Raw genomic sequence first — 55,971 nt, 5'->3', positions numbered from 1 at the left:
AATCGGTGGAGCTGCATGACAAAGTCATCGGGCATTATCTGAACATAAAACACTATCAATAAGTTGGAGTCATTACCTTACTTGTCATTTTCTTTCAGCCAATTATCGACCAAATCCTTTATCACATCAGTAATAGATGTACCTTGTTTTGCACACGCAGCTTTGAAGCGGGTATGTATCTCTTCATCAAAGTTAACGTTGACTCTCTTTTGCTTTCCCGTGGGTGTGCTATTGACGACTTTTTCAAGATCTCGATGCTCACCGAAACTCATTGTTTTTGATGTATGTTGCTTAGTTAGTGCCATACATAACCTCTAATATGCTGAAATGAGTATATGAGTTTTTACTCAAATGATTCGAGTATTTCTCGCGTCAGAATGGCTATCTCGCCCTTTGCTGCTCCATCGTTGGTATCGAAAACGCTCTCACCCTCCATGACGGATTTAACGTAACTTTGGCGTTGTGTGATCGCAGTTTTAAACGGCTTAATACCCGTCTGAGCAATGCTATCTTTCAGAACGTTAAGCATGGTGGCTTGTTCGATTTTCCGTGTGATGAGGAATCGAGCTTCTACCGGACGATTATAAGCCTGGGCTTCCAGTACCGTGACGACAGAACCGGCAGCGGAAAAATCCAAAGGGCTGGGTGTTACCGGGATGATAATCAGGTCGCTGACCATCACCGCTGCGGAAGTAATAACTGACAGAGAACCGGCTCCATCAATAATCACAAAGTCATATTCAGCCAGATCTTTTCTTACCTGGTAAACGTCTTTCTCTGATGCTGCGGTGTAAACATCGAATGCTGCTTTCTCTGCTTTATTCCAGTTAGTCAGGCTCATCTGTGGGTCTGTATCTACAACTGCAATTTTTTTACCCGAACTGGCAAGGCAGCTACTGACGTTGATTGTTGCAGTCGTTTTACCGGAGCCACCTTTAGGGTTGAGGAACGCGATAATTTTCATGTCTAAACCTCATTTGTGTGTTTACTCATTTGAGTTTAATTATACACAAAAACACAAATGAGTAAATGTGTTTTTTATGTGTAAATGAGTATATGAGTGTTTTTTTTGAGTGTTGGAACTGGCGGGAATTTTGGTTTAGGCTTCTCTCAATAGATTATTGCCAACCTCCATCGTATTCATTCCAGCCCTGATTAGTTGCATCATTGGTTAGCGTCATATCATCGACCACGCAGTTACGTATCTCAGCTGTGCGGTATATCTCGTCGAAAAGTTCGTCAATCTGCTCTTTCAAATCGGCCTCATCGCTATACGTAAAAATCAGGCTGTACTCATTGTTGTCCAACACCTTTCCGTCATAGTCGCACTCAACCAGCCAGGCAATATCTTCTCTGACCTTTTTCTTCCCACGGGTAAATTTGCTGCCGTTCTGCACCGGCACCCACAGTGTGGCTGTCACGGAAAATGCGGTAGCACTCTCAGACTGCCCGGAAAGAGAGGGGAGGGCTGTAACTGGGGGACACTGTTTAATCGCCCGGCTAATGGTGCCACGACTGCAATTGATGGTCTTCTGAACCTGGCTCCAGGAGCTGCCGCTGGCCAGCAGCCGGTTAATGGCATCATAGCGATGTTGGTTAACCTTTCTGCCCTGGTATTTGCCCTCAGCTTTTGCTTTGGCGATCCCCTGTTTCTGGCGTTCCCGCCGCTGCTCATAGTCGCGTCTGGCCACTGCGGCCAGCATATCGAGCAGCATGTCATTGATGGCCGAAAACATCCGGTTATCAAAATCGGTCAGCCCCGGAGATAAATGCAGCCAGGTAGTGGGAACATTAACGGCCACGACTCTTATATCTTTCCTGGCAATCATTTTCTTGAGCGTGATCCAGTCATTCCCGGCCAGTCGTGAAAGGCGGTCAACATCTTCAATAAGTAAGATGTCGCGCTGCCGACAGTCTTTCAGCAGCCGGAAAAGCTCAGGACGTTCCAGGCGTGAACCTGACTCATTTTCAATATAATAGTTACAGATGGCCAGCCCGTGCTCAGTGGCGAAAGTATCGATAGAGCTACGTGCTCGTGATGCATCCTGTTCGGACGTGGAGGCACGAAGATAAGCGCGAACAAAGCAGGTCGGTACTGTTTGGGTCATTTTTGAGAACCGGTTCTGTTTAAGTGTGTCGTGTGTGTTTAAACAGTACCAGCTTGCAGTGGTACGAGGAAGGTATACCTATACAGTACCGATAAATCGAACTATTAAAGCTTTACCGAATAGACGGAGTGGAGTAGGGAAAAACGCCCCCTCCACTGACGGGAGTCAGATCTGCCCACCCACGCCTTTGAACTTCTCAATAAATGCCCCTATTTTCTGGAAAACAGACTGTTTTTTCGTTTTGTACTGCGGGTTTAACGGACTTAGCTTGGGTAGCGTCTCGTTTAACTCAGTGCCATTTTCGGTGGCGTATTCCCGTTTCAGTGACGTGCGGATATAGCGCTTTGCTGCTTCTTCGTTCAGGTTCTCTTCTTTTATCAGCGCCTCAGCTTCACGCTGTTGTTCGCGCTGAGCAAATGTGAAGAACGCATCAATAATTCCGGCCTTGTCCGGCAGTTCATCCAGGTTCGTCTGCTGAATAAAATCAATAACCAGCCCTTCTTTGGCGCGGCTGCCCAGGCTTGAACGGATAAGGCGTCTGACTTCTTCGGTCAGGGCCTCTTTGCCCTTGTTTTGCTTGTTGTGCTCGAATATCAGGCCGAGGATATAGTCCAGATTGATTTCCTGAGACTTCAGCAAATCAATCTCAAACACCACGTCATCCCAGTCGGTGGTTGAGTTATCCTTGTCATTCGCCGCTTTTTCGCGCCGCTGCCAGTCACGTATGTCATTGTAGGATGAACGGTAGTCCTGAATTTTACGCTCGGCAGGAAGGCGGATGGTCTGTAATTCCGCAAGCTTCTCATCATCGAGATAATGCTCGGCTTTGAAGGTTTCCAGTGCCTCCGGGTTGCTGGTATCAACCTTCTGGAGCGCTTTCAGGGTGGTAAATTCGTCATAGTTTTGCAGAATATTTTCTGCTCTCAGATATTCACCAAACAGCTTCACAAAGGCTTTCTTCTCTTTCTCGCTGTCAATACTGGCCGGGTCAGGGAACTGACTTTCCAGTTCTGATACCACCGTCATAAAGCCACGCTTCGCCTCACCGGTGACGATATCGTTAAAGCCTTCCATGTACTCGCTGTAGCTCTTTTCCAGTACCACGTTTTTGGTGTTCTTGTCGCCAAACAGCGTGATAGCGTCAACCGTTGAATGCTCCAGGTTACGGAAGGTCACGATATTACCAAAGGTCTTGGTGGCATCATAAATACGGTTAGTGCGTGAGAAGGCCTGCATCAGCCCGTGATAACGCAGGTTCTTATCCACAAACAGGGTATTCAGGGTCGGGGCATCAAAGCCGGTTAAAAACATCCCCACGACAATCAGCAGGTCGATATCCTGATTTTTCACGCGCAGTGCTAAGTCGCGGTAATAGTTCTGGAAGCCATTACTGTCGGTACTGAAATTGGTTTTGAAATAACCGTTATAGTCATCGATAGCGGCATCAAGAAACTCTTTGGCGCTACTGTTCATTGCACTGACATCAAAGCTTTCATCGGTAATGTCACCGACCGCATTCTGCTCTTCATTGGCGGCAAAGGAGTAGATAGTCGCTACCCTGAGTGGCTTACGGACATCAATATGCGTGTCGGTGCCCTGCTGCAACTGCTTAAAGGCGTCATAATAGGCTTTGGCCGCATCCACGCTGCTGACGGCAAACATGGCGTTAAAACCTTTTGCACCGGGAAAGGTGCGGTGTGTTTTCTGGCGAAAGTGGGTCAGGATATAGCGGGTAATTTCCTCAAGACGGCGCGGGTGTAAAAAGGCCTGCTGATTTTCAGCCGCGCTGAGTTTCTTCTCGTCGGTTTCGGTTTCCAGCGCCTTAAACTGAGGCCGGACATCATTGTAGTCCACCTTGAACTTCAGCACCTTCTCGTCCCGGATGGCGTCGGTAATGACGTAGGCGTGCAGCTCGCGACCGAACACGCTGGCCGTGGTTTCTGCTCCCAGTGCGTTTTGCGGGAAAATCGGCGTACCGGTAAAGCCAAACTGGTAATAGCGTGAGAACTTTTTGCTCAGGTTCTTTTGCGCCTCGCCGAACTGGCTGCGGTGGCACTCGTCAAAGATAAACACCACCTGCTGGCGGTACACCGGCAGGTTGGCTTCCCCTTTCATAAGGTTGTTAAGCTTCTGAATCGTGGTGACGATGATTTTATTGTCATCTTTCTCCAGGTTGCGCTTCAGGCCGGCGGTGTTGTCCGAGCCGTTGACGCTGTCCGGAGAGAAGCGCTGGTACTCTTTCATGGTCTGGTAATCGAGGTCCTTACGGTCAACCACAAAGAACACCTTATCGATAAAGTCCAACTCGGTGGCAAGCCGTGCGGCCTTGAAACTTGTCAAGGTTTTGCCTGACCCCGTGGTGTGCCAGATAAACCCGCCAGCTTCCGGTGTTGACCAGCCTTTTGCGGCAAAAGCGCTGTTGATTTTCCATAAAATGCGCTCCGTCGCCGCAATCTGATAGGGCCGCATGACCAGGAGCGTCTGGCTGCTGTCAAACACGCTGTAGTGAAACAGGATATTCAGCAGGGCATGTTTCTGGAAAAAGGTCGCGGTAAAGTCTTTGAGGTCTTTTATCAGTGTATTGTCGGACTTCGCCCAGTTCATGGTAAAGTCGAAGCTGTTTTTATCCCGCTTGGTGGTATTGGCAAAGTAGCGGGTATCGGTGCCGTTGGAAATGACAAAGAGTTGCAGGTATTTGAACAGGGAGGTGTCGCTGTTAAAGCTCTCTTTGCTGTAGCGGTGTATCTGATTAAAGGCTTCGCGAATGGCCACGCCGCGTTTTTTAAGCTCAACCTGGACCAGCGGCAGGCCATTGACCAGTATCGTGACATCATAGCGGTTAGCGTGCGTGCCGGCCTGCTCGAACTGCTGGGTGACCTGCACCTTGTTGCGCACCAGATTCTTTTTATCAATCAGGTAAACGTTTTCCAGCTGGCCGTTATCAAAGGTGAAGTCACAAATGTAGTCGATATGGATTTTACGGGTTCTGTCGAGGCTGCTGTCACTCGGGCTGTCCAGATACTGCTCACAGAAGCGCCGCCACTCCCCGTCGTTAAACGTCACACCATTCAGGGCCTGAATCTGCATTCGCGCGTTGGCCAGCATGGCCTGCTGCGAGGGCAGCGAGACAAGCTCATAGCCCTGATTGCGCAGGTCCTGAATCAGCTCGCGCTCCAGGTCAGACTCGCTCTGGTAGCTGTCAGCGGCTTCCCAGGCTTTGGTATATTTATCGAGGACAATGAAGTGATTAGTCTCGGCGACGGTGTGTGTCTGTTGGGTCATAGCGCATCCTGTGTGCCCGTGGGGCAAAACCGGCAGTAAGGCATATCACACTGCCGGAAAGGAAAAAGTGATAAAAGATAATCCCGGTCAGAAACAGAACGCTGACCGGGCAGTTGTTTCAGGCCTGTCGGTATCAGTTAGCGACGTCAGCAGGCTTGGGGAAGCTGAACAGCAAGTCGCGATAGTATTCGTACTGCTGCTGGCGCAGGGCGATTTCGCGAGGGAGGCCTTCACTGACGGAGTTGGTCAAAGCGTCGAATTTATCGAGAATATTAATTATACGTGCTTGCTCGGCTTGATCAGGGATAGGTATTGGATATTTCATGATATTTTCTTTGCTACCACGTGGCATTTTTGCACCTTTGGCGTGTTGCATATTGTATTCAAAGAATTTGTCATCAGCTAAAACATGATACAAATAACTTGGATTTATTGAGCTATGAATGCATCGAATAGCTAATACATCACCACTGGTTCCACCGACACAGTCAGACTGCCAAATTTTTTTCAAATATGGACGGATATTTCCAATCAATATGTCATTGAGGCGAAATTCCGTTAGTTTGCCTAATGTTGGTACATGGTTGGATGATGTCTTGCCAGCCCGGTTTTGCAGAAGATTATCGACACCAACATAATTTGTCTCATCCAGTTGTTCAAAACTAATTCTGGTTTTTGAATATTGAGCTATTTCACCCAATGTCTTCCACTCAACCTCACCCTCGTTAAAACTCAGCAACTGGTCACGATAGTAGTTGTACTGTTTTTTACGTGCGGTAAGCTCAGCGGTAAGCTCAGCGGTAAGCTCAGCGGTAAGGGCGGTAAATTTATCCAGAATCCGGACGATTTCAGACTGAATGGCGAGGGACTTTTCTGGGTTGCCCGGGCAGGGGATTGGGATTAGTAACTTCTTCAAACTACTAGCATTCAAAGCAGGTATGCCGTCAAAAGTGCATAGCTCCTGTATTTCCTTTTGCATCTCAAGCAAGAGATGATACAAATATCTCACACTAACACTTTGTTCTTTACTTATCGTAACGGAATAATTGAGATTTCCTCTGAAATATTTTCCATCTTGCCACGTGACAGAACCAACTCCAGCCCCCCGGGTAGTTATACCCATTGGGTCATTATCGGTATTCCAAATGTCTATAAATCCTAATGGTTCGCGACCACTGTTAATTACAGGATATTCGCCGGGATTATCTGAAATCATATTTTTATTTACAGATTGACCAGTTTTAATCGTTGTTATGCTGCCTAATGGCAACAATTCCACCTCAACCCCATCCAGCAGTTTTTCCAGATAACTCAGCCCGCTCATACCTGTGCCTCGCTGCCTTCAATTTCTGCCACAATCGCATCGATGTCTTTGCGCAACTGGTCGATTTTGCTGACGGTGGTTTTCAGCTCGGCATTCAGCTCGGTGATATCGACAATTTCACGGGTATCTTTAGCTTCCACATAGCTGCTGACTGACAGGTTATAGTCATTGGCAGCAACCGCCTCAAGCGGCACGGATTTCGCCAGATGGTCAGTATCTGCTTTGCTGTCAAAGGCCTGCATAATCGTTTTGATATGCGCCTCGGTCAGGATGTTGTTATTGGTTTCTTTCCTGAACAGACCGCTGGCATCAATGAACTGCACGCTGGTTTCGGTCTTATGTTTTGACAGCACCAGGATGTTGACTGCAATGGTGGTGCCAAAGAACAGGTTGGGTGCCAGTGAAATCACGGTCTCAACGTAGTTGTTATCGACCAGATACTGACGGATTTTTTGCTCAGCACCACCACGGTAGAAAATACCCGGGAAGCAGACAATTGCTGCACGGCCTTTGGCAGAGAGATAGTTCAGCGCATGAAGCACAAAGGCAAAGTCGGCTTTGGATTTTGGTGCCAGCACGCCAGCGGGTGCAAAACGCTCATCGTTAATCAGCGTCGGGTCATCACTGCCAATCCATTTCACCGAGTAAGGCGGGTTAGAGACAATCGCATCAAAGGGTTTCTCATCACCGAAATGCGGCTCAGTCAGCGTATTCCCCAGCTTGATATCAAACTTGTCGTAGTTGATGTTGTGCAGGAACATGTTCATACGTGCCAGGTTAAAGGTCGTATGGTTAATCTCCTGCCCGAAAAAGCCGTCTTCGATGATGTGATTATCAAAATGCTTTTTCGCCTGTAACAGCAATGAGCCAGAGCCTGCCGCCGGGTCATAGATTTTGTTAACGTGGGTCTGACCGTGCATCGCCAGTTGGGCAATCAGTTTAGAGACATGCTGTGGCGTAAAGAACTCGCCGCCTGACTTGCCGGCATTTGCCGCATAGTTGGAAATCAGGAACTCGTAGGCATCACCGAACAGGTCAATTTGGTGCGCATCAAAGTCACCCAGCTTTAAGCCTTCAACGCCTTTCAGCACGGCAGCAAGACGGGTGTTTTTATCTTTAACGGTATTACCCAGTCGGTTACTGGTGGTGTCAAAATCGGCAAACAGGCCTTTGATGTCAGCCTCAGACGGATAACCGTAGGCAGAACTTTCAATGCCGACAAAGATGCTGTTTAAATCGGCGTTCAGCCTGTCGTTGGTATTGGCTTTCGCCGCTACGTTGCTGAACAGCTGACTTGGGTAAATAAAATAGCCTTTTGTTTTGATGGCATCGTCTTTGATGTCATCGGTAATGATGCTGTCATCAAGCATTGCATAGTGAACACTGTCATCACCGGCTTCGATGTAGCTGGAGAAGTTTTCGCTAATAAAACGATAGAAGAGTGCGCCCAGGACATACTGCTTGAAATCCCATCCATCGACCGACCCTCTGACATCATTGGCAATTTGCCAGATTTGACGATGTAACTCTGCGCGCTGCTGAATACTGGTCATTGATTATGTCTCTTCTGAATACGTTATTTTTTGTGATTTTACGGTTTACCCGGATGTACGGATATCTTTATCAATTAAGGGCGTGGGGCTGATGTGTGCCTGCTTTTTCAGTACTGGGGCGTATTTAGCGCCATGAGACTTGTGCGCTCAACGTGTTACATAACGAAAAGCCCGCATATAGCGGACTTCAGGGGGTAAGGTAACCAGAAAATCAGGGTGCTGTTGCCAGATGAGAGAACGGGAAACCGGTAGCAGACACAACACGGCGGAGCGTTTTCAACGTGGGATTACCTTTAGGTGAAAGCGTTCGATAAAGTGTTTCCCGGGAAACACCCGCTCGCTCTGCCACCAGACTCATTCCACCTCTGGCCTCAACCACATGACGCAACGCCGCCAGGAAGGCCTGCTGCCCTCCCTCGTCATCGATATCAGCAAAGGCCTGATGCAGATAGTGTTGCGCAAATTCCGGGTCTTCACGGAGAAGCTGCACCATCGCATCGTCATGTAAACGGGATTTAGTCATCAGGTCACCTCATCAAATAGTCGTTCAGGCACACAATCGCCTGGTCTATATCTGCATTTTGGGTTTTTTTATCCCCGCCCAATAGCAGCAGTACAATCTCATGTCCAACCAGGCTGTAATACACCCTGTATCCCGGCCCCTGATCAATACGCAGTTCCCAGACGCCCTCCCGGCAGGGCTTATGGTCGCCAAAGTTACCGGATGCCATCCTGTTCACGCGTGACGCGATTTTTGCCTTGGCTATCGGGTCACGAATGTCTTTTAAAAACTCCATGAATACATCACGTTCATCTGCCGTGAGGTAATGCCTGATCGTAGTCATCGCTATTTTGTATCTTATAGGCTATAGAGCTATATTGTACTGTAAAAGCTACAGGAGTAAATCATGATCATAAATATTCCTGTTTTTAGCATCAGCGTCATTTAGCGTTTCGCGGCCTAGTCAGTCTTTTCATGAGGCGTTGCATTTTTAACGGTTCTTACGGTCGAGGGTTCCCGCTCAATCGAACGAAATCACCCGTTAAGCTTAAATCGCTTAACGTAGGACCATTTCCGCATTTCACGCTAACCCCCTATATAACGTAAGCCGTCCGGGCGCTATGTCGTGTTTCCGCATTGAGCCAGGCGAGCTGTTTCATCCCTCCGGGTTTCCATCGCTGGCATAACAGCATTTCACCACTACGGCATAAGGGGCGCTAAGTCCGGGTATGCTCGCCGTCATTTTCTCCTGTGAGCCTTTCTTCTTCATATCAGCTTCCGGTAATCGTTCCCCGTCACATCCTGGTCAGCAAGGTAATGCATAGCCGCTTCGCGCCCTTGCTGACCAGAACGATTCCAGGGAGGCCGAACCGTCAGGCGATACGAAGACGAAATTCACACTGACGGAGAAACAACCATGACTATGAACCTGCATACCCAGACAAGCGCCCCTAATCCCGCACCGGCGACCAGCGTATCCCCGCTGGAGCAGTCAGGCTCCTCAAAAACGAAATTTTCTAAGGGCAAGGCCAAACCAGATGTTTACCAGGTGGTGACTGACAGCATCATCGAAGCGTTAGAAATGGGTGTTAAACCGTGGGTGTGTCCGTGGAAGCGTAACGGTGCGGTGTCAGGTATTCCGTCAAACTTCACCACCGGCACAGCCTACAGCGGGATGAATATCATGCTGTTATGGTGCAGTGCAGCAAAGCAGGGGTTTAATGATTCTCGCTGGTTGACCTACAAACAGGCTCAGGAGCAGGGCGCACAGGTTCGTAAGGGTGAGCATGGTACTACAGCCATCTTTTACAAGACTCTGGAAAAAGAAGCTGAGGATGGCGAGATTGAAAAAATCCCTATGCTGAAAACTTTTACCGTGTTTAATGTTGAGCAAATCGACGGGCTGGAAATGGGCGCCGAGATTGAACCACTGGCCGTAGGAGAGTTTGATCCGCTGCCGCAGGTTGAAGCACTGTTCCAGCGTACAGGCGCGAACATTACAGAACGTGGCCAACAGGCATTTTTTAAACCGCTAACGGATGAAATCTGGTTGCCGGAGCGTCATTTGTTTGCCGATGCTGCGAATTTTTACGCTACCGGATTGCATGAATTGACGCACTGGAGTGGGGCGAAAAGCCGTTTAAATCGTGAAATGAAAGGGAAGTTTGGATCTGAAGGGTACGCCTTTGAAGAACTGATCGCCGAACTTGGAAGCGCGTTCCTGATGGCTGATTTAGGCGTTGCGGGAGAGGTTCAGCACGAAAGCTATATTGCATCGTGGCTGAAATCACTGAAAGACGATAAACGCTACATTTTCAAAGCGGCCAGTGCCGCATCTAAAGCGCATCGTTATTTGATGGGATTTTGAGGGGAACGGAAGAGAGCATTGCCCATATATCCACATGAGAGAAGCCAGTGAAGCGGGGAGGCCAACAAGCCGCCCCGCGAACGGGAGCGCCTCTACCGGCGGGGCAAGCCGGTAGAGGTCGATTGTGGGTATGTGGACAATGCCGAGGGTAGGGCGTAAGTGCTGGCTAAAATTGCCGACATTTAATAGGCCGGTGCTAAAACTTCGCTTTCTGCCCACAGGCGATTAAATTCTTTCTCATACTGAGCCGCGATCTGCGGAACGCCTCTTAACACTATGCTGTTTTCTGCGTTGCGGCTGTCTGCGCTGGCCGTGTAATTAAATGACCCTGTTTGTACTGTGCTGCCATCTGCGATCATCACTTTGTTGTGCATGATGGCGTAACGACTGTTAAGACGTACCGCAACATGATTATTTGCCAGGTAAGTGACCGCTGAATAACGGTCACCGTTCGCTTTCTCATCGGCGACAACCCGGACACTAACCCCCCTTTTTTGCGCGGCAATAATGGCCGTCGCGATGGGCTTACTGGTGAAGCTATACGCCTCAACATCAAGTGACGTTGAGGCGTCATTGACCACCGACAGAACGTTTTGCAGTGCGGTATGTGACGGAGAAAAACCTACGCTGACGGTGGGGGCGGCAAATGCCGGGAAAACAACCAGGAGAAGGGCAGGCAGAGTAATTTTAAGCATAGGTTGTTAACTCCAGGGCTTTTAGTTCATCCATTGTATAAAAGCGGAATACGTTACGGTGCTTCGCTTCCAGCATGACATGTTGGCTGTTTTCGATAACCTGCTTTATCGTGTCGAACAGCAACATTAATGCCCGTTTCTTTTGCTCATCCGGCACAATGTAGAAAACGAAAAACCAGAGGTTTTCCGTTCGCGCTCTCAGGTGACTGGCGATAATTTGCTGATAGCGTGCTTTCGTTTTTAAGCTACGTTCCGTTTCAATGGCGATCCGTTTGCCATTTGGCAGCGTAATTAATCCGTCAGGCCGGTGCTTCACCTTAAACTGATTTAAAAAGGTGTTACGGTCGCCATTAATCCAGTCCGTCGCGCCTTTTTGTGCCAGCGTCAGGTGTACCAGTTGGTTATCCAGATGATGATCGAGGCTCCAGCCTTTTAACTTCGCCGGTTCAAATCGGGCGGGGAAAATCTTGTCTTCGGGGCTGAGTACGACGGCGATCCCATCCTGGGTTATTCCCCACAGCGTGAGACTGCCGAGGCGAGAGACGAAAACATATTTTTGAATAAGCCCCATTCCTTCCAGTTTATCGAGCAGAAGGTAAAGCGGTTGATGTGCCTTATACCTAAAGAGTTGTTTTAGCGTGTCAAAATCGCTGTAGGTTTCTTCTTTCAAAAAATTAAGAAGCTGTGCCATTTTTTCACTGTTACGGCCTTTGCGTTCTTTATCGCTACTTATCAACATGGCATTCCCTTATTCATCAAAATCAAAAGAAGACGTTTCAACAACCAGCTCAACCGGTGCTAACTCGGCTGTTCTGTTTTTTTCTGCCGCCACTAAAACGGGTGCCGTCTGGGTTGCGGGTGCTTCAGTAAAATCGAGCGGCTTTTTAATCGATATGGGTGTGATCGGCGTGACGTCATAAACCTGTAGCGGCTGTTTTTTCACTTTCAAGGGTGAGATAAGGGAGGCTCGGGGTAACTCTGTGGCCGTGAAAATATAGCTGACGAACGGAGGCAGGTTTAACAGCATGTTGCTGTCGATATAAAAACGCTCGGCCTGTCGGATTGTGCGCTCGTCGTCTATTACTTCGGTCAGTACCCGATTGGTTTTTGCTTTGCGACTTTCATCGTCCACTAAAATCGTACCGGACATTTTCGCCACCCATAACGCGGTGTCGGGGTCTTGCAGTTTATAAACCAGTTTAAATTTGGCGTTTTCCACTACGGCACCCACCACGGCGTCGCCGTTTAAATCGGCGGGGCAGTCGCGGAGGTCGGCAACGGACTGGTGATCCATAATGATATGCACGCCTTTATCTCGGGCAGCGCCTAAACCCTCAAGCGCAGGTCGTGATAAATGGTATTTTAGTTCGGCCAGGTGAATAGCAATCGGGCGTGGCGTGGTATTGATTCGGTCGCGTAACTCAGCAAGCTGCATTAACCGCACTAAAATCATGCGTTGAGTTGCGATCACTTTACTGTTGCGCATTGAACCGATGATGTAACAGCAACCGCCGTCGTCAAAAATCTTTTTTAATGCCAACCCATCTGGGGCATTAATGGAGTTTAATAAAGCTAGCTCCTCTATTTTACCGAAAAATCCTTTAATCGTTTCGGCAATGCTCTGCACGAAATCGCTGTTGAATAAATCGCGGATCGTAGCGGTTGGGTTTTCATTAATTAATTGTGCGGTAGCGCGTGCAGCTCTGCGGTCGTCGATACGATAGAAGTCGGCGGCTTCGCCTTTTTCAGCCAGGCTAAATCCAGCAATAAAAAGCTCCTCTAAATGTTCTGCTGTAATTCCGTCGATAAGATTTAGCTGGTATTCCGGCCTATTTAGGTCAATTAGGTAGAATGGTTTTCCTGCATCTTCACACGCTTTCCTTATTAAATGAGGTGCCCATTCATCATTTTTTGGATCCATTTCAAAAACACCTTCACCGGCTAAAATACTTTGGTAAATAAGTAACCCTGTTGCTACTCCTTTACCTGCGCCCGTCGTACCAATGACATCCGCATGTTGTTTTTGCCAGTCACTGAGCGGAATATATTGAGGGTCTCTTTTTTCATTGAGGCCAATAAAAACGCCTTTTGTTAAATCAATGAATTTCTCGGGGTCATATTTTTCAGTTGTGGGCAACAATGCTTTTATTTCTCGCACATCAGTGCGCGTATTTCTTTCCAGACTGGTTTTTTTAACCATCTTCCTTTTGAGTTTGTCAATCTCTGGTGAGAGAACGCGGCGTGCAACGTAATGAAATATCACGCCGACCACAGTAAATGAAATCAATATTGCCCACAAAATTACTGGCGTACTGACTTCCAGCCTTGCCGGATATAGAAAGCGAAGGACGTAAGAGGTGGCCGGTGATATTGTGCCAAATATAAAGCATAAAAGTGAAAGGCAGATAATAACTCGTTGCCATATTGGTGCTTTTTCATGCTCATCTCGCTTTAGCGGGACAATAAAGGGCAACGTCAATCCTGATAATAAAGCTAACAATAGCTGATGCTGTTGCATATAGCCGAAGAACGCCGTGGCGTTATCGACTATTGGCATTAGCTTCTCTGTGATTTTATTAAGCATGTCTTAACCTTTGAATGGTTTCTTTCGGTGAGCTGTCTCGGTGAATCCACTCGGTGACAAGCTGTCACCGAGTGGATTCACCGAGTTGCATGGGGATCTGAGAGCGTTAAAACTGTGCCCGCAGGCGGGCATGCTGAGGGGGCTAGAGTCCCCTCAATAAAAGCATGTCCCATTACATGCGGGCTGGACGCCCTTATTTCATGAGACAAGGGGGTAATGTCGCGGCTGGACGCCACGCCAAAACCCCCAAAGGTCAAGTGCGGCAAACCGTCCACGCTACGCGTGACCACCCCCGTTACGAAGTGATTTTGACCTCCATTTTTTCGCCTTCGTCTCAAAATATCGGAAATCACTACTCGTAACGGGGGTGGTCACGCGCAAAGTCGTATTATTCTCGTTCCTCGAATAATGCTCCTAAGCTTGGACGGTTTGCGGGGCTATGCCCCCCAAATAAAGCGCTATCGTGGGCGATAGCTTTTTGCTCGCTGGGGCGGCAAAATTTATTCGGCTCCCCCCAACTAACTCGGTTCACTGGGGGTGAACGCTCGTTAGTGGTTTCGGCGACGCCAAATTAACAATTTTTTCAAAATTGAATTTAGCTGCCTCAATCCACTTCCCGTTAACAATTCATTCTGAATTGAACGATAAGTTAAAACTATCGTTAGCAATTTTTCAAAATTGAACGATTAAAACAAATAACGTCACATTTCCTCTTTGCGGATTTTGTTTAATATAGTATTTGTTTTATATGAGTCGTATTCTTTTATGTGTGGATGTAGTGTGGAGGCGATTTCTATAAACTTATCCCGTTCATCATTATTCAGGCTATCAGCGAATTTATGTATTTCCTCGGAAAGAAACTGGTCGTATAAAGTATCGTGTAAACCACAGCGTCGCCCTGCGCTATGTTCCATTCTTGAAATAACAGACTCTGCTATATATACAGCATTTTTAATTGTGTGGTGTTTTATTCTGGTTTTCATTCTTGATTTCCTCTGCAATTAAAAAATCATCCAACGTTGCACCTGAGTTTAACCGTTCCTGAATTGAGCGCGGAACCCGGCCAACACCAGACCATTTTTTAATGGCGCCACCGTCTCTGTACTGATATTTCATCCGGCGGCGGGATCTTGTTTTTATCGCCGCTACGGTTATTAATTCCTCGGGTGAAAAACCCTCACTGACAATCAGTGCTAACAATTCGCTGCGCTTTTCGTTGCGTAATTGAATGGCTTCTTGTTCTTTTTCCTGCTGCGCTGCCCACTCACTGATATGTATATCCAGTTTGTTTTGCAGGTCGATTAATAGTCCGTAGTCACAACGTTTAATAAACTGCTTCATGTTGCGGCCAGAGGATAGGTAGGTGTAAACATCCTGATATTTAATGTCTGACATAATGAAAGTTACCTAAGTTAATGGGGTGTGGCGGCATGACGCCGCCACACAGGTGAAAGGCTTATTTACGTGGTGGAAACTCAAACGCAGTTTGCCCGGTGGCCTTATCTTTTAGCACCACGAACGCCGAGAACGGCTTACCCGCTTTGCTGGTAAAGCCTTTAATCTCTGCGCTTTTGCCTTTGCTGATGATGGTTTCAACCTGATTCTTGGTCAGGTTTTTACCCGCCATTGTCGGCCAGATTTTAAAGTCGCACTGAGTACAGCGGAATATTTTAGGGGTCACAATGATGCTGCTACCGCAGGACGGACAGGGTGCGTTTAATCGCTCAAACTGGCTCTTTTCACTTTTTTCTTTATCGCTGGCCGTCACGTTGACTGCGCTGACATCGACGTGTTGAAGCTGCTCCGCAATAAAGATTTCCAGCTCGTCTAAAAACGCATCGCAGGTCATTTTCCCCTTTTCGATCTGCTGTTGCTGCTCGTGCCAGAGTGCAGTCATATCGGGTTCGGTAGCGATGGAGGGCAGGGCATGAATAAAGCTGATGCCTAAGTCCGTGGGGATAAGCTTCTTTTTTTCCACGGTATAAAAGTTGCGGTTCAGTAAGGTTTTTAACATTTCGGCGCGGGTTGCCGGTGTGCCGATCCCGCCATTTTCCCCCTCAGTGTCTTTGTCCCGGCTGACTAATAAAGCTTTAATACGCGGGTCTTTCACATATTTTGCCACGCGCTGTAAATCACGTAACAGCGTGGCTTCGGTATACAGTGGCAGCGGTTTGGTTTTCTCCGCTTTAACGGTGACGGTTTTACAGGTTCCGGCATCGTTCACGCTTAGTGCCGTTAATACGGAAAATAAGCCATCGCCATTATCTTTCCCTGGCTCACTCTCGCCGTCGCCGCTTTCAGCGTCGCTGTCGCTCTCTTGTAAAAGCGCCGTCCAGCCCATCCCCGTTGTTTTTCTGGCACTGGCGGTGAAGGTATTGCCCGCTGCGCAAAAACTGACGCTGGCTGCCAGATACGTTTTTTCCGGTAAGAATTGAACCAGGTACTGTGTAGCGATCGCGGTGTATACCGCGCGTTCGTCCTGGCTCATTTTTGCTGTATCGGGTGCGGTGCCGGTCGGGATAATCGCGGTATGCGCACCGACTTTACCTTCATTAAAGGCACGGCTTTTTCTGTTGCTGTCGAGGTCGGCCAATACTTGCGGGGGAAACGTCTCGCTTAATGCTGCACTCACCGCCGCAATCGTCTGTGGGGCATCATTAAACTGCTCGGCATTCAGGTATCGACAATCTGAGCGGTTATAGGTGATCGCCTTAAAGTTATCGCGCAGCGATTGCGTCACGGCCAGCGTTTTTTCAGCGGGCAGACCGTGCTCACGGCTCATGTGAACCTGCAAATCTAACAGCGAGAAGGGCAGCGGTGCCGGTGAGGTTTTCGGTTCGGTCTGTGCCTGTGTCACCGTGGCGGGTTGGTGCTGTGTAGTACTGGCAATATTATCAGCGTAGTGCTTATCGATAATGCGTTTTTTATCGTCCGTAGGGGCATCGTCTGGTACGGAAAATCTCGCCGGTATCTCACCTCCGTCGCAACGGGTCAGGTTAAAGCCGTTAATCATAAAACCGGCGCTGACAGCGTAATAAAACGCTGCTGCATGGTTTTTGAAGGCTTCATAACGGTGAACGATCAGACCCAGTATCGGTGTTTGTACCCGACCAACCGATAACACATCTTTGCCGCCTTTTTTACGGGCGGCGAGGGTGTAACCACGGGTCATATTGAAGCCAAAGAGTTGATCGCCAACGCTTCTCGCTAATGCGCTTTGGGATAATCCGTAAAACTCGCTGTTGTCGCGTAACTGCGTCAGCGCTTGTCGCGCTTTCTCCGTGTTCAGGTCATTGATAAGGACGCGCTTCACCGGTTTTTTCGTGCCGGTGTACGTCAAAATTTCATCAATTAAAAGCTGGCCTTCGGCATCGGGATCGCCAGCGTGAACAATCTCACTCGCCTTTTCAATCAACGCCGCCACCGTTTTAAACTGGCCTGCGGTGCGCTCAATCGGCTGGTAGCGGTGCGGGCGTAGTTTCAGCGGTAAATCAGCCTCGTTCCATTTTTCATAAGCGGGATTATGACTTTCAGGCTTGACCAGCTCGAGCAGGTGGCCTGATCCCCACGTCACCACGTCGGTGCCACATTCGATATAACCGCCACGGTTTACACCGTTGCCCAGGGCAAGGGCGATCACTTCACCCAATCCTTTCTTTTCTGCGATAAAAAGTCTCATGATTACCCCCTGACTCGCCCGAATTGGCTGATGATCTTGGCTATAGCTGCCGGGTCTGCGGCTTTGCATTCCCCCAAAAGCGCTTTACGCATGTTTGATGTTTTCGATGGGTCAAATCGGCCTTTCTTTTTAAACGCGTTAATACTGAAAAAGGATTTTTCGGCACTGCTGCATTCACTGCCGCCGCTGTTGCCCGTCACTTTGCCGTACATACACAGGACAACTTCACACGGGTCTGAAGCAAATGAAGGCGTAGAAAAGCCAGCGGTCAGGCACAGCAGTGCCGCCGCGATTGCGGTTTTTTTCATAACGTTTTATTCCTTGAGGTGGTTTTGAGACAAACAAAAGACGGCTAACGCCCTCTGGTTGTTCAACGCCGGAAAAACAGATTGAAAATCTGTCTCACCGCCGTTATCGGGAAAAATAAATGTCGGTGGTGTTGCAGGTCAGGCAGTGAGTTTTTGGAAGATAAGAGATAAGCCCTTGTGTACCGTGTTGTCTCAACCAAGCTTTAGCAGCAAAGAACGCGGTCGCATCCGGCGCAGAGACGGCAACGTGTGGGGAATGAGCAACGGCATACCAGACATCAGGCGTCCAAATCTGCCCTTCATCCTGAAAATCCGTGATCACTCTCGACCATTGCCCGGACACGACCGGCGACGGTGTAACAACCATATTTTCCTGCCATAAAGGCAATGTGCTGTTGGTCGGCGAAAGGGGTTTATCCCACTCGACGGCTGCCGGTTCGGGCGGGGATGAGCAGCCCGTGAGTACCAGCAATGCACTGAGTGCAACCAGGGGTTTAAAATGTTTCATTCCTGAAATTCTCCATCACACCGGCGCGATGCACCGGCTTAAAATAAATATCACCCATGCGGCGAATATCGCCGCTCACGTCAATGCTGGCGATGACATCAACGCTGTTCAATACCTTACGCAGCAGTACCGAATAGGGGATGTTCTGGCATTCCATGTTTTGATAACAGCGTTCCGCCAGCCCGTTAATGGCTTCTTCCGGGCTACCGGCGTGCAAAGAGGTGATCAGCCCCTCATGCCCCGAGCCGATGATTTTCAAACAGTCCCAGGCTTCACCTCCGCGCACCTCGGCCAGTAAAATACGGTCAGGGTTCATGCGGTAGTTTGCCCGTACCAGACTGGCCGGTGTCACAATGGCTTTTTCTCCCGCATCGGCGGGGTAAAAAAGATGCACGTAATTTTCATGGCCGTAAAAGCGCGTCTCCGGGTTGTCCTCGATAGTCACCAGTCGCAGGTTGACGGGGATATACCCGATCATCGTTTTCAGGTAGGTTGTTTTCCCCGACCCCGTACCGCCCACGATGATGATGGTCTTGCCATATTCGACACACTTCTCCATAAAAGCGGGAATAGCTCCGGCATTGTATAAACGTAAAAGTTCGTCATCATGGCTTGCTGTTTTCTCCTTACCCGTGACCCGGTCGTAAAAGCCGCCGTCGATATAGGACTGGTGGGGAATTTGTATCAGGGAAGGCTTGCGGATAGTGATCGACACCGTATCTCGCTCACAAGCCGGAGGCATCACCACCTGGCAACGTTCGCCAGATTCGAGCGTGGCGGACAGCACCGGCGACGTATCATCAATATGATCGCCCTGATAGTTGGCAAGCGCGGTGGCAAACGTCTGACACTGTGCCAGCGTGAGCGGAACGGGGTGTTTTTGCCACACCCCGCGAATTTTGGTAAACAGCTCTCCGGGACGGTTTACCGCGATTTCAGTCAGGCCATCGAGGTGAAGAAAATCCCCGAACATGCGCTGTTTATGCTGATCGAGTGAAATGTTACTGACGCCCATAATGCCCTCCTTATTTGAGTTTCAGGCTGTAGACGCCTGAAAAATCGATGTCTGAACCGGTCATGATGCCGATGATATCGCCCTGATTTTTGTAGATGGTTGGCGGGATATTGATGCTGTTATCCAGCGCCGTTTTTGCCATTTCAGCGGCGGCAGCGCGTGAATTTTCCGTGTAATCGGTATTGCGGTCTTTCGACGGGGCGGAACTTGCCGCCGCTGCGGCGACGTCCTGCACGGTACTGAGCATCATTGCGTTGCCGAAACGCTCCCAGAAATGCGTGTCGATCCAGCCATCAATACCGGCCTCACCGAGCTGGCCTACGACCTGAGAATCAACCATCGGGATTTTTAGCCTGTCCGGGGTTCTGAGTTCCGTCCACATCACGAACATCCTCGCCTGGCCGTGATTGAGTGTGCCGGTCTTGTAGACGCCACGGGCGCGGGTGCCTGCGGGTATCAGCCGTACATGGGTGCTTTCGCTGTAAACGTCCTCAGATATCAGGCAGGAAATTCGCCCGGCAACGTCGGACACAAAGCGGGTTTGAAGCGTACAGGGAATATAGGTATCGACCGGAATATACAAATCCGGGTCAAGCCGCATACGTTGTACGCCGGTGACGGTAGAAACTGCCGGTGCCACACCAGGTGATGCCTCCGCCCCGACAGGACAGGCCAGCTTTCCGCTGGCATCCATGACCATTGTCACCGTGCAGGGTGTATAAGGCTGCGCGGTCGCGGGAGATACGCTGTGCTCTGTGGTACTGCGTTCAGCCGTGCGCGAAACTGTGGCGGTTTGGCCGCTGCTTTGCGTGCTGGCCATCGCCGCCAGTGCCATAGACTTGTTAAATGAGACGGGCGGAGCGGCGGCACGAGGAAGGTTTGTTGTGGTATCGGTCGAAGCTGTGTCCTGCAACCCCAGCGGGTTTTCAGCCATTCCCATGCCCTGACGTTTCCGTCCGTAACTGACATCATCCGGTGCCGTTTTTGCCTGTTCAGCCTTGGGGGCTGGGGCGCTCATGAAATGGTTATAAGCCCAGTCACCCATCCAGGCTAATACGATAAGCGCCGCTAAAAGCAGTATTCCCAGCGTCATAAGACGATTTTTACCGCGCTTTTTGAGGCTGTTTACCTCGGGTTGGTCGGGTTTAACGTCCTCCACCGGCGCAGATTCTTTACGCTGTGCCTGCGCCCGTTCGCGTGCTTCAACTTCCAGCTCGGCCACCGTTTTTTCTCTCTCGGATGAAGGGTTTTCGCTCCCATCGAGAGGCGTTGGGTTTTGCGTATCCGTCATGGTTTTTCCTCCAGTTTAACCGCCGGTGAAACGGTGCTGCCGTTGCTGACCGTTGCCAGACCAAATCCCTGATTAACAATGCCCACCACGGCGTCGCCGTAGCGTAAGACCAGCTTTGGAGCCAGCGAGTGAACGACCATCACGCGATAGTTTCCCTGTTGCGAGAACGACGGGATGGTCGTTTGTTCTTTGCCGTTGACGAGCAGGAAGGGACTCGGGATCTTTTTCAGCGGTGAAAAGCCCAGGTAAGTGAAGCGGCCATCGTCATAGGCAAAGTCCGGCATAGCCATTTCACTGCCCTGCTTCACACGCTGCGCATAGTTCCAGTTTCGCGGTGTAGTGGCGGCATTAAACGCTTTGGCGATGCGGCTTTTTTCCTGCGCCTCCGTCAGCTCCTTTTGCCGCGCCTTCACGGCTTCCATGCTGGCCTTACGGCTGGCCTCGGGATAATTCCAGGTCACAACAAACGCCAGACTGCTTGCCGGTGCGCCTTCATCGAGTACGTTAAGTTCCAGGCTGTAGAAGTGTGCCGACGTGGTGACAAACAGGTTGGTTTTCCAGTCTTTCGACTCGGGTAAAAATGCCTGCTGGACGGTTGAGCCGTCCGCATCCGTCACCGGCTGCGTGATGGGGGCGGGGCGAATATAGACGCGGTTCGCCTCCTTTGTTACCGCCCATCCTTTAATGAAGCCGACTTCGGTACTGATCACCGCTTCATCATCGGCAAAAACTAACGTGGTGACGTAACCGGCGCGGGTGTTGATCACCGTGCTGTTTTGCACGTTGTACGCCACCTGCTGCATACGGCTGTCGTACCGGCTACCCTGCGGGGTTGCGGCTCCCCACGCCGATGAGCAGAGCATCAAAGTGAGAATGACGAATAGATTACGCATTATTCTTTCCTCAGTTCTTTGTCACGCTGGTAACTGGTGACGATGAAGCCCAGCGGATTACTCTCACGCTGCGCGTCAGTCAGCGCCTTGTGTGGCACGTAGTGGTATGTCAGACGAACGTTCCAGAATTCGACGCGCGTCGCGCCGTCAACAACGTGGCGGATGGTTCTTTTCAGTCGGAGGGTTGCCAGCATATCGGGCGCGGTAGCCTGGCTGATGATATTGGAAATGACCTCAGTTTCCACCACGTTAGCCGCATTCTGATACACCTTGTCGGGTGCATCCTGTCCGGCGAACCAGGCAAGATAGTCCGCATTGACCTGTCCGCTGTTAAAGAGCTGCACCGTGTCATAATTGCTTTGCAGGGCGAAATAGTTGTATCCCTCCCGGAGCGTGGCGTAATTGGCGGCGAAGGCTTTCGCCATTGCCTCCTCGGTCGCAATGTCTTTTTCTTTCACTCGGGTGACGTATTCCGCCCGCCCGCTGTGGCTGTCTACGGTGTAAAGTTCGACCTCCGTGTGTTTTAGCGGAAGCATGACAATGACGGCCACAACGGAAAGTAAGGCAAATACCGTGGCGACGGCGGCGATAACAAAGGCGAGTTTTTTAGCCCGCGCATCGCGTGTCAGCATCACTTTTTCAAACGACTGCGAGGCATTCAGCATTTTTTGTAATTCAGACATTATTCACCTCCTGCATAACGGAAGCGGAATTAACGGGTTGAAGGTCGCCGGAAACATCCGGCGGGAAATGGTTTTGCTGTGCGCAGCCCGCAAGGGTGCACAACATCATAAATATGATGAAGCGTTTCATGGTTTAGGTTCCTGAAAGGATTAAAAAGTAATGAGTCGTGCGATGGGAACAGGTGTGGCGGGATATCTGCTAGTTCTGGGCTTTCATTTTCTCCACTGCGGCTTTTGCCGATGCTTTGGCATTACTGGCCGATGAGCCTTTGAGGTTATTCGCTGCCTTATCGCCAATACTGCCTAAAGCATTCCCCACGGGCTTTCCTACGGTACTTGCGGCTTTTTTCGCTGCGCCCCCGCCTGCCATTAGCCCCATTTTAGCCGCGCCCTGTACCACACCCTGTACGCTAGCCCCTGCCAGTGAACCGGCAATTTTTGCCGATAACCAGACTACGAACCCGGAACCGATACCGGCAAGGCAACACTGTGCGGCCAGCGTTACAATGTTGTTGGCATTAGCCCCGACGCTTGCTTTGTCCAATATGTTACTAAGGTATTCAATCGCGATCCGTAAAGATAAGGCCGAAAACATGAGGGTCAGGATAGCGGTGAAGATTACCTGGAGCCAGTTATTGAACATCGGTCGCAGAAAACCGTAGATAAGGCAGAAAATGAATATGGGTGCCGTTGTTGTCATTAATAACAACATTATTTCAGCCCCCATATTAACAATGGTGGCGATAATTAAGGCTACTATTGTTCCCCCCCAAACTAATAGCTCAGCAATGCCGCCATTGAGTTGCACATAGGTTGAATTATCTAGGTTAAATAAGGTTTGCCCCAGCGTCTGAGCTTTACTCCAAAGTGTATCTAGTAAAACCCAGACATTTTCACTTCCGCTGAAACCATCTTTTAAACCGTTAATGGCAGCAACCGAGGCGTCTAGGTAGCCATCTGCATTAGTGACAAATGCTAGGATGATCCCCATTCGCGCCAAGTCCCACGCTACGTCCTCTACCGGGGTATGTAGCTTCCCCGCCAGTGTCTGATAGCCACGCCAAAGAATGTACAAAGTGGCAGAACCGGTAACTAATCCTGCCATCAGCGTTGAATACAGGGACATTTGCCCCTGTAAAACACTGTTTAAGCCATTCATTACAGCGGCATCCATTCCAGAGAAAACACCTTCGCTACTCATGACTTTTATTCTCTGGATGCATCCTGCTTTTTACGTACTCTGTTTGCACTTTTTGTAGTCCAGCTACAACGTCAGGCTCATTCATTGACCTTTTGGAAGCATTCACAACAGGGATGCACCGCTCACTGCTGAATGTTTGGGTTTTCAAACAATCGGCATAGTCTTTTATTAATTCGTCATGATGAGCCATATACCACTCTTCAGTTTTTTTCTCTTCACAACCACCTAAAGCAAACAGGCTTAAAACAAGCAGGGAGGATAAAATAGTGCGGTTATTAATCGTCATATGAAAAATCCTTGTCATAAGTTGTTTAAATCAGCTACCGGCGCACTCAGTTGTTGCTGTCGGTGGGCTTTTTGTCGCTGCGATGTCAGCATTTGATCACGCAGTTCCGACTGTTTCACGCTCATTTCCCACTGCGTGGTCAGCGCGTTTAACTGTACACTTTTTGACGTTATGGTGTTCGCCAAATCCTGTGACTCTTTAGCGTCTTGCGACATTTCTATACGACTTACAAGGGTGGAAATATCACTCACTGTACTGTTGATCTTCTCCTGTACCGCAGTGGTATCTTCGACGGCCACCGCCCGGTTAATGACGATTTGTTTACAGGTATCAGCATAGCTTTGGGTCTGCGTAGCATCACAGGTGTCAAACATCTTGTACTTGCTGTACAGGCCGTTTAGCGCACTGCTGTATGACCCGCCGGAGTTCGTCAGCAGGTCGTTGAGTGAAATGCCGTTTTTTTGCAGGTTTTTAAGGTCATTAGACAGCCCCTTAGCCTGACTCAAAAAGTCCTGTACGTTGCGTACGCCGGTCGCGGTCGCCAGTTGCGATTTGTAGGCATTAAGCTGGGATTTATACTGTTCCACCGTTTTAAGCCAGTTTTGGGCGTCGGTCGCGTATTGAATCTGACGTAACGGATCAGCATCAACCATGACAGGAATACCGGCATAGGCTGTCAGTGATGGACACAGCAAAGCCCCCGCAAGACAGGCGGCAGACAGAGTTTTCAGTTTCATGTTATTTCCTTTCAGAGTGCGAGTTGCAGGTAGCGTTCCAGCCAGTCGTCCGGCTTCATGCCGTCCTGAAACACAGAGTCAAAAATTTCGAGGTTGTCAGCGCTGCTACTTAACACTTTTGTATAAGTACCAAGCCCGGACAGGTCAAGGGTGACGAGTGCCGCAAAGTTGCGTAAGTCACCTTTTTTCAGAGGACTTTTCACTATCACGAACTGGCGTGACAGCGGATCGAGGTTCTTGATGATATCGAAGATTTCCGGGGCGACTTTCAGGCCGTCAACATAGTCTTTGCGGTCAGCCTTCGGGTTTGCCGTAAAGATTTGCGTGCCGCACTGCTCCACCACGGCAGGAGATATCGGGTTAATCAGTATTTCAGCCGGTGATTGTGTGCCAGGAATAAACACGCCATTCAGTTTGCGGATGACTTTCAGCACGTTAAAGGCGAAATCAGAAAAGACCGGGTCGTTGAGCCATTTCCAGAATTCATCCATGAAGATCACCAGGCGTCGCCCGTCGAGCAAGCTGGTGACGCGATACAGCAGGTAAAACGAAATCGGCGCACACACGTCGGCATCGTCCAAAAATTCCGTGCCATCGATGCCGAAATTGTCGCATTCGCCAATATCAAAGGTGTCCAGGTCATTATCGAAAACCCAGCCGTATTCGCCACCCTGCGCCCACTGTGACAACCTGACGCGTAACCCGTTTTCCTGCGCTTCCTTCGTTGGCGGCTCGGTAAGGTTCTCCAACAGCCGGGTAATACCAAACCCACGGTGTTCAGCCGGTAGCTCCTTCATGACCGCATCCACTGCCTGACTAAGACGCAGCTCGTCGCGCGGGAACAAGGTTTGTCCGTTGCGGGTGCAGAGTATGCGCATCAGCTTCTTGATGAAGTTCAGATTGCGTTTGGTCGGTGGAAGCCGGAAGGGATTCCAGCCGGTAGGCTCACCGCTTTTCACCTTATAATACTGGCCACCCAACGCCCTTACGTTGAGTTCTGCCCCCCTGTCCTTATCAAAATAAACGGTAGTAAGACGCTGCGTTTTAGCCTGCGGCGAAAAACTCCGGGGTTGCCGATATTTCTGCATCATGACCTGAATGAATGCCATCAGCATTGTTTTGCCCGAACCGGCGGTGCCGATAACGCTGGTATTGCCTAGATTTTTCTCGTTGAAATCATCCTTATTGAGCATTGAGTTGTGCAGGTTCATGTAATACGCCCCGCCCGATGGGGTTTTGAGAACGCAAAGCGCTTCACCCCAGGGGTTCTTATCCCGTTTCCCCGTATAGAAGTTATGGAATGACGCCAGTTCTGCAAAATTCTGGCTGCTGATGGGGACAAGTCGCGGCCTTAGCGTGTACACCCCCGGCATTTGTGCCAGGTAGGCAGCGGGCAGCGACAACGTGGAGAGCGTCGGGGTGATACCCAGATCGGTGAAGGCGTTGATCAGGCTGTTTGTATCTTTAATCAGCCGTTCTGTACCGGGTGCCGATACCATCAGGGAAAAATGATATTTACCAAAGGCAATGTGTCCGGCCTGCAACATGTCCAGGGCAACAAATAAGTCTTCCTGCTGCGAAATGGCATCATCTTCCGTGCTGCGTAAACGCTTGGCCGTCTGCTTGATGTGCTTTTGCGCTTCATCTTTCGCCATACAGGTAAAAGACTGGGTGATCACATAGTCACACGGGGCATACAGCAACACGTTCATTATCCCGGTGAAGGATTCCGGCGCGTAGTCTTTCACTTCCAGCCCACGGAAGAAGGTCTTTCCGTTTACGTTATTGCTTTGCCCGGCATCGCCGGTGAAAAACAGGTCGGTTGTGCCGAGCGTTTCATAAAATGGCGTGCGCGTAACGGCTGTTTTCTGCCAGACGCCGCTTAACAGCCGCCGATAGAAAGACAGTTGCGACGAAAACACGCGGCCATTTTCTTCATACGCCCCGAGTTGGTTCGCGGTGAAACGCGACAGGGACGTGCCGACCGTCTGGCAGATCTCCAACATCTCTTTTAATGCACTGTCTAACGCATGTTGCTTCTGTCCGTCGGACATCCGTTTGCGCTCGACCTTATCCAGTCCGACAAAGGGCATATAACAGGCGGTGAAGAACAGGCGATTATGGCGGAAAGGATGGTTTTCAATCGTCGAGTAGTACCGTTCGCTGACCGTATCGGCAAAATCGTTACCCGAATGCCCGTCAAAGTGATCGTGGTACGTTTCACGGATATTGTGAACGTAAAACGTCACCGGTCGCCCTTCAAAGGACTTAATCAGGTTATTAAACTGACCAGACAGTATGTCGAGATTTTCTTCCGTATCACATTCAAACGCCGTTCCGCCAATTTCCCACGTTGCGATCAGGTCGCTACCTCGGGTTTTAATGACGTTTTCATGAATGTGCGACGAATACGGAATGTGCTTGGTGAGCGTGACCCGTTCGTTAAGTCGCATAGTGTTGATGAACTCCGTGATGTCTACGGCGTCGTAGTCGTTCGCCAGGAACGCCGTTGCGCCGTAGTGGGTGTTGCACGTCTTATTGCCCCGCGTTTTCAGTTTTAAAAAGGCTAATCCGAAAATGTGGGCATCCTTTCGAGCCATCTGGTTCATGACAAACCAGCTTACCGGCAGGAACAGCAACAAAAGTTTAGTGAGGTATATCGCCAGCAGGATAATTGCCCCACTGACGATAACTAACGGCACCATCGGAATGCCAAACAGCATAGCGGGGCGCGTCAGGGCTTTATTCAGCGTGACCATTTCCGCCCCTTAGCTCATCAACAGAGCGCCGATTTCTGCACCGCTGGCAATAAGAATGCCGCCAATGATGATCCCTTTACAGTCGTGAAGGCTTTTGCCGTCCCATAACACTTTGTAACCCACCCAGATAACAGCGATGGTAATGGTGACGATGGCCAGACCGGTGAGGCCAGACGAGATTTTTTCCAGCAACGTTTCGGCTTTGGCGAACCCGTCCGCGAATGCCGGTGAGGACATAGCAGCAGAGGCCGCGACAGCAGCAAGGTGAGCAGGAGCGTTTTTGATAGAGCGTAAAATTTTCATGATATTTCCTTATTTAGATGTAGTGACTACAAACTCCCCCCGCACAACCTGTGACGGGAAAGAAACGGGTGTAGCCTGGTTAGGTGACGCTTGCGCGCCGGAGGTGATGAGATCGCCGCGTACAATACCTTTGGGGTAACGTATCTGCGGCGTGGGTGCTGCATTGCCTGGTGTGGCGTTTTGCTTTTCTTGATCGGCCTTGCTGGAAGGCACGACATATTTTTGCGCGGGTTTGTAACCCATCCGCTGTACATAGCTGGTTTTGGAAAATGCGGCTTCGGGCTTCTGGCCGGTATCAAAGTTGCCGGAGTAATAGCAACTCAGCGCCCTTTTCAGGGTGCCGCCCCGGAGGTAGCAGTCAGTGATGATTTTTTCGAAGACGGTCAGGTTGGTGCAGGGATTAAACAGTTGTTTTGCAGTGACACCGTAACGGGAAAAATTAGCCTGGTTGATTTGCATCAGACCAACTGAGTAATTTTTACCTTTCGCCTTGAGCTGGTCGATATGATCAAGAGCGTCATTTATGTTGCTGGGGAAAAGCCCTTTTTTCTGGCCGACAACCCCGATAGCAAAGGGATTCAAGCCAGATTCGACCCTAGCTACATCATGCGATGTATCCGGGTGAATGGTTGGGGCGCATTGCATGGCCAGAGTCAGAAGCACGGCGGATGAAATCATTTCTCCTCCTATTAGATGGTTTATTCCTCTTCAGCGGGGGGAGCCTTCTGCAACTGGTTAAGCAGTGAGGCATGGCCTTTTTTGGTGAATTCATCAATCAGGTAGTGAAGGAATGTTGTTGTCTTGATATTGGTGTTGGATAAATAACTGATTTCACGAGCATGTTTTGCTAACAGTTGGTAACGCTGTTGTCCGATATAAATCACCGACGTACTCGTTGGCTCGCCCAACTTCTTTTTCGGCATGGGGATGGTTACTCCTATTAAAAAGACACCGCAGGGTATCGCCCGCAGTGCTGGTATGTATAAAAAATGAGGTCGGGTTTAAGGGTTAGACGATTGCAGCAGGTGTGAAAAAGCAACCTGCCGTTGTTCTATCGACTTGATAAGCGAGATTTCCTGAATTTTTAGCAGCAAAGTGGACGAGATATTACGGCACTCAATAGCTTGATCGTCATTGTTCAACGCAATCAGCCGAGCGCATTCAATCGCTGATATCACTTTCTGGGGAACGGTGCAGGCATCGGAACCGAAGCGAATGAAGCCGACAGCCCCAGGGATAGACGAAATTGTTGAGGTGTGGATTTTATTGATATCAAAAGAGAGGAACAAATAATTAGGGAACAACACTTTTTCCTCGATCCGAACCGAATTGCAGTCGGTTCGGTGAGAGACTCTTACATAGCGAGGGCAAAAAACACTAACCCCTAATCCATTGACTCTTTTAGTGATTTTACCAACATCCTGAGCCTTGCAGTACAGCACATACCATAAGTTCATGTTCCCATCCTTGTGGGCACAAGCCCCCATTTTCCGCCGTGCTAGCTTGGCGGAAACTAGAACGAGCGTACTCATAAACATGATAAAACAACTGTATATAAATACAGTAATGTTATTATATTCAGTTGTTTTGGTGTGTCAATCTAAAGAGTCTTAGAGATTACATTACTTTATGATACAAAATCAACCATGATTCGTATTGTGGACATTGATATCGAATGCGCCTTGTAAGATTAGACTCCCAAAAAGGGGGTGAACATGGTGCCGAAAAGATTGCGAGAAGCGCGAGAGGCTGCGGGGATATCGCAAGAAAAATTATCTCAACTTATTGATATAGATGGTAAAAACTCAAGATCGAGGTTGTCGAGTTACGAAGTCGGAAGGACGGAACCCCCTTTTAGCTTGGTAGTTAAAATCGCAAGACTGCTGGATTATCCTGAGTATTATTTTTATACAGTGGATGACGATATGGCTAAGAATATGCTTGAGGTGCATCGTAATAGGGTTAACCCAGAAGAAAACCTTCAATACTATACTTTGGAGGAAAATAAAAAATTACGTAAACAGAATGAAGAAGCCAGAAAATTATTAAAACAACTAAACGAGTGCTTGAAAGACTAGCCAGCACAGCTCGCCGCAGCCTTTGATTGAGGCGGAGCGCAGCCATAGGCGAGCACTGAACACTCAAAGCGAGGAAGCGGAATTTTCACTGAATTAACAAAGAAATGCGTTCACTCTGAATCTACATAGACAAGAGAAAACACCTGTTGATATTCACAATATTAATAATGTTTAGACTCAATATCTCTATGAATTGATTAGGTAAATTAGATATGTTCTTTGCGGGATCTTTTGGTGGGGGAATTGATCGTTGCTTCACTACGTGGTAATTTACCTGCGTTTACAAGTATTCATACGGGTGGGACGTTCCCGGTAATAGCGTCTAGGGAAAGGGTGATAGGGGCAAAAGCCACACCCTGAATGCAAAAACCCCCTGAAATCCCAACTCGAACTTGGCGGAACGAAGGATATTCAGGGGGTCGAAAGCAGGCGCGGCGCCTGAAAAGGATTATAGCAAATGCGTAACCTAACACAACCCCCCCACACCGCCATAAGTGCTGGCGGGTGTGAATAACCAGATAAATTCTACCCAACAAAACCCAGACAAGCGTCATCGTGGCGAACATTCTACAGCCTGTAAATGTCCGTTACCGCTCTACGTGCGTCCGGCGCATTATAAACCTCTCAGTAAACAGCATGGTCGAGCCTTACGTAACCTTATGAGCCAGGACAAAACCTCTGGTGCCTGGGTTATTCGTCGTCGTGTTTCTGCCGATCCAATCTTCACTTTTTTGCGACCTGTCGCGGACAGAAAAAGAGCTTTCCGTGAAGTACGCCGGCGTTTGCTCGATGCATTGTTTGTGCTTTTCGTCAACAAAGCCGATCTTGCTACCGGTATTGTCACTATCAACATCACTAAGCTGGCTGAAGAACTCAGTCCACGGAATGAAGATGGCCAGATCATCCCTGAAACTGCCGTGACGGTATCCAGGGTGTCGCGTCTGATAGACGAATTGGCGAGGTTTGGCATAGTCCTTGCGCCTGAAACTGAGTGGGATTATGTGAACGGGTGCCGTTTTCCTAAGCATATAATCATTACAGAAGAAGGCTGGCGTCTTACCGGTGTGGATATGGACAAGCTACGAGCCGAGCAAGAAGAACGCCTACGCGCTATTGAGGACGGCATTCTACAACCCGGTGAGGCTATGACAGTAAAAGAAGCCCGTAAGCGCTGGTATGAACGTTGCCGCCATCAGACGATACTCAGCCGCCGTACACGCGCTATTGAGGGCAAACAACGGCGTAAGCTGGCCGAATTACCGTTCGATGAGCGAAAGCGTCAGGTGGCCGAGCGTATTTTCCGTGATATGAAGGGTGATATACACCATCTAACCCCTCAGCAGTTTGAAAAAATGGTCTGGACTCAGCTTTACCAGCTTGAACTGGTAAATATGGAGCAGCCAGGCACAGCCCCGCCTCACTAACCCGCCCTCTTTTTACTAATCCGATTCCCTGCGGAGGATGTTCGTTGTCCATCTGCTAAAACAGCTCGTTTTTTAGTCACCATTATCACGATAACCTCACCGATATTTGGTCAAAACCCCAATCAACACCGGCGTTATATCTTTTATGCACACTTACCTGCAAATAGGTAAATGGGACTATCTGCAATCAACCAATAGTTAGCTGCAAAACAATCAGGTCTTCGACCTACTTAACTTCATTAAAGATCTACTTATTCGCTGGATAAGTTCTGTGGATAACGGGGAAAACCGATAATGACCGCCCTTGCAGCGGCCAGATGGCCGCGCCGGTTCGGCATGGTCGCTATGCTCCCCAAAAGACTTTAAGTAGCACCTCCGGCCTTAGCCGGAGGCATGGAGTCAACGAGACGCAATGCAGCGAAAAGGCGCTTTTCGCCCTTACCTACTTCATCGCTAAAAGTAAGCTAAAAAACCAGTCTGGCAGGAAGGGGGCGAAATCCGTTTGGGTGTATTCGTTGACACCAGGAGCAAGTATTCCTATCATTGTGTTGATAGTTAACACAGGGGGCGTTATGGCCAGAACAACAAGCGTTACGATTGGCGAACAACTCGATTCGTTTATTAGTCGATTAATAGACAGTGGCCGTTACGGCTCTGCGAGTGAAGTTATGCGTTCTGCGCTGCGATTGCTGGAGCAACAGGAAACAAACGATGAAGTTATTCGTCAGGCTGTTATTGCTGGGCTGGAAAGCGGTGAAAGCTCGCTATCACTGCGGGATATTGCAGCACAAAGAAAACTGAGACATCGTGTATAAACTCACTGAACGGGCAGCAGACGACTTCGCCGGGATTTATGACTATACGCTCTTGAAATTTGGTGAAGCTCAGGCAGACCATTATACAGACGCACTTGAGGCATTTTTCGAGACACTGGCCGGAATGCCAGATATGGGACGTGACTACCATACCGTTCCTGGTGTGATGCGCATTGAATTTCAGCGACATGCCATTTTTTATACGGTTCGTGATACGGATATTCTGATTGCGCGTATTTTGCACCAACAGATGAACCATAAACGCCATTTACTGTAAGTCTAAACACGCTGCCGCGCTTTGCTTGGCCAACACCGATCTGGCACATAAAAAGTTTATGCACCAGATCAGTGTTCTCGGTAAGGATAGGTGTGTTTTTGAGTTAATGTGTTTTTACTCATTTGAGTCTTTTGGCTGTCATTTTCTTTCAGCCAATTATCGACCAAGTCCTTTATCGGGTCCGCTTGGAAAAAGGAAATTATCCTACTATAAGGGCTTCCCCGAACAGTCAACGCCGGTTTTTAATTTCTGTCTGTTCATCAATGAAAGGCAAGGGATAAGACTGCGCTACTATAAACGGTCATGCTGAATCGCTAGTGATTCGGACCCTGATGAAAGACGCTCGTGAGATCCTCCTTCGTTAATCGGATAGTGATATCCAGTAGGATATGCAGATACTTCTCACGGGGGTCTAACCCTTTACCATCAACAATTTACAGTTCAGTTACTACTCAGTTAAATTTTTCATGTTGTTGAATACAGTCTGAAGTCATCGCCGTAATGTAATGATGCCCAGCACAACCTCGCATTCTTGGCGGCGATTGCAACGACAGCACGCCAGTATCCCCGCCTACCAATCAACGAGCAGACCCAACGGCTAAACGGGTCCGTTCTATTCTCTGCCCCTACCATTACAGAACGGGCTCCCTGGACCAGTAGGGTTCGCAGATAGGCATCACCCGCTTTTGTTATCCTGCCAAGCTTTGATTTTCCGCCACTACTGTATTGTGATGGCGTTAGCCCCAACCAGGCTGCCAGTTGGCGCCCGTTCTTAAAGGGGTCCGCTTGGAAAACGGAATCTATGGTCACTCCCGTTTTTGCAACACCGATTTTGACGACAAGTTGGCTTGCTTGAATCTATCCGGCGTCTGAATGGGATTTTATTCCCGCGCCTCGATGAGTTCCGCGCCTGATGAACCTCCAGAAAATATACGGCTTCAATGAGCCTTTCCGTTTTACAGGTTCCTCAACAGGCCGGTGGGCCGTTAGTATCATCAATATCAGTATTCGCAAAACCAGATGAATGATTGTTTAAACTGGTGTATTTCTGCCTTTATGCTTCGTAAGTTTGCTGTCGCGCCGTCAGTGCCCAGGCTATTCTGGCCAGCTTGTTTGCCAGAGCACAGGTGACGACAAAGTTGCTTTTCCGACACAACAACTCCCTGACCCAGTCGGCCAACTTGCCAGACTGGTGTTCCAGTTTTTGTATGAATACCCTGGCACACTGAACCAACAAAGTTCGGATCTTTTTGTTGCCCCGCTTGCTAATCCCTAACAATGTCGTCCGACCTCCCGTGCTGTACTGTCGGGGTACCAGCCCTGTTGCCGCCGCAAAGTCACGGCTGCTGGCGTACTGCTTCCCGTCGCCAATCTCAGTTGAAATAGTACTGGCAGTCAGCGTTCCAACGCAGGGAATACTCAGCAAGCGCTGTCCAACCTCATCTTCGTCCAACTTTCGTTTCAACTGAGATTCCAGATCTTTAATCTGCTCAACAAGATAGTGATAATGCTGTTGTAATTTCAGCAGTAACTGGCTGAGATAAAGAGGCAAACTACTGTCCTCAAGAAGGGTACTCAGTCGACTAATAACGGCAGCACCTCGCGGAACGCTGATACCAAATTCCAGCAGAAAAGCATGCATCTGATTAGTTGTTTTCACCTTATCCTGAACCAGGGATTCACGGACACGATGCAGAGCTCGCATTGCCTGCTGAGATTCGGTTCTGGGCTGCACGAAACGCATAGATGGACGTGATGCTGCTTCACAGATAGCTTCAGCATCAACGAAGTCATTTTTGTTGCTTTTAACGAATGGGCGGACAAATTGCGGTGATATCAGCTTTGGAAAATGCCCTAACTCTGCCAGCTTGCGTGCCATAAAGTGAGAACCGCCACAGGCTTCCATCGCGATGGTTGTTGCCGGGCATGTCGCCAGAAATTCGATTAGCTTTGGTCGGGTGAATTTTTTACGGTAAACGGCCTTCCCACGATGATCCTGACAATGAATATGGAAAGAGTTCTTACCCAGATCGATACCAATAAGCGCAATGTTTTCCATGATGGTTCTCCGAATGAAAGCCTGTCCTCAGCATAGTACTGGGAAGGAGGGAGTGACCATCTCATTAAATAAAGCACGCTAAGCCGGTTGCAGCGGCCGTAGCGGCCTGAACTTGCCCGCGCCGATCTTGGCGCTGCTGCGCCAGAGGTAATCGCCGGTCAGGTTGATGTGCTCCCAGCCGAGCGGCGACAGGTACTGCAACAGGCCGTCATCGACGGCTTGACCGTGGCCACGCAAGGCGTTCGCGGCCCGCTCCAGATAGACCGTGTTCCATAGCACGATGGCCGCCGTCACCAGGTTGAGGCCGCTGGCCCGGTAGCGCTGCTGCTCGAAGCTGCGGTCGCGGATTTCCCCCAGGCGGTTGAAGAACACGGCGCGGGCCAGCGCGTTGCGCGCCTCGCCTTTGTTCAGCCCGGCATGCACGCGGCGGCGCAGCTCGACGCTTTGCAGCCAGTCCAGGATGAACAGTGTGCGCTCGATGCGTCCCAGCTCACGCAGGGCGACGGCCAGGCCGTTCTGGCGCGGGTAGCTGCCAAGCTTCCTGAGCATCAGCGAGGCCGTCGCCGTGCCCTGCTTGATCGAGGTGGCCATCCGCAGGATTTCATCCCAATGGGCGCGGACGTGCTTGATGTTGAGCGTGCCGCCGATCATCGGTTTCAACGCCTCGTAGGTGGCATCGCCCTTCGGGATGTAGAGCTTGGTGTCGCCCAGGTCACGAATGCGCGGGGCGAAGCGGAAGCCCAGCAGGTGCATCAACGCGAAGACGTGGTCCGTGAACCCTGCCGTGTCGGTGTAGTGCTCCTCGATCCGCAGGTCGGATTCGTGATACAGCAGGCCGTCGAGCACGTAGGTCGAGTCGCGCACGCCGACGTTCACGACCTTGGTGTGGAACGGCGCGTACTGGTCGGAGATATGGGTGTAGAACGTCCGCCCTGGGCTGCTGCCGTATTTCGGATTGATGTGGCCGGTGCTCTCGGCCTTGCTGCCGGTGCGGAAGTTCTGGCCGTCCGACGATGACGTGGTGCCGTCGCCCCAATGCTCGGCGAAGGGATGTCGGAACTGCGCGTTGACCAGCTCGGCCAGTGCCGCCCCGTAGGTTTCGTCGCGGATGTGCCAGGCTTGCAGCCAGGCCAGCTTGGCGTAGGTCGTGCCGGGGCACGATTCCGCCATCTTGGTCAGGCCCAGGTTGATCGCGTCGGCGAGGATCGTGGTCAGCAACAGGTTTTTGTCCTTGGCCAGGTCGCCTGACTTCAGGTGGGCGAAGTGCCGGGTGAAGCCCGTCCATTCGTCTACCTCCAGCAGCAATTCGGTGATCTTGACGTGCGGTAGGATCATCGCCGTCTGGTCGATCAGGGCCTGTGCGGTATCGGGCACCGCCGCATCGAGCGGCGTGATCTTCAGGCCCGACTCCGTGATGATGGCGTCCGGCAGCTCGTTGGCCAGCGCCATGCGGTTGACGGTGGCGAGCTGCGTTTCCAGCAGCGTCAGCCGGTCATGCAGGTACTGGTCGCAATCGGTGGCCACGGCCAGCGGCAATTCGCTGGCCTGCTTGAGGCTGGCGAATTTCGCGGGCGGCACCAGGTAGTCCTCGAAGTCCTTGAACTGGCGCGAGCCTTGCACCCAGATGTCGCCGGAGCGCAGCGCGTTCTTCAGCTCCGACAGCGCGCACAGTTCGTAGTAGCGCCGGTCGATGCCGGTGTCGGTCATCACCAGCTTCTGCCAGCGCGGCTTGATGAACTCGGTCGGCGCGTCGGTGGGCACCTTGCGGGCGTTGTCGCTGTTCATGCTGCGCAGCACCTCGATGGCGTCGAGTACGTCCTTGGCGGCGGGCGCGGCCCGCAACTTGAGCACGTCGAGAAATTCCGGCGCGTAGCGGCGCAGCGTGGCGTAGCTCTCGCCGATGCGGTGCAGGAAATCGAAGTCCTCGGGTTGCGCGAGCCGCTGCGCTTCGGTGACGCTCTCGGCGAAAGCATCCCAGGACATGACGGCCTCGATGGCGGCGAACGGATCGCGGCCCGCTTGCTTGGCCTCGATCAGCGCCTGGCCGATGCGCCCGAACAGCCGCACCTTGGCATTGATCGCCTTGCCGGATGCCTGGAACTGCTGCTGATGCTTGTTCTTGGCGGCATTGAACAGCTTGCCCAGGATGCGGTCATGCAGGTCGATGATTTCGTCGGTGACGGTGGCCATGCCCTCGATGGCGAGCGCCACCAGGGTCGCGTAACGCCGCTGCGGCTCGAACTTCGCCAGGTCGGCGGGCGTCATCTGGCCGCCCTCGCGGGCGATCTTGAGCAGCCGGTTCTGGTGAACCAGCCGCTCGATGCCGGAGGGCAGGTCGAGCGCCTGCCACGCCTTGAGGCGTTCGATGTGTTCCAGCATGTGCCGCGAGTTCGGTTTGACCGGGGATTGCCGCAGCCAGGCCAGCCACGTCGTCTTGCCGTTGTCGCGGCGCTTGAGCAGATCGTCGAGGCGACGGCGATGCACGTCCGTCAGCGGCTCAGCCAAGGCGTCGTAGAGACGCCGGTTGGCGCGGGTAATCGCTTCGGCGCTCGCCCGCTCGACGGCGTTGAGGGCGGGCACAATGACCGACTGCCGCCGCAGGTGCTCGATCAAGGCTCTGGCCAGCACGATGCCCTTGTCGGTTTGCATGGCCAGCTCGGTCAGCAACTGGACAGCCTGCCGGTAGTGGCCAATCGTGAACGGCTGGAAGCCGAACACCGTTTGCAGCTCGACCAGGTGCTCGCGTCGGGTCTGCTCACGCTGCCCGTACTCGTCCCAGCTTTCGATGCCGACCTTGAGCTGGTTGGCGACCAGTCTCAGCAATGGCGGGAACGGTGGCTCATCAGCGCCAAGGATGACGCCGGGAAAGCGCAGGTAGCAGAGCTGCACCGCGAAGCCCAGCCGATTGGCCGGGCCGCGCCGCTGCCGGATGATGGAGAGGTCGCTTTCGCTGAACGTGTAGTGACGGATCAACTCATCCTTGGTGTCCGGCAACGCCAGCAGGCTTTCGCGCTCGGCGGCGGAGAGGATCGAACGGCGGGGCATGCGGTTTCCTTCTTCTTGAAATTCTATTCTTGATTGCATATCATCTCAACGAGTTTCGATAAGAAAGGATGCGCATGCGACCGTCTGTTGTGCTTGACATGAAGCGAAGCGCAGTGCGTGAAGCGGTAGGCCGCTTTCGCGCCGCGAACCCGCGCGTCTTCGGCTCGGTGCTGCATGGCACCGACCGGGATGGCAGCGACCTCGACCTGTTGGTCGATGCGCTGCCCGGTGCCACGTTGTTGGACTTGGGCGATTTGGAAGAAGAACTGAAATCGCTGCTCGGCGTTGACGTCGATCTGCTGACTCCCGGCGACCTGCCGCCGAAGTTCCGGGCCAAGGTGCTCGCGGAGGCGCAACCGATATGAGCGAGAACCGCCTGCCCGATTACCTCGACCACATTCAGCAGGCCGCAACCGATGCGCGCAGCTTCGTGGAAGGGATGGCCAAGGACGACTTCTTGGCCGACAAGCGCACCCAGCAGGCCGTCATCATGAGCCTGATCGTCATCGGCGAGGCGGCCACAAAGGTGATGGATGGCTACGTCGAGTTCACCCAGGCGCATGCCGACGTGCCGTGGCGCAGCATGCGCAATATGCGTAATCGCATGGCTCACGGCTATTTCGACATCAACCTCGATGTGGTGTGGGAGACGGTACAGGAATGGCTGCCGGCGTTGCTCCAGCAATTGCCCGCCGTGCGTCAGGATGCCGACGATGAAGACCGTAACGACAACTGTGAAAGAGGGATCTCCGATGACTGTTGAATCGAGAATATTTTCTGTAGCCGAGTATGTTCAGCCGTCCGAAGGCGAGCCTATTCGTTCCGTTGTGCTTGAAACCCGAGACTCAATTATCGTGGTTTGGCATGTCCATCCCGGGCAGGAAATTGCGGCTCACATTCATCCTCACGGCCAAGACACGTGGACTGTTTTGTCGGGAATGGCTGATTACTTTCAGGGCAATGGGATTGTTCGTGCCCTCAGGGAAGGTGAGATAGCCGTGGCAAGACCGGGCCAAGTGCACGGGGCGCGAAATACAGGTACCGAGCCATTTGTGTTAGTCTCGGTTGTGGCATCAGCCAATGCCGGTTTCGTATTGGCTGAGCGATAGAGCCCAATCTCTGGAGTTGGTCCAATGAGCGGTCGGGGAGATAGGTAACAGACATGCAGCGGACACGGCTGCTAAACCAGGTCGCAAACCTCCTTGCGTCGCAGCGTGCCGCAAGCGACGCGATCAATCGAATGGGGTCGGCATGAGACTGAACACCATCCAGTTCCCGACCGCGTAGCCGCCTGTCCTGCCGATCAGGTCTTGACCATCGACGCCTGGGATCAGTCCTGAATGTTCTTGGAGACCACTACGTTATGAGCCGCAGCCGCCGCAAAACACCCATCGTCGGGCACACGACCTGCGGCAGCGAGCGCGAGGACAAGAAGCTCTGGCATCAGCGCTGGCGCACCCGTGAGCGCACGGCGCTGACCAGCGCGTCGCCCGAAGCCCTGAGCGCCCATCTGCCCCTGCTGGAAAACCAGGCCAGCAGCGTCTGGTCGATGGGCAAGGATGGCCGCTCCTACTGGCCCGTCAAGCGCCAGGCCGCCACGGCGGATCGCATCGCCAATCACAAGGGACGCAACCCGCAAGAACGCGCCTCCCTGAAAAAGCGCCTGCTTACACTGTGATTCCTTCAAAATATCTCAACGAAATTTCCCGACACCTGTTTAAGCTATCTTGCTGATATTTCTGTTTTTCGATTTTTGCCGGCGCGATGCCGGCGACGTTGGCCAGCTGCCCCGGGCGCGATACTGAGATCAGTTTCTTTGAACAAAAAAACCGCCTTTTGGCGGTCAGTATTCAGTAGCGGGGTTAGAGGGCCAGTCGTGTAAAAAACCACGTTAGCCGACTATTTATTTGAATAACATAATATTTTAACTGATATGCCAGCGTTCATCCTGACTTATCTGAACAGGGCTCCGCCTGTAAAATGTGAAAGATAGAAAGGTAATTATTTATAATAAAATTAAATAATTTCAATTTTCTCTTCAGAATATACACTGACAGTGTGAAAAAACCCCCGTTATCACGGGGATTTTCCTGTAGATAATACGTTACCTGACTTGCTTAGAAGGCGCAAAGCGCAGTATCAAAATACCGGCCAGAGCGGCCAGTATGGACCCTGCCAGAACCCCCACCTTGACCTCATCAACGAGCAGAGGGCTGCCTGTAAAGGCCAGATTGCCGATAAACAGGCTCATGGTAAAACCAATCCCACACAGTACCGAGACACCATAAACCTGTAACCAGGTACTTTTCTCTGGTCGTTTCGCCAGGCCCAGGCTGACGGCCAGTAGCGACAGGCCAAAGATACCTGCCTGTTTACCCAAAAACAGGCCCAGCGCCACGCCTACCGGAACCGGCGACAACAGGTCATTCATCGTCATGCCCGACAACGCGACGCCCGCATTGGCGAAGCCAAACAGCGGCAGTATCATAAACGTGACCCAGGGGTTGATGGCATGCTCAAGCCTGTCCAGAGGCACTTCATCAGCCGCATTCCTGGTTCGCAGCGGGATAAAGAACGCCAGCAGGATACCCGCGACGGTGGCATGCACGCCTGACTGAAGCATGAAAAACCACAGTACTCCCCCCGTCAGCAGATAGGGCAGCAGGCGCGTCACGCCGGCACGGTTCAGGCTAAACAGCAGAGCAACCATTGCCGCTGCACCACCCAGCATCAGAAGCGAAATGTTGCTGGTATAGAAGAGCGCGATGATAGCCACCGCCCCCATGTCATCCAGAATAGCCAGCGCCGACAGGAAAATTTTTAGCGAGACTGGCACACGACTGCCCAGTAAGGCGAGTACACCGAGCGCAAAAGCAATATCCGTGGCCGCCGGGATGGCCCAGCCGGAAAGGGTTTCGTCATGACCGGCATTAAACCCCACGTAAATCAGGGCAGGTACGGCCAGACCACCCAGTGCGGCAAAGCCCGGCAACGCACGCTGGCTCCAGGTGGCTAACTGGCCGGTGACAAGCTCACGCTTGATTTCCAGCCCGACCATCATAAAGAATACGGCCATCAGGGCATCGTTTATCCAGTGCTCAACGGACAGGCCTGCTGTTTTGTATTTCAGGAGTGTTTCATAACCTTCCCTGAGGGGCGAATTGGCCACGATGATAGCGGCTGCCGAAGCAATAATAAGCACAATACCGCCCGCTACAGGTGAACTGAAAAAATTAGAAACGGGCTTGATAACTTTTCTGGTTAATCCGATTGGGTTTTCTGTCACTTAATCTCCCCCTGAGATGTTGACTTACGAATTGTGAATCAGGCAACCCAGAGACTGTGCACTCCAAAAATGCAATGCACAGCCTGATTGACTGATGTAAGAAATTTAGATAATTAAATTAATAAGTTAAATTCGGTCGGTCTGTGGTTACATTTTATCATGCACCGTCAGGTAAATGGCCGCCTTCAGGTAAATTATCGTAAAGCGAAGCCTTGGCGGGGCTAGGGTGCGTTTCCATTCTGAGAAATTTGCTCAGTCTGTTTCCAGAACATGGCTGAAATTTACTATCCGCCGCGTGTCAGTAAATAGTATCTGTCAGTAAGAGCTGGCAACGTAAACTGACACGGGTAGTGATGGAAAATGATTACACAGGACACCGTTTGCAGACAGATGCTGCTCTGAGCCGCATTATCCTGAAAAGCCTGAACAGCAGCTGATGGATAATTATCCGTCCATGCCGGTGACGAATGGCTGTCAGAAAAGACATACCACAGGTCAAAATGGCGCATTTCGTTAACACTGAGGCCAGAAGTTTTGGGCTGGATATATTTATTGCTTGCCGGATGCTGTGAGATCTTTTACGCGGCGGCCATTCCGCGGACCGACGGGTTCACCCGGTTATGGCCGGGGTCGGTTCCGGCTGAGGGCGAAATGACACCCTAAGCGTTAGCTCTGTGTCGTTGCACGATGTCAGCGACGGTATTCTTGCTGATACCGAGCTCGCGTGCGATCCAGCGATAGCTGCGTCCCTCGGCCCTCATCGCAACCACCTTAGGCAAAAGTCGGTCTGATTTTGGTCGCACTCCGGCCTGACGACCAAGCCTCTTACCACGTGCCTTCGCAACAGCAAGGCCTGACTTGACCCGCTCGCTGATGAGATCCCGCTCAAACTCCGCAATGCCGGAAAGAAACGTCGCCAGCATTCGTCCATACGGCGACGAAAGATCGAACGCCATTCCATTCATGGCTATCACGGAAACCTTCCAGTTCTCCAGTTCACGTAGCGTATTGAGCAGATCGAGCGTCGAGCGCCCCCACCGGGAAAGCTCAGTGACCAGGATTGCATCAATTTGTCTGGACTGGGCAAGCGCCAGGACTTTCTTTCGCTCGGCCCGGTCGAGTTTAGTTCCTGAACCTGTTTCCTTAAATATTCCCACCACGTCGTAGCCGGCACGGCCGGCGAAGGCTCGCAGATCAAATTCCTGGCGTTCACAAGACTGATCCGCTGTTGAAACCCGGCAGTAAATGGCGGCACGATGTCCCAATTGAACCCTCCTGGATTTTTGTATCGGAACGCCCTGATTTATATGGGCTGGCTGTTGTCCAAAACAGACTATACTTCAAAAGGGACGAATTTGTATGTCACGACGCCATATTTTCACCGAACGGCAGCGAGCAGCGCTGTTCGATCTGCCCACGGACGAACTGTCGCTACTGAAGTTGGGGTCCGCTTGGAATTCGGAAATTATCCTACTATAAGGGCTTCCCCGAACAGTCAACGCCGGTTTTTAATTTCTGGCTGTTCATCAATGAAAGGCAAGGGATGAGACTGCACTACTATAAACGGTCACGCTGAATCGCTATTGATTCGGACCCTGATGAAAGACGCTCGTGAGATCCTCCTTCGTTAATCGGATAGTGATATCCAGTAGGATATGCAGATACTTCTCACGGGGGTCTAACCCTTTACCATCAACGAGTTACAGTTCAGTTACTACTCAGTTTAATTTTTCACGTTGTTGAATACAGTCTGAAGTCATCGCCGTAATGTAATGATGCCCAGCACAACCTCGCATTCTTGGCGGCGATTGCAACGACAGCACGCCAGTATCCCCGCCTACCAATCAACGAGCAGACCCAACGGCTAAACGAGTCCGTTCTATTCTCTGCCCCTACCATAACAGAACGGGCTCCCTGGACCAGCAGGGTTCGCAGGTAGGCATCACCCGCTTTTGTTATCCTGCCAAGCTTTGATTTTCCGCCACTACTGTATTGTGATGGCGTTAGCCCCAACCAGGCTGCCAGTTGGCGCCCGTTCTTAAAATCATGGGCATTGCCAATACTGGCGACCAGCGCACTCGCCGTTGTGGGCCCAATACCTTTCAGTTCCATTAACTGCTGGCTGCGATGATCTGTTTTGGCAACACGAGATAACACCCTGTCATATTCGGCGATTTTCTCTTCAATATTAGTGACATGTGCTAATAGATCATCAATGCACAGCCTGACCTGTACTGGCAGAGTTTCCTTCTGGTCAGAAACAGCATGACGCAGAGCATCAGTGCTTTGTGGGGCAATAACCCCGAATTCAGATACCAACCCCCGAAGACGGTTATACGTCGCTGTTCTTTCCTGAATAAATCCCTGTCTTGTCCTATGTAAGCATTGCATTGCCTGCTGGCTTTCGTCTTTGACGGGTACAAAGCGCATGTGCGGCCGCTGCACAGCCTCACAAATAGCTATTGCATCAGCTGCATCATTTTTCCCGGTCTTACCCGCCATGCGATAGGGTGAGACAAATTTCGGTGCCATCAACCGGACATCATGGCCATACTGCCTGAATAATCTTGCCCAATAGTGGGCACCCGAGCAGGCTTCCATTCCAATGACACAGGGAGGTAAACCTGCGATGAGTTCAGAAAGTGCTGCACGCGACACCTTGGGTTTAACCAGAACTGCTTTACCATTTTGGTCAACGCAGTGAACAGCAAACACATTTTTAGCAAGATCGATACCGACAGTGGTGATGGTCATAACGAATCCCTCTGGGTCAATGTTTATCCCATGATTGCATGAAAGTTAACCAGGCGCATATCCAGGGGAAGTCCCTTCCATTCGTTAAGCTTTTCAAGCTTAACGGGTGATTTCGTTCCATTGATCGGAAACCCCTGACCGCAAGGGATGTACGGAACTGTCAGGCTGTCCGTTTCTGGTTTTGCCTACTTTCGGACAGATCAACGGCATGGTGTACGTAATCGTTCGGTTTCGGACGTTTAAGTCACATGCACGTTAACTGTCGGTATTCATCGCCTCACTAGTACTACTCTGCTAGTTCATCATGTTCTTCGAGAGCATATTCAAAATCGGCAACAAGCAAGAAATTTTCTATCCTATAAGCCTGATTTAACTTAATTCGTTGGTATCTTTCGTTCAATAATCGCCATGCTGTTTTCCGTAGTACCATCGGTACGGATTCATCTTTTAAAGTACGCATGAGCACAGAACAGGTTGTCAGAAAAGCAGCGTCCTTACGTTTTCGGTAATACGCATCAGTCGAACAAACCGCAATGATCTCGATTGATTCAGGGTGATGACAGATAGCATTAACCGTAGTTTGTTCATGTATCTGTACCTTGAGTTCAGCCTGAATTTTTGATTGATGATACATAGCCTTGAGATAGCTAAACATGATTTCCCCATCAAACAGTAAGTCGTGTCAATTCCTAGAGTTAACACATTTCTGATCATGACTCACACGTTACGTTCAGTCGGTAGCCATCTGTGCAAAAAATGCGCTTAGCGTAGGATAATTTCCTTTTTCCAAGCGGACCCCAGGTGGGCCGATTCCCACGCGGCAGCGGCGCCCGGCAAGGTGGGCCGATTCCCACGCGGCAGCCTCGCCCGGCAAGGTGGGCCGATTCCCATATCGACATGTATGTAGCTTGTGTTATCCGTGGATTGTGCAGCTCAGCGGGTCGCTGGTCGTATGGCGGAGTGTCCCCCGTAACCGGCCGCGTGCGGCCGCTAACGCGCAGTACGGCGCCGCGACCCGAAGGCGGGCCGCCGTTCCCGCGCGCAGGCGCGCGGCGCCCACTACGCACCCCCGTGGGGGACGTGCGGCAGTTGCGTGGCGGTGAGCGAGATTAGGGCTTTGCAGGGAGGTGCGTAATTGCATCTGATTTGGAGCCCCTTTCACATTTTATCTGATCAGCGTTCGCAAATTACCTGATTGCCCAACAAAAATTCAGTCACCTGCTCAAAAATCATCAATGATTAACAGTCGACTCTATAGTTCTCACAATGTCCGCATAATCGTAATATACTAATCCTATTAGTGATTTAATCTACCTACCAAACCGTGGGCAACACATTCTATTAATCAGGAAAACGCAGATGACCAGCCTGCAACAACGCGCCGAATTACACCGTCAGATATGGGCTATTGCGAACGAGGTTCGCGGTGCCGTTGACGGATGGGACTTTAAACAATACGTCTTAGGGGCGCTGTTTTACCGTTTTATCAGTGAGAACTTCACCAATTACATCGAAGCCGGTGATGACAGTGTTCAGTATGCCGGAATGTCTGACAGTGATATTGGTGATGAGATTAAGGACGATGCGGTCAGAACGAAGGGGTATTTTATCGCCCCAAGCCAGCTGTTCTGTAATGTGGCAAAGCGTGCCAATACGAATGACCGTCTGAATGCTGATTTAAACAGTATCTTTGTCGCGATTGAAAGCTCTGCATCCGGTTATCCGTCAGAAGCCGACATTAAGGGGTTGTTTGCTGATTTTGATACAACCAGTAACCGGCTGGGCAGTACCGTTAAAGAGAAAAATATTCGGCTTGCTGCGGTACTGAAAGGCGTTGAAGGATTATCTCTCGGGGATTTTGGTGCCCATCAGATTGACCTGTTCGGTGATGCCTATGAGTTTCTGATATCCAATTATGCCGCCAATGCGGGTAAGTCCGGCGGGGAGTTCTTTACCCCGCAGCATGTCTCTAAGCTGATTGCTCAGCTGGCCATGCACGGACAGACCTCCGTCAATAAAATCTATGACCCTGCGGCCGGTTCAGGTTCTCTGCTGCTTCAGGCCAAGAAACACTTTGATAATCACATTATCGAGGACGGTTTCTTTGGTCAGGAGATTAACCATACGACCTTTAACCTGGCTCGTATGAATATGTTCCTGCACAACATCAACTACGACAAGTTTGATATCCGGTTAGGGAACACATTACTGGCTCCTGAATTTAAAGACGAGAAGCCGTTTGATGCGATTGTGTCTAACCCGCCATACTCCGTGAAATGGGTGGGCAGTGATGACCCGACACTGATTAACGATGACCGCTTTGCTCCTGCTGGCGTACTGGCCCCGAAATCAAAAGCTGACTTTGCGTTTGTACTACATGCGCTGAACTATCTTTCTGCAAAAGGTCGTGCCGCGATTGTCTGTTTCCCTGGCATTTTTTACCGTGGCGGTGCGGAGCAGAAAATCCGTAAATATCTGGTTGACAGTAATTATGTTGAAACGGTGATTTCACTCGCGCCAAACCTGTTCTTCGGCACCACTATTGCCGTTAACATTCTGGTGCTGTCCAAGCACAAAACAGATACCCGCGTTCAGTTTATTGACGCCAGCGAACTGTTCAAAAAAGAGACTAACAACAATATCCTGACCGATGCCCATATCGACCAGATTATGCAGGTATTTGCCAGCAAGGAAGATGTTGCTCATCTGGCAAAATCTGTCGCGTTTGAAACCATTGTAGCGAATGACTATAACCTGTCAGTGAGCAGCTATGTGGAAGCGAAAGATAACCGCGAAATAATCAATATTGCTGAGTTGAATGCAGAGCTGAAAACCACGGTCAGCAAAATCGACCAGTTGCGCAAAGATATTGATGCGATTGTGGCTGAAATTGAAGGCTGCGAGGTGCAGAAATGAGCGAGATGAGTTATCTGGAAAAATTGCTGGATGGGGTTGAGGTTGAGTGGTTGTCACTCTCAAAAGTATTCAACTTAAGGAATGGTTATACACCGTCTAAAACTAAAAAAGAATTTTGGGAGAATGGTGATATACCTTGGTTTAGAATGGATGACATACGTGAAAATGGTAGAATTCTAGGGAATTCACTTCAAAGAATTTCATCCTGCGCCGTAAAAGGGGGGAAACTATTTCCTGAAAATTCAATATTAATATCAACGTCAGCAACAATTGGTGAGCATGCTTTAATCACTGTACCTCATCTAGCCAATCAAAGGTTTACATGTTTGGCTTTAAAAGAGTCTTATGTAGATTGCTTTGATATTAAATTTTTATTTTACTACTGTTTTTCTTTGGCTGAGTGGTGCCGAAAAAACACAACGATGTCCAGTTTTGCGTCTGTTGATATGGATGGATTCAAAAAATTTTTAATCCCTGTCCCCTGCCCGGAAAATCCTGAAAAGTCTCTTGCCATCCAGTCTGAAATCGTGCGGATTCTGGATAAATTTACCGCCCTTACCGCTGAGCTTACCGCTGAGCTTACCGCACGTAAAAAACAGTACAACTACTATCGTGACCAGTTGTTGAGTTTTGATGAGGGGGAAGTTGAGTGGAAGACGTTAATTGATGCTTGCGATTATGTAGATTATAGGGGGAAAACCCCAAGAAAAACATCCGAAGGAATATTCTTAGTAACTGCAAAAAATATTAGGATGGGATTTATTGACTATACGTTATCACAAGAATTCATTTCAAAAAGTGATTACTCGATTGTTATGCGGAGGGGAACTGCAAAAATTGGTGATATTTTAATTACTACTGAAGCGCCTTGTGGTTTTGTAGCTCAAGTAGACAATGAAAATATAGCTTTAGCTCAAAGGGTTATCAAATATCGTAGTAAAGATAAAAATTTATCCAATTCGTTTTTAAAACACTATTTATTAGGCTCTCAGTTTCAAGAGAAGTTAATGAATACGGCTACTGGTTCAACTGTGAAAGGCATAAAGGGTAGTAAATTACATCAATTAACTGTACCGATTCCAAGTGTGAATGCACAAGAAAAAATCGTTCGTATTTTAGATAAATTCGATACGTTAACCAACTCCATCAACGAAGGCCTTCCTCGTGAAATCGAGCTGCGCCAGAAACAGTACGAGTACTATCGTGAGTTATTGTTCAGCTTCCCGAGATCAGAAACCGCCAGCAACTGACGGACCATTGATACCGGCAGGGTTTGTTCTCACCCGCCCGGTATCAGGCTTTACGAATACCGGAAGATGCTTCTGATACCCTTCCGGGCTTTACCAGATGACGCACAGGATGCACCATGGCACAACAGACACACACCATTGCTGAATCCAATAACTTTATCGTCCTTGATAAATTCACCAAAATTCTGGAGACCGGTGACAGCTACCAGAGCGAATCGGACCTTGAGCGCGAGCTGATTCAGGATTTGCGTAATCAGGGCTACGAATTTGTACCTGACCTCACATCACAGCAGGCGATGCTGACCAATGTCCGCGTTCAGCTACAAAACCTGAATAATGTCACCTTTTCTGAAAGTGAATGGCGGCGCTTTACTGAGGGTTATCTCGATAACCCCAGTGATACTCTTATCGATAAAACCCGTAAGATTCATGATAACTACATTTGTGATTTCACTTTTGATGATGGTCGTCTTGAAAATATCAGTCTTATCGACAAGAAAAACCTTATTCGCAATAAGTTGCAGGTTATCCAGCAGTTTGAACAGACGGGAGCGCATGCCAATCGCTATGACGTCACGATACTGGTCAATGGGCTGCCACTGGTACAGGTTGAACTGAAGAAGCGTGGTGTGGCGATTCGGGAAGCCTTTAACCAGATACACCGCTACAGCAAAGAGAGTTTTAACAGCGAAAACTCGTTATTCAAGTTCCTTCAGGTGTTTGTGATTTCTAATGGGACGGATACCCGTTACTTTGCCAATACCACAAAGCGGGATAAAAACAGTTTCGATTTCACCATGAACTGGGCGCGGTCTGACAATACACTGATTAAAGACCTGAGAGACTTTACGGCCACGTTCTTCCAGAAACATACCCTGCTGAATATCCTGTTTAATTACTCGGTATTTGATACCAGCGACACACTGCTGATTATGCGCCCCTACCAGATTGCAGCCACTGAACGCATCCTCTGGAAAATTAACAGTGCGTTTCAGTCAAAGAAATGGAGCAGCACTGACGGAGGCGGGTTTATCTGGCATACGACAGGCTCAGGAAAAACCCTGACCAGTTTTAAAGCCGCCCGACTCGCAACTGAACTGGATTTCATCGATAAAGTCTTCTTTGTGGTTGACCGCAAAGACCTCGATTATCAGACCATGAAAGAGTATCAGCGTTTCTCACCGGACAGCGTCAACGGCTCTGACAGCACCGCGGGACTGAAACGTAATATCGATAAAGATGACAATAAAATCATTGTCACGACTATCCAGAAGCTGAATAACCTGATGAAGGGGGATGCAGATTTAGCCGTCTACCAGAAACAGGTCGTCTTTATTTTTGATGAATGTCATCGCAGCCAGTTCGGGGAAGCCCAGAAAAACCTGAAGAAGAAATTTAAACGTTTTTATCAGTTTGGTTTCACAGGCACACCGATTTTTGCCGGTAAAAATGCGCTGGGCGCGGAAGATACTGCCAGTGTATTTGGTAATGAGTTGCATGCCTATATCATCACCGATGCCATCCGTGATGAAAAAGTCCTGAAATTTAAGGTGGATTACAATGATGTGCGTCCGCAATTTAAGGCCATAGAAACCGAGACAGACGAGAAGAAAATCACTGCCGCTGAAAATAAACATGCCCTGCTGCACCCTATGCGGATTGCGGAGGTTACAAACTACATCCTTCAGCACTTCCGGCAAAAGACCCATCGGGCTTTCCCCGGCGCTAAGGGCTTTAACGCTATGTTCGCCGTCAGTAGCGTCGATGCCGCCAAAGCCTACTATGAATCCTTCAGACACATCCAGAAGTTAAGGGCTGAGCAGGACAGCAGTTATAAGCCCCTGACGGTTGCGACCATTTTCTCGTATGCTGCCAATGAAGCACAGGATGCTATCGGTGATATTAACGATGAGAGTATTGATACCTCAGAGATGAACCCAGGCTCCCGTGAGTTTCTGGAATCTGCCATCGCTGACTATAACGCCGCCTTTAAAATGAATTTCAGCACTGATGGCAACGGTTTTCAGGATTACTACCGCGACCTGGCTAAACGGGTTAAGTCTCAGGAAGTGGACCTGCTGATTGTAGTGGGTATGTTCCTGACCGGCTTCGATGCTCCGGCACTGAACACGTTGTTTGTCGATAAGAACCTGCGTTATCACGGGCTGATGCAGGCATTCTCGCGTACCAACCGGATTTATAACGCCACGAAAACCTTTGGTAATATCGTCACGTTTCGGGACTTAGAGCAGGCCACCATTGATGCCATTACCCTGTTCGGGAAGAGCAACACCAAAAGTGTGGTCATGGAGAAAAGCTATACCGAATACATGGAAGGCTTCACTGATGCAGTCACGGGTGAAACACGTCGTGGTTTTATCGATATTGTCCGTGAGCTGGAGACCCGCTTTCCTGACCCGGCAGATATCACTTCTGAAAAAGAGAAAAAAGCCTTCATCAAACTGTTTGGCGAATACCTGCGGGCTGAAAATATTCTGCAAAACTACGATGAGTTCACGGCACTGAGAGCGATTCAGACAGTGGATATCAGTGACCCTGCCGCCGTTGACGCTTTTAAGGCTGAACATTTCCTTGATGATGAAAAACTGGCAGCACTCCAGTCCATCCGGTTACCTTCCGAACGAGAAGTACAGGACTATCGTTCAAGCTACAACGATATCCGTGACTGGCAGCGCAAGGAGCGCGAAAGTAATGTGAAGGGCAATACGACAGTCAGCTGGGATGACGTGGTGTTTGAAGTTGACTTGCTGAAGTCTCAGGAAATCAATCTCGATTACATTCTTGAACTGATTTTTGAATACAACAAACAGCACCCGAACAAAGAGACACTGAAGGAAGAGGTCACCCGGCTTATCCGTGCCAGTCTGGGGAACCGGGCGAAAGAAGGGCTGATGCTGGAATTTATCGGGCAGACAGATATAGATAACCTGCCGAATAAAGAGTCCGTGATAGAGCAGTTCTACACCTTCGCTCAGGCCGCTCAGCAGCGGGAAGCGGAGGCATTGATTCAGGAAGAGAATCTCAATCACGATGCTGCCAGGCGTTATATCAGTGCGTCACTCAAGCGTGAATATGCCACTGAAAACGGGACGGCTCTGAATGAAGCGTTACCGAAACTCAGTCCGCTAAATCCACAGTATAAAACCAAGAAAAAGACGGTGTTTCAGAAGGTCTCAGCATTCATTGATAAGTTCAAAGGGGTGGGTGGAAGGATCTGATGTTGTTCAGGAGGCTGCGGCCTCCTGATTTTTGTAAAAGACATGAATTACAACACCCTGCGACAACAGGTACCTGAGATACAATTATTCGCTCCCTGAAGTGATGCAAACTTCCTGCTGGAGGTGATCAAGTAATTTGCGAGTGAGTGATCAACTGATTTGCGAATGGGGGATCAGATACATGCGAATACACAGGGAGGGGGCTGGGCCGGGCGATCCGGTCAGCGTTGCGGTTTCCGGCGATTTGCGGCCGGTGGCCGGTTAAGTCCGGCGCGGTCGCCTTCCATGCCCTGACGGGCATAAGAAAATAAAACCGCCATGCTGCGGTCATTCATGATTTTGTGGTGTAGCGATAAATAGTCATGCGAGAAACGTTGAAGCGCTTAGCAACTGCACCAACTGTCATTTCAGGATCAGCAAGTAAGATTCTAATTTGTTTAACATCTTCTTCAGAAAGTGACGGTTTTCTCCCTCCCACACGGCCCCTTGCGCGTGCAGCTGCAAGGCCTGAGCGCGTTCTTTCAATATTGCGGTTGCGTTCAAAGCTAGAGAATATCGCCATCAGATGCGTATAGATTTCCCCTATAACTGGCGCATTTGTGTCTATTCTGTCCTTGATGGCTATGAAAGTTATTCCGCGTTTCTTCAGGTCGTCGAGTAAAGTAATGACTTGACCCGGCACTGTTGCAAATAGTCGGTGGTGATAAACTTATCATCCCCTTTTGCTGATGGAGCTGCACATGAACCCATTCAAAGGCCGGCATTTTCAGCGTGACATCATTCTGTGGGCCGTACGCTGGTACTGCAAATACGGCATCAGTTACCGTGAGCTGCAGGAGATGCTGGCTGAACGCGGAGTGAATGTCGATCACTCCACGATTTACCGCTGGGTTCAGCGTTATGCGCCTGAAATGGAAAAACGGCTGCGCTGGTACTGGCGTAACCCTTCCGATCTTTGCCCGTGGCACATGGATGAAACCTACGTGAAGGTCAATGGCCGCTGGGCGTATCTGTACCGGGCCGAGGTGGTAGATGCATAGATTGCAGCGCGTAAATGACGCTCCACCATGACCATCATCCGGTGAATGGTGACATCCCGTGAACTCTGTGCCATTCGTTCGGCTCCGGCATTCATTGCATCTGCAAGGATCACTGCCATAAGCGCTGCTTCGTCTTCTGCCTGTTTTCCGGTGCGATAATGGGTGAAACAAATTCCCGGCAGCGACAATGTGGCTTCATATGCCACTGGACTGGGGTATTGCCTGTCGCCATGACACCATTGAAGGCTGGATTCTTAAATTTTCTAATCGAGGGCTGTGCAAAATTAGCTACGTCCGCTTCACGCTGTGAGTTCAATAATTGTGTTGCGTCCATCAGTTGAAATCACAGCTCAAAGTAGACGCTCATTCTCACTGGAATGCTTTGCTTTCACCTTGCCAGAGGACAAATCCTTTGTCCCGCAACTATGGTTTTTTATTAGGATTTTCGCCACTGAATAAATTATAATAAATTGATTTTATAAGATATTCGTCATGGGCTATATGACCAGTACGAGTTGCATGCTCTAATGTTTCAGATGCCAGTATATGTGCGGCTTCAGCAAACATCCCAGGCCAACCCTTACTCAGCATAGACAGTCCTTTAAGGACTCTTATCTGAATCTCCCTCATACTCGCACCATCACGTGCAACAGGTAAGAAAAAGTCTTCCAGTAGGTCTTTGATCTGAAGTGGCGCAACATGTACTGAAGGATATATCACTTCAGTTTCATCTATTTTATTCTGCGCGTAAGCGGAGAGTATTCGAACACCTCTGCCAATGACATCAATCGCAGTACCGGGATCGTTTACTGCGGGCGAAAGGGCCCTGCAGGCTATTTCGGCCATGACGCTGAGACAGAATCGGGGATCCTGAGCAAATGAACGCACATCCGAGACAATGATCGTTTCAAGTAAATCGGTACAGATTGATGACTCCTGACCAGAACTCAGGTACAAAACTGGCATCGATGGATGTATGAAACTGCCTGGCTGCGCCACAAGATATACATGACGAGGATCATTGCTCAGCAGACTGCCGAGCTTGACCATGTCAATATATTCAACATAGCCAATTTTCTCCGGATATACGGCAACAGTTCCTTTTGGTTGTTCATTGTTCTCAAGCCATGGATATCCGCCAAGACATGGACTTTTTGCTCTCGCAATAAATGTCTCGATCGCCGCCTGTTCTACTTTTGCTGTTGTCTCACCTACCCTGCCCAGAGAGGTCAAATGCTGTATCCAGCGAAGCAATGTGATGATTATTAAGGCAATGACAACCAGTGTTACAATGAATAAAATGACTCTACCCCTTTCTCCGTAGGCTCCCATATTGAGGGCAATAATCCCTACCAGGCTGAAGAGAAAAGAACCGATAAAAGTGGCCAGTACATTTTGTGTGGTTACGTCTTCTACAACTAAACGCGTGGCTCTGGGCGTCACATTAGTAGTGGCTGAACCGTAAGCGGTGACCATGATACTCAGTGAAAATGTGGTCACCGCCAGCATACTCGATGCCAGTATGTTCAGAATATTATCAACTGCTTCCGCACCAACCTTCACTGATACTGACTCTGGGATCATTGATCTAAAAAGAATAGATAAAAGGGCCGTTATTATTGCTACCATTGCAAATAACGTTGCCCTGAACCATAGCTTTTTAAGTGTCTGCCTGAGAATACATTGCCAGCGTAAAATCATTCAGCATATCCTTGTATTAAGTTCGGGAAAATAAATGCCGCCCGGCAGGACGGCATTTTTGTATTAACGAACGAGGTGCAGGAAGTGCAGGTGTTTTTCGTACTGGTCCAGTATGTCATTAATCAGCTGTTCCTGATTCCAGCCCATCACATCATAGTTTTGACCGCCTTCTTTCAGATAGACCTCAGCGCGATAATATCGATGTTGCTCAACCTGCTGCTCGTCATTGTCCATTGCAGCCATGGCGAAAGCCGGTGAGTTATAGCCACGAAGTCTCACTTCATAAATAAAGTTCAGCTCATTGCCCAAATCGACTTCAAGCCGAATTCGTTCGTCATCAGTATCACTTATATGGCTTATCGTTCCCTGTTTATTCAGTTCTTCCTGAACCAGCGTCATGGCGGGCTGGATAACGTCGCCCATAAAGCGTTTCACAAGAGAGCGCTTTGGCAGATAAGCGATATTGCGCAAGCGTCTCTGCCATGGAATCGGGTTACGCGCTGCAGTCGGAGCAATAGTCGCCATGCTCAGGCTTTCACGCTTGGTCAAATCCCGACGCAGGGCTTTTAATAATCCGTATATGGATATCAGTAAAATCACTGAGAAAGGTAATGCGCTCGCTATTGTCACGGTTTGCAGCGCGCTCAGTCCCCCCGCAATCAGCAGTGCGATTGCCACAATCCCTATGAGCGAGGCCCAGAAAATTCGCTGCCATACAGGCGTGTTAGCGACGCCACCCGATGCCAGCGTATCAACAACCATTGCCCCGGAGTCAGCCGAGGTGACAAAGAAGACAATGACCATCGCCATTGCAATAAATGACAGCACGGAAGAAAACGGGAAATGCTCCAGGAAATTAAACAGGGCCAGCGCGACATCCTGCTGAACGGTATTGGCGAGATCAGCCGCCCCCTGGTGCATAATGAGATAGATTGCGCTGTTACCAAACACCGTCATCCACATGAGCGTGAAGCCGGCGGGAACAAACAGCACGCCGGTGACAAACTCGCGAATGGTTCGACCGCGCGAGACTCTTGCGATGAACATCCCCACAAACGGCGACCATGAAAGCCACCATCCCCAGTACAGTAATGTCCAGCCCCCCAGCCAGTTGCTCGACTTAGGTTCATACGCATAAAGGTTAAAAGTTTTACTCACCAGTTCAGAAAGATAACCGCCCGTATTTTCCACAAATGACTTCAGCAGAAGCACGGTTGGTCCCAGACACAGGACCAGCGCCAGCAGCAGCACTGCCAGGCCCAGGTTGAGCTCAGACAGTATACGTATTCCCTTGTCCAGGCCGGACACCACCGAAATCGTCGCTAAACCAGTGATGACAACGATTAGAATCACCTGCACCGTTTCATTAATAGGCACCCCGAAAAGATGATTCAAACCAGCATTCACCTGCAAAACACCGTACCCCAGCGATGTCGCAACGCCAAAGACGGTGCCAATAACGGCGAAAATATCAACCGCATGGCCTACAGGTCCGTATATGCGCTCGCCAATAATGGGATAAAGTGCGGAACGCAGCGTTAAAGGCAGACCGTGACGGTAACTGAAAAAGGCCAGGATCAGTGCCACAATGGCATAGATTGCCCATGCGTGCAGGCCCCAGTGGAAGAACGTCAGGCGCATTGCTTCCTTCGCTGCCGCAACGGTCTCTGGAGTGCCGACAGGAGGTGAAAGATAATGCATCACAGGTTCAGCAACGCCAAAGAACATCAGGCCGATCCCCATCCCTGCCGAGAAAAGCATCGCAAACCAGGAGTGATAGCTAAAATCAGGCTGCGCATGGTCCGGACCCAGTTTGATATCACCGTAGCGTGAGAGTCCCAGGAACGAGACACTCAGTAGAATCAGGGCCACTGCAAGGATGTAGAACCAGCTGGCATTCGTGAAGATTTGTTGCTGAAGTAGTTTAAAATTTTTGTCGGCGACATCCGGGAATACAGCGGCAAAGGCGACAAGAAGGAAAATTAACAAAGCAGATGTAAAGAATACCGCTTTGTTAATCTGGATTTTAGACTTCTTTTGGATTGTATCATTTTCACTCATAATCATTTATTCCATTAATTAAAATCCGCACTGTATAGAGGGTACTACATCTCAAAGATTAGCAAACTTCAACTTACGATGCGGCGTCAATCGGAATGCAGAGTGCAAGAGTGGCCATACAGATATCCTGTTGATAGTCTGCCAGCCGTCTTCTGGAGCATTTGATTTGCATAAATTGCATCAGATCTGGGGATTCACTTTGATTAGAGCAATATTGAGAATGACTTACTAACGTCTGATGTTGCGTAAAGCGGGCTTTAAGGATGGTCGCAATGTCAGAGGTAAGGACAGACGTTCAGGATGCAAATAATCAGTGCCGGTTCGTCGCTGATTTTACTTCAGGCTGACTTGTCCAAAACGAGTAACAATCGCCGGTGATGCTGCCAACTTACTGATTTAGTGTATGATGGTGTTTTTGAGGTGCTCCAGTGGCTTCTGTTTCTATCAG

General features: G+C 49.9%; 51 protein-coding genes and 3 pseudogenes. 14 read left to right on the top strand and 40 right to left on the bottom strand.

All coding sequences use genetic code 11. From position 1 onward, the window contains the following. Nucleotides 1–62: IS1 family transposase (locus tag AC2FCQ_RS23380; RefSeq protein ID WP_071528444.1), on the top strand; the 62-nt coding region annotated here is incomplete at its 5' end. A gap of 15 nt (nucleotides 63–77) precedes the next feature. Here AC2FCQ_RS23380 and AC2FCQ_RS23375 read toward each other — a convergent pair. From AC2FCQ_RS23375 to AC2FCQ_RS23340, 8 genes and pseudogenes are all read right to left on the bottom strand, one after another. Further along, entirely contained in the window at nucleotides 78–305 is a 228-nt protein-coding gene (locus tag AC2FCQ_RS23375) for a plasmid partition protein ParG (protein WP_044715105.1), read from the bottom strand. Between the two features lie 38 nt (nucleotides 306–343). Next, nucleotides 344–964, bottom strand: coding sequence for a ParA family partition ATPase (parA, locus tag AC2FCQ_RS23370; protein ID WP_044715110.1), 621 nt, complete (start codon nucleotides 962–964; stop codon nucleotides 344–346). A gap of 520 nt (nucleotides 965–1,484) precedes the next feature. Further along, nucleotides 1,485–2,108: pseudogene (locus tag AC2FCQ_RS23365) on the bottom strand (recombinase family protein); the annotation flags it as partial. A gap of 165 nt (nucleotides 2,109–2,273) precedes the next feature. After that, on the bottom strand, nucleotides 2,274–5,390 hold the full coding sequence (locus AC2FCQ_RS23360; protein ID WP_413481786.1) for an HsdR family type I site-specific deoxyribonuclease: 3,117 nt from the start codon (nucleotides 5,388–5,390) through the stop codon (nucleotides 2,274–2,276). Between the two features lie 133 nt (nucleotides 5,391–5,523). Next, nucleotides 5,524–6,714 carry a restriction endonuclease subunit S gene (locus AC2FCQ_RS23355; RefSeq protein WP_490309109.1) on the bottom strand — a complete coding sequence of 397 codons (1,191 nt, stop codon included), beginning with the start codon at nucleotides 6,712–6,714 and terminating at the stop codon, nucleotides 5,524–5,526. Beyond that, entirely contained in the window at nucleotides 6,711–8,267 is a 1,557-nt protein-coding gene (locus AC2FCQ_RS23350) for a type I restriction-modification system subunit M (RefSeq protein ID WP_490309108.1), read from the bottom strand. The genes AC2FCQ_RS23355 and AC2FCQ_RS23350 overlap by 4 nt, the downstream gene beginning before the upstream one ends. 211 nt (nucleotides 8,268–8,478) lie before the next feature. Continuing rightward, entirely contained in the window at nucleotides 8,479–8,790 is a 312-nt protein-coding gene (locus AC2FCQ_RS23345) for an addiction module antidote protein (protein WP_050110594.1), read from the bottom strand. Nucleotides 8,791–8,794: 4 nt separating this feature from the next. Beyond that, nucleotides 8,795–9,112: a type II toxin-antitoxin system RelE/ParE family toxin gene (locus AC2FCQ_RS23340; protein ID WP_050110592.1), complete on the bottom strand. Its 318-nt coding sequence runs from the start codon at nucleotides 9,110–9,112 to the stop codon at nucleotides 8,795–8,797. Between the two features lie 573 nt (nucleotides 9,113–9,685). Here AC2FCQ_RS23340 and AC2FCQ_RS23335 point away from each other — a divergent pair. Then, entirely contained in the window at nucleotides 9,686–10,636 is a 951-nt protein-coding gene (locus AC2FCQ_RS23335) for an ArdC family protein (RefSeq protein ID WP_490309107.1), read from the top strand. Between the two features lie 182 nt (nucleotides 10,637–10,818). On the opposite strand, the gene AC2FCQ_RS23330 is transcribed toward AC2FCQ_RS23335, so the two are convergent. From AC2FCQ_RS23330 to AC2FCQ_RS23230, 21 genes are all read right to left on the bottom strand, one after another. Continuing rightward, nucleotides 10,819–11,331, bottom strand: coding sequence for a phospholipase D family nuclease (locus AC2FCQ_RS23330; RefSeq protein WP_490309106.1), 513 nt, complete (start codon nucleotides 11,329–11,331; stop codon nucleotides 10,819–10,821). After that, entirely contained in the window at nucleotides 11,324–12,070 is a 747-nt protein-coding gene (gene mobC, locus AC2FCQ_RS23325; protein WP_050920188.1) for a MobC family replication-relaxation protein, read from the bottom strand. Before mobC ends, AC2FCQ_RS23330 begins: the two co-directional genes overlap by 8 nt. A 9-nt stretch (nucleotides 12,071–12,079) precedes the next feature. Then, a complete protein-coding gene (locus tag AC2FCQ_RS23320; protein ID WP_490309105.1) occupies nucleotides 12,080–13,915 on the bottom strand; it encodes a type IV secretory system conjugative DNA transfer family protein in 1,836 nt (611 codons plus the stop codon). Between the two features lie 701 nt (nucleotides 13,916–14,616). Continuing rightward, nucleotides 14,617–14,898, bottom strand: a complete 282-nt coding sequence (locus AC2FCQ_RS23315) for a hypothetical protein (protein ID WP_216982016.1) — start codon at nucleotides 14,896–14,898, stop codon at nucleotides 14,617–14,619. Then, nucleotides 14,867–15,310 carry an H-NS histone family protein gene (locus AC2FCQ_RS23310; protein WP_032490886.1) on the bottom strand — a complete coding sequence of 148 codons (444 nt, stop codon included), beginning with the start codon at nucleotides 15,308–15,310 and terminating at the stop codon, nucleotides 14,867–14,869. The genes AC2FCQ_RS23315 and AC2FCQ_RS23310 overlap by 32 nt, the downstream gene beginning before the upstream one ends. A 61-nt stretch (nucleotides 15,311–15,371) precedes the next feature. Beyond that, nucleotides 15,372–17,594, bottom strand: a complete 2,223-nt coding sequence (locus tag AC2FCQ_RS23305) for a type IA DNA topoisomerase (RefSeq protein WP_201900562.1) — start codon at nucleotides 17,592–17,594, stop codon at nucleotides 15,372–15,374. Between the two features lie 2 nt (nucleotides 17,595–17,596). Then, nucleotides 17,597–17,902, bottom strand: coding sequence for a conjugal transfer protein (locus AC2FCQ_RS23300; RefSeq protein ID WP_057632606.1), 306 nt, complete (start codon nucleotides 17,900–17,902; stop codon nucleotides 17,597–17,599). 103 nt (nucleotides 17,903–18,005) lie between these two features. Beyond that, nucleotides 18,006–18,410 carry a cag pathogenicity island Cag12 family protein gene (locus AC2FCQ_RS23295; protein ID WP_057632604.1) on the bottom strand — a complete coding sequence of 135 codons (405 nt, stop codon included), beginning with the start codon at nucleotides 18,408–18,410 and terminating at the stop codon, nucleotides 18,006–18,008. After that, complete coding sequence (virB11, locus tag AC2FCQ_RS23290; protein WP_201900560.1) at nucleotides 18,397–19,425, bottom strand: P-type DNA transfer ATPase VirB11; 1,029 nt, start codon at nucleotides 19,423–19,425, stop codon at nucleotides 18,397–18,399. Before virB11 ends, AC2FCQ_RS23295 begins: the two co-directional genes overlap by 14 nt. Nucleotides 19,426–19,435: 10 nt before the next feature. Then, entirely contained in the window at nucleotides 19,436–20,716 is a 1,281-nt protein-coding gene (gene virB10 / locus AC2FCQ_RS23285; RefSeq protein ID WP_490309104.1) for a VirB10/TraB/TrbI family type IV secretion system protein, read from the bottom strand. After that, on the bottom strand, nucleotides 20,713–21,609 hold the full coding sequence (virB9, locus tag AC2FCQ_RS23280; protein WP_032490881.1) for a P-type conjugative transfer protein VirB9: 897 nt from the start codon (nucleotides 21,607–21,609) through the stop codon (nucleotides 20,713–20,715). The genes virB10 and virB9 overlap by 4 nt, the downstream gene beginning before the upstream one ends. Beyond that, entirely contained in the window at nucleotides 21,609–22,292 is a 684-nt protein-coding gene (locus AC2FCQ_RS23275) for a VirB8 family type IV secretion system protein (RefSeq protein WP_032490880.1), read from the bottom strand. Before AC2FCQ_RS23275 ends, virB9 begins: the two co-directional genes overlap by 1 nt. After that, entirely contained in the window at nucleotides 22,285–22,422 is a 138-nt protein-coding gene (locus tag AC2FCQ_RS23270) for a hypothetical protein (RefSeq protein ID WP_032490879.1), read from the bottom strand. The genes AC2FCQ_RS23275 and AC2FCQ_RS23270 overlap by 8 nt, the downstream gene beginning before the upstream one ends. Before the next feature lie 69 nt (nucleotides 22,423–22,491). Then, the gene (locus AC2FCQ_RS23265) at nucleotides 22,492–23,493 is read right to left on the bottom strand and encodes a TrbL/VirB6 family protein (protein WP_032490878.1); all 1,002 of its coding nucleotides are present in this window, start codon (nucleotides 23,491–23,493) and stop codon (nucleotides 22,492–22,494) included. Beyond that, the gene (locus tag AC2FCQ_RS23260; RefSeq protein ID WP_032490877.1) at nucleotides 23,486–23,779 is read right to left on the bottom strand and encodes an EexN family lipoprotein; all 294 of its coding nucleotides are present in this window, start codon (nucleotides 23,777–23,779) and stop codon (nucleotides 23,486–23,488) included. Before AC2FCQ_RS23260 ends, AC2FCQ_RS23265 begins: the two co-directional genes overlap by 8 nt. Nucleotides 23,780–23,793: 14 nt before the next feature. Further along, nucleotides 23,794–24,516, bottom strand: coding sequence for a TrbJ/VirB5 family protein (locus AC2FCQ_RS23255; protein ID WP_050296633.1), 723 nt, complete (start codon nucleotides 24,514–24,516; stop codon nucleotides 23,794–23,796). A gap of 11 nt (nucleotides 24,517–24,527) precedes the next feature. Beyond that, nucleotides 24,528–27,275, bottom strand: a complete 2,748-nt coding sequence (locus AC2FCQ_RS23250; protein WP_032490875.1) for a VirB4 family type IV secretion/conjugal transfer ATPase — start codon at nucleotides 27,273–27,275, stop codon at nucleotides 24,528–24,530. 9 nt (nucleotides 27,276–27,284) lie between these two features. Further along, nucleotides 27,285–27,578 (bottom strand): TrbC/VirB2 family protein, encoded by a 294-nt coding sequence (locus AC2FCQ_RS23245; RefSeq protein ID WP_032490874.1) that lies wholly within the window; start codon nucleotides 27,576–27,578, stop codon nucleotides 27,285–27,287. A gap of 9 nt (nucleotides 27,579–27,587) precedes the next feature. Next, nucleotides 27,588–28,256 carry a lytic transglycosylase domain-containing protein gene (locus AC2FCQ_RS23240; protein WP_032490873.1) on the bottom strand — a complete coding sequence of 223 codons (669 nt, stop codon included), beginning with the start codon at nucleotides 28,254–28,256 and terminating at the stop codon, nucleotides 27,588–27,590. Nucleotides 28,257–28,276: 20 nt separating this feature from the next. Beyond that, nucleotides 28,277–28,501: a hypothetical protein gene (locus AC2FCQ_RS23235; RefSeq protein WP_008815931.1), complete on the bottom strand. Its 225-nt coding sequence runs from the start codon at nucleotides 28,499–28,501 to the stop codon at nucleotides 28,277–28,279. A 78-nt stretch (nucleotides 28,502–28,579) separates the two neighbouring features. Next, complete coding sequence (locus AC2FCQ_RS23230; RefSeq protein WP_016361119.1) at nucleotides 28,580–29,035, bottom strand: transcription termination/antitermination NusG family protein; 456 nt, start codon at nucleotides 29,033–29,035, stop codon at nucleotides 28,580–28,582. Nucleotides 29,036–29,293: 258 nt separating this feature from the next. Between AC2FCQ_RS23230 and AC2FCQ_RS23225 the strand changes: the two genes are divergently transcribed. The 4 genes from AC2FCQ_RS23225 to AC2FCQ_RS23210 all read left to right on the top strand — a co-directional run bounded on the left by AC2FCQ_RS23225 (nucleotide 29,294) and on the right by AC2FCQ_RS23210 (nucleotide 32,172). After that, nucleotides 29,294–29,656: a helix-turn-helix domain-containing protein gene (locus tag AC2FCQ_RS23225; RefSeq protein ID WP_008815933.1), complete on the top strand. Its 363-nt coding sequence runs from the start codon at nucleotides 29,294–29,296 to the stop codon at nucleotides 29,654–29,656. A 494-nt stretch (nucleotides 29,657–30,150) separates the two neighbouring features. Further along, a complete protein-coding gene (gene repA, locus AC2FCQ_RS23220; protein WP_050296632.1) occupies nucleotides 30,151–31,080 on the top strand; it encodes a plasmid replication initiator RepA in 930 nt (309 codons plus the stop codon). A 572-nt stretch (nucleotides 31,081–31,652) separates the two neighbouring features. Further along, the gene (locus AC2FCQ_RS23215; protein WP_000124732.1) at nucleotides 31,653–31,895 is read left to right on the top strand and encodes a type II toxin-antitoxin system ParD family antitoxin; all 243 of its coding nucleotides are present in this window, start codon (nucleotides 31,653–31,655) and stop codon (nucleotides 31,893–31,895) included. Beyond that, nucleotides 31,888–32,172: a type II toxin-antitoxin system RelE/ParE family toxin gene (locus AC2FCQ_RS23210; protein ID WP_000277490.1), complete on the top strand. Its 285-nt coding sequence runs from the start codon at nucleotides 31,888–31,890 to the stop codon at nucleotides 32,170–32,172. The genes AC2FCQ_RS23215 and AC2FCQ_RS23210 overlap by 8 nt, the downstream gene beginning before the upstream one ends. A 465-nt stretch (nucleotides 32,173–32,637) precedes the next feature. On the opposite strand, the pseudogene AC2FCQ_RS23205 reads toward AC2FCQ_RS23210, so the two are convergent. The 3 genes and pseudogenes from AC2FCQ_RS23205 to AC2FCQ_RS23195 all read right to left on the bottom strand — a co-directional run. Beyond that, nucleotides 32,638–32,952: pseudogene (locus AC2FCQ_RS23205) on the bottom strand (transposase); the annotation flags it as partial. A 274-nt stretch (nucleotides 32,953–33,226) separates the two neighbouring features. Continuing rightward, entirely contained in the window at nucleotides 33,227–34,231 is a 1,005-nt protein-coding gene (locus AC2FCQ_RS23200; protein WP_000427614.1) for an IS110-like element IS5075 family transposase, read from the bottom strand. Between the two features lie 78 nt (nucleotides 34,232–34,309). Next, complete coding sequence (locus AC2FCQ_RS23195) at nucleotides 34,310–37,276, bottom strand: Tn3-like element ISPa38 family transposase (RefSeq protein WP_003100881.1); 2,967 nt, start codon at nucleotides 37,274–37,276, stop codon at nucleotides 34,310–34,312. A gap of 98 nt (nucleotides 37,277–37,374) precedes the next feature. Here AC2FCQ_RS23195 and AC2FCQ_RS23190 point away from each other — a divergent pair, with 98 nt between their 5' ends. From AC2FCQ_RS23190 to AC2FCQ_RS23175, 4 genes are all read left to right on the top strand, one after another. Further along, on the top strand, nucleotides 37,375–37,641 hold the full coding sequence (locus tag AC2FCQ_RS23190; RefSeq protein ID WP_016487057.1) for a nucleotidyltransferase family protein: 267 nt from the start codon (nucleotides 37,375–37,377) through the stop codon (nucleotides 37,639–37,641). Then, nucleotides 37,638–38,039, top strand: coding sequence for a HepT-like ribonuclease domain-containing protein (locus AC2FCQ_RS23185; RefSeq protein ID WP_001293886.1), 402 nt, complete (start codon nucleotides 37,638–37,640; stop codon nucleotides 38,037–38,039). Before AC2FCQ_RS23190 ends, AC2FCQ_RS23185 begins: the two co-directional genes overlap by 4 nt. Continuing rightward, nucleotides 38,029–38,385, top strand: coding sequence for a cupin domain-containing protein (locus tag AC2FCQ_RS23180; RefSeq protein ID WP_000215515.1), 357 nt, complete (start codon nucleotides 38,029–38,031; stop codon nucleotides 38,383–38,385). The genes AC2FCQ_RS23185 and AC2FCQ_RS23180 overlap by 11 nt, the downstream gene beginning before the upstream one ends. Nucleotides 38,386–38,639: 254 nt before the next feature. Beyond that, on the top strand, nucleotides 38,640–38,954 hold the full coding sequence (locus AC2FCQ_RS23175; protein ID WP_000091613.1) for a hypothetical protein: 315 nt from the start codon (nucleotides 38,640–38,642) through the stop codon (nucleotides 38,952–38,954). 426 nt (nucleotides 38,955–39,380) lie between these two features. On the opposite strand, the gene nhaA is transcribed toward AC2FCQ_RS23175, so the two are convergent. The 4 genes from nhaA to AC2FCQ_RS23155 all read right to left on the bottom strand — a co-directional run bounded on the left by nhaA (nucleotide 39,381) and on the right by AC2FCQ_RS23155 (nucleotide 43,971). Continuing rightward, entirely contained in the window at nucleotides 39,381–40,562 is a 1,182-nt protein-coding gene (gene nhaA, locus AC2FCQ_RS23170; RefSeq protein WP_004194048.1) for a Na+/H+ antiporter NhaA, read from the bottom strand. A gap of 659 nt (nucleotides 40,563–41,221) precedes the next feature. Next, on the bottom strand, nucleotides 41,222–41,827 hold the full coding sequence (locus AC2FCQ_RS23165; protein ID WP_000509966.1) for a recombinase family protein: 606 nt from the start codon (nucleotides 41,825–41,827) through the stop codon (nucleotides 41,222–41,224). A 466-nt stretch (nucleotides 41,828–42,293) separates the two neighbouring features. Further along, a complete protein-coding gene (locus tag AC2FCQ_RS23160) occupies nucleotides 42,294–43,316 on the bottom strand; it encodes an IS110-like element IS5708 family transposase (RefSeq protein ID WP_032736818.1) in 1,023 nt (340 codons plus the stop codon). Nucleotides 43,317–43,602: 286 nt separating this feature from the next. Beyond that, on the bottom strand, nucleotides 43,603–43,971 hold the full coding sequence (locus AC2FCQ_RS23155; RefSeq protein ID WP_032677090.1) for a hypothetical protein: 369 nt from the start codon (nucleotides 43,969–43,971) through the stop codon (nucleotides 43,603–43,605). A 704-nt stretch (nucleotides 43,972–44,675) separates the two neighbouring features. Between AC2FCQ_RS23155 and AC2FCQ_RS23150 the strand changes: the two genes are divergently transcribed. From AC2FCQ_RS23150 to AC2FCQ_RS23140, 3 genes are all read left to right on the top strand, one after another. Then, nucleotides 44,676–46,232, top strand: a complete 1,557-nt coding sequence (locus AC2FCQ_RS23150; RefSeq protein WP_490309101.1) for a type I restriction-modification system subunit M — start codon at nucleotides 44,676–44,678, stop codon at nucleotides 46,230–46,232. Next, complete coding sequence (locus AC2FCQ_RS23145) at nucleotides 46,229–47,482, top strand: restriction endonuclease subunit S (RefSeq protein WP_490309100.1); 1,254 nt, start codon at nucleotides 46,229–46,231, stop codon at nucleotides 47,480–47,482. Before AC2FCQ_RS23150 ends, AC2FCQ_RS23145 begins: the two co-directional genes overlap by 4 nt. Before the next feature lie 116 nt (nucleotides 47,483–47,598). Then, nucleotides 47,599–50,721, top strand: coding sequence for an HsdR family type I site-specific deoxyribonuclease (locus AC2FCQ_RS23140; protein WP_490309099.1), 3,123 nt, complete (start codon nucleotides 47,599–47,601; stop codon nucleotides 50,719–50,721). A 331-nt stretch (nucleotides 50,722–51,052) separates the two neighbouring features. Here AC2FCQ_RS23140 and AC2FCQ_RS23135 read toward each other — a convergent pair whose 3' ends face one another. Beyond that, entirely contained in the window at nucleotides 51,053–51,403 is a 351-nt protein-coding gene (locus AC2FCQ_RS23135) for a helix-turn-helix domain-containing protein (RefSeq protein ID WP_326397101.1), read from the bottom strand. Nucleotides 51,404–51,461: 58 nt separating this feature from the next. Here AC2FCQ_RS23135 and AC2FCQ_RS23130 point away from each other — a divergent pair. Then, nucleotides 51,462–51,743, top strand: a pseudogene (locus tag AC2FCQ_RS23130) (IS6-like element IS26 family transposase); the annotation flags it as partial. Here AC2FCQ_RS23130 and AC2FCQ_RS23125 read toward each other — a convergent pair. The 3 genes from AC2FCQ_RS23125 to AC2FCQ_RS23115 form a co-directional block, all read right to left on the bottom strand. After that, on the bottom strand, nucleotides 51,701–51,880 hold the full coding sequence (locus AC2FCQ_RS23125; protein ID WP_490309110.1) for a hypothetical protein: 180 nt from the start codon (nucleotides 51,878–51,880) through the stop codon (nucleotides 51,701–51,703). The pseudogene AC2FCQ_RS23130 and the gene AC2FCQ_RS23125 sit on opposite strands and share 43 nt — an antisense overlap. A 304-nt stretch (nucleotides 51,881–52,184) precedes the next feature. Beyond that, complete coding sequence (locus AC2FCQ_RS23120; protein ID WP_050296618.1) at nucleotides 52,185–53,462, bottom strand: DUF2254 domain-containing protein; 1,278 nt, start codon at nucleotides 53,460–53,462, stop codon at nucleotides 52,185–52,187. A 63-nt stretch (nucleotides 53,463–53,525) separates the two neighbouring features. Next, complete coding sequence (locus tag AC2FCQ_RS23115; protein ID WP_490309098.1) at nucleotides 53,526–55,523, bottom strand: BCCT family transporter; 1,998 nt, start codon at nucleotides 55,521–55,523, stop codon at nucleotides 53,526–53,528. Between the last annotated feature and the right edge of the window lie 448 nt (nucleotides 55,524–55,971).

This window comes from Serratia sp. CoH_134_PS_4 (genome assembly GCF_058190535.1).
This window is presented reverse-complemented; position numbering and strand designations above follow the sequence as displayed.

Coding starts and splice junctions, on each gene's coding strand:
- AC2FCQ_RS23375 (WP_044715105.1), bottom strand. CDS start 305: ATGGCACTAACTAAGCAACATACATCAAAAACAATGAGTTTCGGTGAG.
- parA (WP_044715110.1), bottom strand. CDS start 964: ATGAAAATTATCGCGTTCCTCAACCCTAAAGGTGGCTCCGGTAAAACG.
- AC2FCQ_RS23360 (WP_413481786.1), bottom strand. CDS start 5,390: ATGACCCAACAGACACACACCGTCGCCGAGACTAATCACTTCATTGTC.
- AC2FCQ_RS23355 (WP_490309109.1), bottom strand. CDS start 6,714: ATGAGCGGGCTGAGTTATCTGGAAAAACTGCTGGATGGGGTTGAGGTG.
- AC2FCQ_RS23350 (WP_490309108.1), bottom strand. CDS start 8,267: ATGACCAGTATTCAGCAGCGCGCAGAGTTACATCGTCAAATCTGGCAA.
- AC2FCQ_RS23345 (WP_050110594.1), bottom strand. CDS start 8,790: ATGACTAAATCCCGTTTACATGACGATGCGATGGTGCAGCTTCTCCGT.
- AC2FCQ_RS23340 (WP_050110592.1), bottom strand. CDS start 9,112: ATGACTACGATCAGGCATTACCTCACGGCAGATGAACGTGATGTATTC.
- AC2FCQ_RS23335 (WP_490309107.1), top strand. CDS start 9,686: ATGACTATGAACCTGCATACCCAGACAAGCGCCCCTAATCCCGCACCG.
- AC2FCQ_RS23330 (WP_490309106.1), bottom strand. CDS start 11,331: ATGCTTAAAATTACTCTGCCTGCCCTTCTCCTGGTTGTTTTCCCGGCA.
- mobC (WP_050920188.1), bottom strand. CDS start 12,070: ATGTTGATAAGTAGCGATAAAGAACGCAAAGGCCGTAACAGTGAAAAA.
- AC2FCQ_RS23320 (WP_490309105.1), bottom strand. CDS start 13,915: ATGCTTAATAAAATCACAGAGAAGCTAATGCCAATAGTCGATAACGCC.
- AC2FCQ_RS23315 (WP_216982016.1), bottom strand. CDS start 14,898: ATGAAAACCAGAATAAAACACCACACAATTAAAAATGCTGTATATATA.
- AC2FCQ_RS23310 (WP_032490886.1), bottom strand. CDS start 15,310: ATGTCAGACATTAAATATCAGGATGTTTACACCTACCTATCCTCTGGC.
- AC2FCQ_RS23305 (WP_201900562.1), bottom strand. CDS start 17,594: ATGAGACTTTTTATCGCAGAAAAGAAAGGATTGGGTGAAGTGATCGCC.
- AC2FCQ_RS23300 (WP_057632606.1), bottom strand. CDS start 17,902: ATGAAAAAAACCGCAATCGCGGCGGCACTGCTGTGCCTGACCGCTGGC.
- AC2FCQ_RS23295 (WP_057632604.1), bottom strand. CDS start 18,410: ATGAAACATTTTAAACCCCTGGTTGCACTCAGTGCATTGCTGGTACTC.
- virB11 (WP_201900560.1), bottom strand. CDS start 19,425: ATGGGCGTCAGTAACATTTCACTCGATCAGCATAAACAGCGCATGTTC.
- virB10 (WP_490309104.1), bottom strand. CDS start 20,716: ATGACGGATACGCAAAACCCAACGCCTCTCGATGGGAGCGAAAACCCT.
- virB9 (WP_032490881.1), bottom strand. CDS start 21,609: ATGCGTAATCTATTCGTCATTCTCACTTTGATGCTCTGCTCATCGGCG.
- AC2FCQ_RS23275 (WP_032490880.1), bottom strand. CDS start 22,292: ATGTCTGAATTACAAAAAATGCTGAATGCCTCGCAGTCGTTTGAAAAA.
- AC2FCQ_RS23270 (WP_032490879.1), bottom strand. CDS start 22,422: ATGAAACGCTTCATCATATTTATGATGTTGTGCACCCTTGCGGGCTGC.
- AC2FCQ_RS23265 (WP_032490878.1), bottom strand. CDS start 23,493: ATGAGTAGCGAAGGTGTTTTCTCTGGAATGGATGCCGCTGTAATGAAT.
- AC2FCQ_RS23260 (WP_032490877.1), bottom strand. CDS start 23,779: ATGACGATTAATAACCGCACTATTTTATCCTCCCTGCTTGTTTTAAGC.
- AC2FCQ_RS23255 (WP_050296633.1), bottom strand. CDS start 24,516: ATGAAACTGAAAACTCTGTCTGCCGCCTGTCTTGCGGGGGCTTTGCTG.
- AC2FCQ_RS23250 (WP_032490875.1), bottom strand. CDS start 27,275: ATGGTCACGCTGAATAAAGCCCTGACGCGCCCCGCTATGCTGTTTGGC.
- AC2FCQ_RS23245 (WP_032490874.1), bottom strand. CDS start 27,578: ATGAAAATTTTACGCTCTATCAAAAACGCTCCTGCTCACCTTGCTGCT.
- AC2FCQ_RS23240 (WP_032490873.1), bottom strand. CDS start 28,256: ATGATTTCATCCGCCGTGCTTCTGACTCTGGCCATGCAATGCGCCCCA.
- AC2FCQ_RS23235 (WP_008815931.1), bottom strand. CDS start 28,501: ATGCCGAAAAAGAAGTTGGGCGAGCCAACGAGTACGTCGGTGATTTAT.
- AC2FCQ_RS23230 (WP_016361119.1), bottom strand. CDS start 29,035: ATGAACTTATGGTATGTGCTGTACTGCAAGGCTCAGGATGTTGGTAAA.
- AC2FCQ_RS23225 (WP_008815933.1), top strand. CDS start 29,294: ATGGTGCCGAAAAGATTGCGAGAAGCGCGAGAGGCTGCGGGGATATCG.
- AC2FCQ_RS23215 (WP_000124732.1), top strand. CDS start 31,653: ATGGCCAGAACAACAAGCGTTACGATTGGCGAACAACTCGATTCGTTT.
- AC2FCQ_RS23200 (WP_000427614.1), bottom strand. CDS start 34,231: ATGGAAAACATTGCGCTTATTGGTATCGATCTGGGTAAGAACTCTTTC.
- AC2FCQ_RS23195 (WP_003100881.1), bottom strand. CDS start 37,276: ATGCCCCGCCGTTCGATCCTCTCCGCCGCCGAGCGCGAAAGCCTGCTG.
- AC2FCQ_RS23190 (WP_016487057.1), top strand. CDS start 37,375: ATGAAGCGAAGCGCAGTGCGTGAAGCGGTAGGCCGCTTTCGCGCCGCG.
- AC2FCQ_RS23185 (WP_001293886.1), top strand. CDS start 37,638: ATGAGCGAGAACCGCCTGCCCGATTACCTCGACCACATTCAGCAGGCC.
- AC2FCQ_RS23180 (WP_000215515.1), top strand. CDS start 38,029: ATGACTGTTGAATCGAGAATATTTTCTGTAGCCGAGTATGTTCAGCCG.
- AC2FCQ_RS23175 (WP_000091613.1), top strand. CDS start 38,640: ATGAGCCGCAGCCGCCGCAAAACACCCATCGTCGGGCACACGACCTGC.
- AC2FCQ_RS23160 (WP_032736818.1), bottom strand. CDS start 43,316: ATGACCATCACCACTGTCGGTATCGATCTTGCTAAAAATGTGTTTGCT.
- AC2FCQ_RS23155 (WP_032677090.1), bottom strand. CDS start 43,971: ATGTTTAGCTATCTCAAGGCTATGTATCATCAATCAAAAATTCAGGCT.
- AC2FCQ_RS23150 (WP_490309101.1), top strand. CDS start 44,676: ATGACCAGCCTGCAACAACGCGCCGAATTACACCGTCAGATATGGGCT.
- AC2FCQ_RS23145 (WP_490309100.1), top strand. CDS start 46,229: ATGAGCGAGATGAGTTATCTGGAAAAATTGCTGGATGGGGTTGAGGTT.
- AC2FCQ_RS23140 (WP_490309099.1), top strand. CDS start 47,599: ATGGCACAACAGACACACACCATTGCTGAATCCAATAACTTTATCGTC.
- AC2FCQ_RS23125 (WP_490309110.1), bottom strand. CDS start 51,880: ATGGCAGTGATCCTTGCAGATGCAATGAATGCCGGAGCCGAACGAATG.
- AC2FCQ_RS23120 (WP_050296618.1), bottom strand. CDS start 53,462: ATGATTTTACGCTGGCAATGTATTCTCAGGCAGACACTTAAAAAGCTA.
- AC2FCQ_RS23115 (WP_490309098.1), bottom strand. CDS start 55,523: ATGAGTGAAAATGATACAATCCAAAAGAAGTCTAAAATCCAGATTAAC.